Source organism: Burkholderia sp. RF2-non_BP3 (genome assembly GCF_001522185.1).
Classification (GTDB): Bacteria; Pseudomonadota; Gammaproteobacteria; order Burkholderiales; family Burkholderiaceae; genus Burkholderia; species Burkholderia diffusa.
The window spans coordinates 113,844-169,650 of record NZ_LOSU01000009.1; the positions used below are offsets into that span (position 1 = coordinate 113,844).

Sequence of the window (55,807 nt, forward strand, 5' to 3'; positions counted from 1 at the left end):
TTGGCGATTGCAGTTTGACTGGGAACGATGCCGGACGATTATCGGCCGACGGCGGGTCGGATTTCAACTTGTCAGGCCGTGTGGCGATCGCGGTGAACAATGCACGCCGGCTCGCACGTCATGTCGCTCGCCGGATGGAATATCCGGCCGTCGCCATTCGTTTATTCCGAGTGCGGATTCGCACGGCAAGACTGCGGATCCGCACCGGACATCCGCCAGCTGCGCAGGGCCGGCAGCCGGGATGACTGCTCGCGATCACCAACCGGAGTCATGCCATGGACCCTCTCCCCTCCTGTCGTTCGCCCGCCCTCGCCATTCACCCGCCGCTCCTCGCCCACGCCCGTCGCACGATGGCGCGCACGCTATGCCGCGCGGCTTGCGGCGCCGGGCTCGTCGCGTTGTCGTCGGCATTTGCGTGGGCCGGCGGCAACGACGTCATCCTGCCGGTCTCGTCGGTCACCGCGTCGACCGTGCCCGCCAACGGCGACGTCAATCCGTACGGCATCGCCTTCGTGCCGCCCGGCGTGCCGAGCTGGAGCACGCTCAAACCGGGCGACGTCGTCGTGTCCAACTTCAACGCGGCGTCGAACGCGCAAGGCACCGGCACGACGGTCGTGAAGCTGTCGCCCGGCAAGACGCCGACGACCTTCTTCCAGGGCAGCAATCTCGGCCTGACGACCGCGCTCGCGGTGCTGCGCAGCGGCTTCGTGCTGGTCGGCAACGTCCCCGCGCCGGACGGCAAGACGGTCGTGCCCCCGGGCTCGCTGCTCGTCATCGGTCCGCAAGGCAACCTCGTCACGCAACTGTCGAGCAGTACGCTGCTCGACGGACCGTGGGACATGACCGTGATCGACCGCGGCCAGCGCGTGACCGCGTTCGTGTCGAACGTGCTGAACGGGACGGTCGCGCGGATCGAACTGGCGATCGACAACAACGGCGTCAGGATGCTGCCGGGCTCGCGCATCATCGCGTCGGGCTACGTGAACCGGACCGATCCCAACGCGCTGGTGGTCGGCCCGACCGGCCTCGCGTACGACCCGAACATCGACGTGCTGTATGTCGCGTCCACCGGCGACAACGCGGTGTTCGCGATCCAGAACGCCGCGTCGACGAATCGCAACGCCGGCGTCGGACGGATGATCTACTTCGACGCGGCGCACCTGCACGGCCCGCTCGCACTGGCGCTCGCGCCGAACGGCCATCTCGTGACCGCCAACGGCGACGCGGTCAATCCCGACCCGCTGCAACCGAGCGAGATCGTCGAATTCACGGTGACCGGACACTTCGTCGCGCAGATGCAGGTCGACACCGTGCCGGGAGCGGCCTTCGGCCTCGCGTTCGGGCACGGCAGCAAGGGCCAGCCGGAATTCGCGGCCGTCGACGACAACACGAATACCGCGACGATCTGGACACTGCGTTCGGACAACGACAACGCGCAATGACGCACCGCGTGGACGGGCCGACTGCGGCCCGTTCGCCCCTGCGCGATCGACACATGCGATTCGCACACGCCGGGCACCATGCCGCCTGACCGACGCCGCCCGGCGTCGCCACCCCCGCGATTGCCACCGCTCGCCCGAACCTGCGACACTGCCGGATCGTTGCCGGCCGGCACGCCACCGAGGACGCTCGCGCATGACGATCCCCTTCAAATCGCTGATCCTGCGCGGTACCGCCGTCGCGCTCGTCGCCGCTGCCGGCTACACCGGCTACATGCTGTCGCGGCTGGCCCCGATCGCGACGGGTTATGCCGCGAAGGCGCTGTGTTCCGGCGTGTTCGTGTCGGGCCGTCCGGCCGCGTCGGTGATCGACGTCGACATCATGGCCGGCGTGCACCCGCTGCTGAAACTGGTGCGCCCGTCGATCGATCCGGAGCATCATCGGGCCGTCGCAACGTTCGCCGGGTTCGCGCAACGCGAGGCGGACTTTCGCCCCGGGCTCGGCTGCACGCTCGCGCTCGGGCCGTCGCCCGGCGTGCTGCCGGCCGCGCTGCCGCCCGTCCCCGATCCGCCGCCCGCGCAGGCGGCGGCGCCGGCCGCACCGCCCGCCGGCATCGACGCTCGCAAGCTGCAGACCGCGCTCGACCGCGCGTTCGACGAACCCGATCCGGCGCGGCCGCGGCGCACCCGCGCGGTCGTCGTGATGTGGCGCGGCCAGATCGTCGCCGAACGCTATGCGCCCGGCTTCACCGCCGATACGCCGCTACCCGGCTGGTCGATGACGAAGACCGTGACGGCCACGCTGGCCGGCATGCTCGTCGCGCAGCACAAGCTGTCGCCGGACGCGTCGGCGCTGCTGCCCGAATGGCGCGACGGCGGCGACCCGCGCGCGGCGATCACGTTCGACGAGCTGCTGCGGATGACGAGCGGCCTGCAATTCAACGAGGACTACGACGACCCGCTGTCCGACGTCGCCGTGATGCTGTTCACGCAGCCGGACACCGCGCGCTTCGCGTCGGCCAAGCCGCTCGCCGCGCAGCCCGGCACGCAGTGGTATTACTCGAGCGGCACGAGCGCGATCGTCGCGCGCGTGATGCGCGAGGCGATGGGCGGCACCGAGAGCGACTACCTCGCGTTTCCGCGCCGCGCGCTGTTCGCGCCGCTCGGGATGCGCAGCGCGGTGTTCGAGCCCGATGCGGCCGGCACGCTCGGCAGCGCGTCGTTCATGTACGCGAGCGCGCGCGACTGGGCGCGCTTCGGGCAGCTTCTGCTGCAGGACGGGGTGTGGGACGGGCAGCGGCGGCTGCCGGAAGGCTGGGTGCGCTACCTGACGCGCGCGACGCCGCTGTCGACGCGCGGAGAATTCGGCGCGCATCTGTGGGTGAAGGTGCCGGAGCCGTTCAACGATCGCGATCCGCACGCTCGCACGCTGCCCGCCGATGCGTTTCATGCGGTCGGCCATGAAGGCCAGTTCGTGAGCGTGGTGCCGAGCCGCGAGCTGGTGGTCGTGCGACTCGGCGTGTCGCGACCGGAATCCGCGTGGAATCACGAGGCGTTTCTCGCGCGCGTGCTCGAGGCCGTACCGGCGTCCGGCACGTGACGTGCCACGGGGAGGCGGCGATGCGGCGGCGGTCAAGCCGCCGCATCGCGCGCGACATGCAATGCGTTACGGGTTCGCGCTGCCCGCATACTGCTTGAAGCCCTCGCGCGTCGCCAGACGCTCGATGTAGCGCTTCACCGCCGGGAAATCCGGGTGCTCGAACGGCGTGCCGAACCAGCGGTTCACCGACAGGCCGATCGGAATGTCGGCGAGCGTGAAGTGGTCGCCGGCCACGAACGCGCCGGTCGCTTCGAGTTGCGCGTTCAGGATCTGCATGTGCTTCGTCCAGCCCGCGATCGACTGCGCGATCGCCGCCGGGTCCTGGTGATCGGGCGACTTGCGTACGAGGCCGAGGAACGCGCCGACCCACGAACGGTTCAGGTCCGTGCCCTGCCAGTCGATCCACTGATCGACCCGCGCACGTGCGCGCGGCTCGGCCGGATAGAGCGCGTCGCCGCCATAGCGGTTCGCGAGATAGCGGATGATCGTGTTCGACTCCCACAGCACGAAGTCGTCGTCCTTGATCACCGGCACGAGGCCGTTCGGATTCAGCGCGAGGTACGTCGGATCGTTGGTCGTGCGAAAGCCCGCGCCCCAGTCTTCCTGTTCGAACGGCAGGTTGAGTTCGGTGCACAGCCACAGCACCTTGCGGACGTTGATGGACGGGATCTTGCCGAGGATGTGCAGCATGCAGGCTCCTTGTGAGGTCGAATGCGAAGCGTTCGGAACGCGCGAAACGGCCCGAACGCGCTCCCGTCGAGTTTATACACGACCACCCGGCAAACGACATGCCGTACGCGGAAAATCCGCGTGCGGCCGATTCGTCAGGTCACGCAGCGCATGCTCGGCCGTCGGGAACCGGAACACGAATCCGTCCTGATGCAGCCGCGCCGACATCACCCGCTGCCCATCCAGCAGCAGCGCGGCCATCTCTCCCATCGCGATGCGCAGCGGCGCGGCCGGCACGTGCAGCCAGGCCGGGCGGTGCAGCACCTTCGACACGACCTGCACGAACTCGCGCTGGGTCAACGGCGCGGGTGCGACCGCGTTGTAGACGCCGTGCATGCCCGAATTCCCCATCGCGCGCGCGATGATTCGCAGCACGTCATCCCGGTGGATCCAGCTCATTACCTGCGTGCCGTCGCCGAATCGCCCGCCCACCCCGAAGTAATGCGGCAGCAGCATCGCGCGCAACGCGCCGCCGGGGCCGAACACGAGGCCCAGCCGCAGCACCACCGAGCGAACGCCGTGATGCTCGAGCGCCTGCGCGGACTGCTCCCACTGCCGGCACAGCTCGGACATGAAGCCGGTGCCGGCGCTGCTGCTCTCGTCGAGCGGCTCGTCGGAAGGACGCACGCCGTAGTAGCCGATCGCCGACGCCTGGATCCACGTGCGCGGCTTGACCTCGGCGGTCTCGACCCAGCGCATCAGCGATTCCGTGACGCCAACCCGGCTGGCGAGCAGCAATGCCTGCCGGCGTTTGCTCCAGCGCGCGCCGAGCACCGGCGCCCCCGCGAGATTGATGATCGTGTCGAAACGCTCATGCGGCTGCAACTGCTCGACGGACGTCACGCTGCGCACGCGGCCGTGGAACTGGTAGGCCGCGCGCAGCGGATCACGTGCCAGCAACGTGACCGTATGCCCTGCATCGAGCAGCCCGTTCACGAGGGTTTCGCCGATGAAGCCGGTCCCGCCGGTGACGAGCACGTTCCCCGGCGGGTGCCCCGCGAACGGATTGGCGGCCGGCGCGCGTCGCGCGATCCGGCAGGCCGCGATCCCGTCGCGGATTCCCGATACCGTCACGCCGACGGCAAACAAGCTCAGCAACCCGCCGCGCCAGCCGAGATCGAGCGCCTGCAGCGCGGTCGGCTCGTGCGCCCAGGCGGCCAGCTGTATCGCGACCATCCCGAACAGCGCACCGCCGTTGACGGCCAGCAGCGTATGCAGCACGCGCTCGGTCGCCGGCAGCTTGCGGCTCCGATCCTCGACGACGAAATCCCACAACGTCAGCACCACCTCGACGACCACCACCGCCGCGATGGCCGCGACCCAGGCACCGTGAAAGGCCACGTTCGCGATCGACGCGAACACGAGACCGTAAAGCACGGAGCGCACCGCGTGAATCGTCAGCTCGAGCCGCGCGCGCGGGCGGTGCGGCAGATCCTGCGTGAGCTCGTGGTGATAGAGCGTATCGAATGCGCCCATCGCGCCCTGCACGATCAACAGGATGAGCGCCCAATCGAAAGCGGGCAAGGTGTTCATACGCTGTCCCTCCTCCAGAGCCAGACGAGTGGCGGCACCATCGCGACGAGTGCCGCCGCGTCGATCGCGACGTGGCCCCATACATGTGCCTGCAATGAAAACAGCATGTCCTGCGGCGCCCAGATCAACAGGCCGGCCAGCAGCCACCCCCACACTTCCCGCCGGCGCAGCCGGTTGCCGAGGTGGACGAGCGCCAGCATCCAGACCGACGCGCATTGCACCGTCGCACCAATCAGCGCCATCCACCAGATCTGCTGCGCGCGCGCCGGTTCGGGCGCCATTCCCGCCCAGAAATGTCGCTCGATGACGCTGTGATACGCGTCGAACGATGGCGTGCCGGCTACCCACGGAACGGCAATGCCGACGAGCAGATGTGCGATCGCCGCGCCGTACATCCAGGCCAACACGACGCGGCGCACGTCATCGCGTGCGGGACGATCCGCTGCGGATTCGGCGGCTCGGTCGATACCGCACGCCCCCCCGTCGCACGGTGCTTCGGCGCGATAGCCGAGCCAGCGCGAGACGGCAAGCCGGTTGCGCGCGACGCGGCGATACAGCAGCGCCAGCGCAGTGCGCACGACCGGCACGCGAAGCAGCCGGACGAGCCGGCTTCGCCCGGTCAGCGCATGGGCGGCCAGGATGCCGTCCACACCGGTCAGCATGCGTCCGTCCGGCAGGCGCACGTGCAGCTCCCGATTCAGCGCGGGCAGGTCGACGCCCAGCGGAGCGGGATCGAAGCCCGGCCCGGCGATATCGACGAATGCCAGCTGCTGTCGCGCGTCGCGGGCCCGAAGACGCTGTATCGCCGCGACACATAACGGACATCGCCCGTCGAAGTACAGCACCAGTTCACTTGAGTCCATGATTCGCACTCCTTTTGTTTACGCGTGCATCATGAATCGATCGACTGCTTTCCCGTGCGCCGACGGCGCGCTTACATCGGCTTGACCACCATCAGGAAATACACGCTCAACATCGCGAAGAACGCCGGATAGCCGAGCAACTCCCAGCGCTTCGCATAACGCCAGTAGCGTGCCGGCAGCTCGGCATCGCCATTCGCATGCGCGAGCTTCGCCATCGCGGCCAGCTCGATCTGCAGCCACACGACCGGCAGCCAGCACGCGCCCGCGACCGCATACAGCACGATCGACGCCATGAGCCACGGCGTCGTCAACGGCCAGCCGGCCGTGTGCGCGAGCCACAGCCCGGACGCGGGCTGGAACAGCACGGCCGGCGTCGTGAACCACCAGTCCGCGCGCACCACGAGGCGCGACACGGCGGCGATCGCCGGCACCGAGCGCGTGCGGTTCGCGAAGAACAAGTAGAACGCGGTGCCGAAGCCCGTGCCGACCATCAGCACCGAGGACAGGATATGCAGCGTCTTGATCACGAGATAGATGTTCATGCGTGTTCTTCTTCTGAAAAAAGGATCAACAGGATCGCGAGAATCGGCACGTTCTTCAGCACGGGGCCGAACGGCTCGGCGAGCAGCCCGGGCATCGTGACCGCGATGACGGCCGAATACGCGACGATCAGCGCGCCTTGCGCGGCCCACAGACGGCGGGACGGCGCGGCGACGGTCGCCACGCCGAACGCGAAGTCCAGCGCGCATGCGCCGTAGAGCGCGATCAGCGCGGGCAGTCCGCTCAGGTGGACGCGGGCGAGCATCGCGAGGCTGTCGTGCCGCGGATGGATGAACGCGCTGACGATGGCCGTCCAGATCCAGACGATCGCGAGCGCGCCGAGCAGCAGCGGCCGCCGCCACATCGCGAGCGCATCGCAGCGCAGCGCGGCCGCGTTCGCGTTCGCGTTCGCGCCGATGAAATCCCGCAGGCCGAGCGGCGGCCGGCCGAGCACGGCCGCGAGCGCGGCGGGATCGCCGGTGTTGCCGCCGCGCAGCATCGTCCATGTGTCGCGGGTCAGCATCGCGCCCGGCATCGTGCCGAGCAGCGCGGCCGCCGCGCCGACCAGCGGGCCCGGCAGCGTCACGCGCGCCGCCGGCGGGAAGCCCAGCGCGGCGCGATAGACGCTCAGCATCTCGCGATACTCGACTTCATCGCCGCCGACCGCGTCGATGACGGCGCGGCCGGCCGCCGGCGCATCGACGAGCCGCGCGACGAGTTCGGCGAGATCGTCGACGTGCACGGGGCGCAGCCGCTGATGGCCGCCCGCAGGTAACACGTGCACGGGCAGGCTCGCGAGCATCCGGAAGAACCGGGCGGACGTGCCGGCGGTGCCGTAGACGAGCGCCGGACGCACGATCCGGTAATCGAGCGGCAGCGTCTGCAGGAAGGTGTCGGCCGCGTACTTGCTGGCGAAATACGGCGTGTCGCCGCGCTCGACGCCCAGCGCCGAGATCTGAATCACGCGTCGCACGCGGGCACGGCAGCATGCGGTGAAGAGCGCGCAGGGCGCCGCGCGATGCACGGTGTCGAACGTCTCGTCACGCCGGTCGGCGAGGATCCCGACCGCATTGATCACCACGTCGACGCCGTCCAGCCGGGCGAGCCACGCGTCAGCATCGACGTCCTTCGCGAAGTCGATCGCGACGTCGTGCGGGCCGACGGCATGCCGCACGCCGCGCAGCACGCGATGGCCGCCGGCCTCGAGCCGCGCGCCCAGCGCCCGCCCGATGAAGCCGTTCGCGCCGCAGACGAGGATGTTCATGTCGCGCTCCGCGATGCGCAATGCCGGCGGATCGACAGCACGGTTTCGTTCATTGTTTCATCCTCTATATACAGTTATTTCTGTAATGACAGAAATACAGATTCCAAAAAAAGCGGGCTGCGTGCCCGCATGTCCGGTGCCGCCTACTTCGACGACTTGCGCCTGACCGTCTGGCTGATCTTCGCGCCGATCCCGAGCGCCTTCATCAGCGTGTCGGGCTTGAGCCGCAGCATCTCGTCCGACCAGGTCGTGAGCGTCTCGACGAACTGCAGCGTGTCGCGAATGCGCTGTTCGGTTTCGCGGCTCTCGTTGGCGATCTCGGGGCTCGTCAGGCAATCGCGCAGCACCGTGAGCGTCGGTTCGATCTCGCGCTGCCGCCGCCCTTCGACGATCAGCTTGAACAGTTCCCAGATGTCGGTCGACGTCTCGAAGTGGTCGCGGCGATCGCCCAGCACGTGCACGACCTTCGCGAGCCGCCATGCCTGCAGTTCCTTCAGGCTCGTGCTGACGTTGGAGCGCGCGACGTTGAGCGTCTCGGCGATCTCGTCGGCCGCGACCGGCCTTCCGGCCAGGTACAGCAGCGCATGAATCTGCGAGACGGTGCGGTTGACGCCCCACCGCGAGCCCATTTCGCCCCAGTGGAGAATGAATCGTTCGGCAATCGGTGTGAGTTCCATGTCCGGAAATTTAGTTTTTTCAGTTATTTCTGTCAAGAGAGAAATAACTGGAGGCGACGTCAATCGCCGCCCTCGATGATCCGACCCCGGGCCACCGCGAATGCCGCCGCCGCCCGCCTTTCCCGCCCTGACCGCCCGCTTCCATTACAATGCGCGGGATTTTTCCGATTTCAGGCCGTCCGCGCCTTTCTGACTAGAGGTTTTCATGATCATCAAACCGCGCGTGCGTGGCTTCATCTGCGTGACGACACATCCGGTCGGCTGCGAAGCCAACGTCAAGGAACAGATCGACTACGTGACTTCGCACGGCCCGATCGCCAACGGCCCGAAGAAGGTGCTCGTGATCGGCGCGTCGACGGGCTACGGCCTCGCCGCCCGGATCTCGGCCGCGTTCGGCTCGGGCGCGGACACGCTGGGCGTGTTCTTCGAGCGCGCCGGCAGCGAAACGAAGCCGGGCACCGCCGGCTGGTACAACAGCGCCGCGTTCGAGAAATTCGCCGCGGAAAAGGGGCTCTATGCGCGCAGCATCAACGGCGACGCATTCTCCGACAAGGTCAAGCAGATCACGATCGACACCATCAAGCAGGATCTCGGCAAGGTCGACCTGGTCGTCTACAGCCTCGCGGCACCGCGCCGCACGCATCCGAAGACGGGCGAAACGATCAGCTCGACGCTCAAGCCGGTCGGCAAGTCGGTCACGTTCCGCGGCCTCGACACCGACAAGGAAGTGATCCGCGAAGTCTCGCTCGAGCCGGCGACGCAGGAAGAGATCGACGGCACCGTCGCCGTGATGGGCGGCGAGGACTGGCAGATGTGGATCGACGCGCTCGCTGAAGCCGGCGTGCTGGCCGACGGCGCGAAGACGACCGCGTTCACGTATCTCGGCGAGCAGATCACGCACGACATCTACTGGAACGGCTCGATCGGCGAAGCGAAGAAGGATCTCGACAAGAAGGTGCTGTCGATCCGCGACAAGCTGGCCGCGCACGGCGGCGATGCCCGCGTGTCGGTGCTGAAGGCCGTCGTCACGCAGGCGAGCTCGGCGATCCCGATGATGCCGCTCTACCTGTCGCTGCTGTTCAAGGTGATGAAGGAAAAGGGCACGCACGAAGGCTGCATCGAGCAGGTGTACGGGCTCCTGAAGGACAGCATGTACGGCGCGACGCCGCACATCGACGACGAAGGCCGCCTGCGCGCGGACTACAAGGAGCTCGATCCGCAAGTGCAGGCCAAGGTCGTCGCCATGTGGGACAAGGTGACGAACGAGAATCTGTACGAGATGACCGACTTCGCCGGCTACAAGACCGAGTTCCTGCGCCTGTTCGGCTTCGAGATCGCCGGCGTCGACTACGACGCGGACGTGAACCCGGACGTGCAGATCCCGGGCATCATCGACACCACGGTCTGACGACCGGGCCCGCCGCGCACGACGCGTGGCGGCGGGCTGACTCTCCAGGGGCGAAGCACGAACGGCGTCGCCCCCTCTTCACACATCCGCCGACAACGCGGTTCGCGCTCGCCGCCGTGCGCGCGCGTCCCGCGCTATTCCACCGCCCTTGCGGCATCCCACATCGGCTGTCCGCCCAGCGCCGCATGCCACGCGCCGAAACGCGCGCGCCACGACTCGAACGGCTCCGTCAGCGGATGACGCGGATCGTCGCTGAGCGCGTACGCCATCCCCTCGATCAGCCAGCGCGGCTTGGTCGCGACCGCGAGGTTGCCGAGCACTTCGGCCTGACGGTGATGAATCAGTTCGTGCGCGAGAAAGTAGGTCTGCCAGCCGCGCGGCGCGATGACCACGCCGAAATCCCCCAGCGTCAGTGCCGCGCGTTCGCCGAGACCGAACTTGTCGGCACACTCGCGCGTCGAGCAGAACACGACGCGCGGGGCCTCGCGAAACGGGCCCACGGCCGCCGCCGCGCGCGCATAACCGTCGCGATAGAGCTGCTGCGCGGCGCCGAACGTCGCGGCATCGTCCGTGCAGATGTCCGCGCTGGGGCACGACACGCCGGGAAGCAGCGCGGGCGCGACGACGCGCAGCGGCTTGACGAGCGCGTAGGCGGCAATCGGCACCGCGACCAGCAGGCCCGTGAGGGCGAAGGCGACATGGGAGCGTTTCATCGAGGCAGTGATTCCTTCCGTTGGCATGGTCGTGGCATGTTCCAGCACGAATATATCGGAGCGGCGCCGTCGCCGGCCGGATTTTCGTGTCCGCCCGGCGTCCTGCCCGCGGCCCCGCTCCGCCGCAAGGCGCGCCGATCGCGAGCCGGCTGGCGATCGCATCCAGCCCGGTTACGCGAGCTGCTTGTGAAAATACGTCGTCGCGCACAATGCGCCGTCGGGCATCAGCGCGAAGTTCGGCACGACGCCGACGCGCTGCCAGCCGGCCCGCTCGTACAGACGCTCGGCATCGCCGCCCGTCACCGTGTCGAGCACGAGCACGGTCTTGCCGGCATCGCGCGCGGCTTCGTCGGCAGCCGTCATCAGCCGCGCCGCGATCCCCTGCCGGCGTGCATGACGGGACACGAGCATCTTCGCGATGTCCGCGCGATGCGGCTGGTTCTGCGGCTGCGCGGTCACGACCTGGACGGTGCCGACGATCCGGCCGGCGGCGTCCTCGGCCACCAGCAGGATGCGCTCGCCGCGCGCGACGCCGTCGGCGACGCGCGTCCAGAACGCCACGGCGGTCGAGCGCTCGATCGGCAACATGAAGCTGACGGACGCGCCACCCTCGACGCAATCGATCAGCACATCGGCCAGCGCATCAATGCACGCATGCGCTTCGCCCGCATCGAGGCGGCGCACGGTCACGGGTTCGGTCATACCCTCTCCGGTATGTCAGGTGGGGCACGCGTTCGGCCGGCGTGCGCCCGGATCGAATGGAACGCCGGCGTGCGGTGGATGCATGCGCAACGGCGGCCGGTCTCGGGCAACACGGCGCCCAGCCCGATCGGCGCGTGTTCCCGCCCCATCATGCTACGCGATGAAAAATCCCGCTGCATCGCCTATGCTTAGCCACATGGCTAACTTTCAACCCGGTATCAGCGACGTATTCCACGCCCTCGCCGATCCGACACGCTGCGCGATCGTCGGCGCGCTCGGCAATGGCGGGCGAACCGTTTCGGAACTGGCCGCGCCGTTCGGCATGGCGCTGCCGTCGTTCATGAAGCATCTCGCGGTGCTCGAGCGAAGCGGCCTCGTCACGACCCGGAAAACCGGCCGCTCGCGCACCTGCGAGCTGGTCGGCAGCCGGCTGGCGGAAGCCGAGCAGTGGCTCGCCACGCAGCGCGCGCAGTGGGAAGCGCGCTCCGATCGCCTCGTGGCATTCGTCGAACGCCGTCACCAGGAGGAGCAAGCGCATGTCAACCAGCCACGTCGACCCCGCCGAAGCCCATGACCTCGTCATCACGCGCACGCTGCGCGCGCCGCGCCAGGCACTCTGGCGCGCATGGACCGACCCGGAATTGCTGAAGGAATGGTGGTGCCCGAAACCGTGGACCACCGAAGTGCGCGCGTTCGACCTGCGCCCGGGCGGCGCCTTCCACACGTTCATGCGCGGCCCCGACGGCGGCACGAGCGACAACCCCGGCTGCTTCCTCGAAATCGTGCCGGAAGCGCGAATCGCATTCACGTCGATGCTCACGGGCGGCTGGCGGCCGCAGGTGCCGTGGCTGGGCTTCACGGCCGTCATCACGATAGCCGACGACCCCGCCGGCTGCCGCTACGAGGCGCGCGTGATGCATCCTGATGCCGCGACGCGCGAACGCCACGAGGCCCTCGGATTTTTCGAGGGCTGGAACATCTGCATCACGCAGCTCGACGAATTCGCGGCCGCGTTGCGCTGAATGCGGCCGCATGCGCGGGCCATTGCATGCGGCCGCGCGCGCGCCTAGGATTCCTGAAGGAAGCACGACGACACGCCGGTATCCGGCGTGCACCGTCGTGCGCGTTCCGCGGGAGGCCACATGCTGCACATGCACACGCATTCGACCCGGGTCAGCCGGCACCTGAACGCGCCGCGCGGGCGCGTCTATCGCGCGCTGCTCGATCCGCATGCCGTCGAACAATGGAAGGTGCCCGACGGCATGACGTGCCGCGTGCACGCATACGACACGCGCGAAGGCGGCGCGCTGCGCGTGTCGCTGAGCTACGACGAACCGTCGGACGGCACCGGCAAGACCACCGCGCACACCGACACCTATCACGGCCGCTTCGTGACGCTCGTGCCGGACCAGCAGATCGTCGAAATCGACGTGTTCGAAACCGACGATCCGATGCTGCGCGGCGCGATGACGGTCACGATCACGCTGTCCGACGAAGCAGGCGGCACACGCGTCGATGCGGTGCACGACGGTGTGCCGCCCGGCGTGCCGGCCGCCGACAACGAGGCCGGCTGGCAAATGGCGCTCGCCCGGCTGGCCGCGTTGGTCGAGAAGGGCTAGCCCGAGGCGACGACGCAGTACGCGTCAGCCGAGCCGGTACGCGTGCGTGACGGTCCCGCGGAACAGCGCATCGCGCTCGCTCGGGCTCGCGTGCGCGGTCAGCCGCTTGAACGCGTTCCAGCCGTTCACGTACGAATACGAGCCCTTGTCGACCGGGAAATTGCTCTCGAACATGCAGCGCTCGGCGCCGAACGCCTCGATGCACGTGAGCATCCACGGCTTCCATGCGTCGGCGAGCTGTTCGGACGACGGCGGCCGCGCGCCCTTCTCGAACTCGAAGCCATTGATCCGCATGCCGAGGCCGCCAACCTTCACGAATACGTTCGGCAGCCGCGCCAGTTCGCGCATCGACGCAGACCATCGCTTGAACACTTCCGGCCGCTGGTCCGCATAGCTCGCGATCCGCACGACGCCGCCGCAGTGATTGACGACGATCCGCGTGTCGGGGTTCGCCTTCGCCAGATCGAACAGCTCGGGCAATTGAGGAAAGAACAGCCACGCGTCGTACGACAGTCCGAGCGGCGCAAGCTGCGCGACGCCGGCGCGGTACGCGGGATCGAGCAACAGCCCGCGCGGCACCGCCGACAACGGGTTGGCGAGCGACGGATCGGCATCCCAGGTCGTCAGGTGTCGCACGCCGCGAAAGCGTCCGCGACCGGCGTCGACATGCGCTTCGAGCACGTCGCGCACGCGCTCGCCGAGCCGCAGGTCCGCATGCCCGACGATGCCTTTCGCGACGGCCGGACCGCTCCGTTGCAGCGGCTCCGTCACGCCGGCGACATAGGCCGTCTCGCCGACCGGCTTCAGTTCGGCCGGCCCCGCGTCGCGATAGCGCGTCAGCGCCTGCATGTAGACGGATGCCTGGACGTTGTGGCCGGATCGCGCATCCTGCAGATAGTCGTCGAGCATGTAGATCCAGCCCGGCCGCTCGTAGAAGTGATGGTGCGCATCGATGATCGGCAGATCCGGATCGAGCGCGGGTTCGAGCGCGGATGCGAGCCAGTCGTTGCGCACCGCGAGATAGTTGCCTTGGGTCGTCATGCGGGAAGGTCCGTGTTGGGCCGGCGCGCGCGTATTGACGCACCCGGGCAGCGCGAGCGATGCGGCGGCCGCACCGAGCAGCCGGCGTCGTTTGATCGAAATCGTCATGTCATTCGCTCCGGTCGAATGCATACAGCGACAGCGTGAGCAGCGTCGTGATCGCCAGGACGATCGCAAGGCCGAGCATCCCGGCCGTGAAGGTGCCGAAGCTGTCCTTCAGGTAGCCGACGAGATACGGGCCCGCGAATCCGCCGAGCGCGCCGATCGAATTGATCAGCGCCAGCCCGCCGGCCGCGGCCTGGCCGGACAGGAAGCGCGAAGGCAGCGTATAGAAGATCGTGCGTCCGGCAATGGTGCCGATCAGCGCGAGCGTGATGCCGACGAGCGCGGGCCCGAGCGTCAGGAAATGGGTCGACACGCCGAGCGCCACCGCGCCGATGAACAATCCGATCGCCAGGTTCGCGACCGGGCCGCCGCGCCGGTCCACCCGCTTCGCCCACCACAGCAACGCGATCGTCGCGAAGAAGTACGGCACCGCGGACAGCCAGCCGGTCTGCATCGTGGACATCCCGTGCGCCTTCAGCATTTGCGGCAGCCAGATGCCGATGCCGTACGAGCCCATCGTGAAGCCGAACGAGATCAGCGCGAGCACGTAGACGCGCACGTCACGCAGCGCGACGCCGAAGCGCTTCTTGCGGCCGGCGGCGGCGCCGTCGCGCTCGAACGCGCGCTGCAGCGCGGCACGCTCGTCGTCCGACAGCCACGCAGCCGTGGCCGGGGAATCCGACAGCAGCTTCAGGACGAGAAAGCCGAGCGCGCACGCGGGCAGCCCTTCGACGATGAACATCCACTTCCAGCCCGCGAGGCCCAGCACACCGTCGAGCTGCAGCAGCCAGGTCGACAGCGGGCCGCCGATCAGCGACGACAGCGGCGTCGACACGGTGAACCAGGCAAGCACGCGCGTGCGGTAACTCGCCGGAAACCACACCGCGAGGAAGAAGATCACGCCCGGAAAGAACCCGGCCTCGCCGATGCCGAGCAGCAGCCGGATCGCATAGAAGCTCGTCGGCCCCGTCGCGAGCGCGGTTGCCGCCGCCATCAGCCCCCACGTGATCATGATGCGCGCGAGCCAGCGCCGCGCACCGAAGCGGTACAGCGCGAGATTGCTCGGCACTTCGAACGCGCAATAGCCCGCGAACATGATCCCCGCGCCCCAGCCGAACTGCGTCGCGGTCAGGCCGAGATCGCGGTTCATCGTCAGCGCGGCGAACCCGACGCTCGTGCGGTCCAGGTAGTTGAAGAAGTACGCGAGCGCGAGCAGCGGAATGAAGCGCCATGCGGCCTTGCGCACGGCCCGTTGCTCGATCGACGCGTCGGTTTCGCGATCGGCGTCCAGCGCCGGGGAAGCGGATGTCATGGTTGTCTCCGTGGATGCGGCACTCCGCGCCCGCGCGATCGCGGGCGGGATGCGTCGTTCGTTGGGTCGCGGCGGCGCTACGCGCTCGCCACTTCGTTCGGCGAAGGCGTGTCGGCCGGCACACCCGGCGGTTGGCCGTCCGCGCCCTGCGCGTGCCGCCCGGCGACGACGCCGGCTTCGATCAGCGCCCGCGCCTCGTCCGGCGTATAGCCAAGCTCGCCGAGCAGTACGCAGGTGTCCTGACCGAGCGCGGGTGGCGCCGAACGCAGCCGCAAGCGCTCGCCCGCGAGCGTGAGCGGCAGCAGCGCGGTATGCGTGTCGACCGGCCGGCCGGCGCTGCTCGCGTCGGCCGGCAGCGTCACGGCTTCGAGCCCGCCCGTCGCGAGCAGGTGAGGATCGTCGAACAGGTCCTGCGGCTTCGTGATCGGCGCATACGGCAGGCCGATCGATTCGAAGATCGCGCCGATCTCCTCAGCCGAATGCACGGCGAGCCGCGCACGCAGTTCGGGCAGCAGCCACTCGCGCGCCTGCACGCGCAGGTTGTTGGTCGCGAGGCGCGCGTCGTCCTTCAATGCGGCGAAACCGAACGCGTCGCAGAACAGCGCCCACTGCGTATCGGACACCACCGCAAGAAAGATCTGTTCGTTGTCCTTGACGGCAAACACGTCGTAGACGGCCCACGCGGAAATGCGACTCGGCATCGGCGACGCGGCCTGCCCCGTCACCGCGAACTGCATCATGTGCTGCGCGACGAGAAACACGTTGTTCTCGAACAGCGCGCTCTGCACCTGCTGGCCGCGGCCGGTGCGTTCGCGCTGCGCGAGCGCGGCCATCGCGCCGATCGCGCCGAACATCCCGCCCATGATGTCGTTCACGCTCGAACCCGCGCGCAACGGCCGGCCTTCGGGGCCCGTCATGTAGGCAAGACCGCCCATCATCTGCACCACTTCGTCGAGCGCGGTGCGATGTTCGTACGGCCCCGGCAGGAAGCCCTTGTGCGACACGTACACCACGCGCGGATTCAGCGACGACAGCGCCGGATAACCGAGACCGAGCCGATCCATCGTGCCGCTCTTGAAGTTCTCGCTGAAGACGTCCGCCGTCGCGACGAGCCGCCGCACGATCTCCAGACCGCGCGGATCCTTCACGTCGACCGCGAGACTCTTCTTGTTGCGGTTGAACATCCCGAAGAAGCCCGCGCCGGAACCGCGCAGCGCACGCGTGCTGTCGCCCGCGATCGGCTCGATCTTGATGACTTCCGCGCCGAGATCCGCGAGCAGCATGCCGCAGGTCGGGCCCATCACCATGTGCGTCATCTCGATCACGCGCACGCCTTCGTACGGCAGCGGCGAAGCCGGTTGGCGATCGTTCATTGCGCGACTCCCGTCACGCAGCCTTCCGGCTGGGCCGCCGCCGGCGCACGGCCGTCCGCGTACCGGAACCCCTTCGGCAGCCCCGCATCCGGCACGTGGCCGTACAGCGGCTCCCCGGGCAGCGCCGCGTGCAGGATCGCGCGCGCGGCGAGCAGCGCGTCGGCATCGACGCCCGTGTCGACGCCCATCGACTCCAGCAGGAACACGAGATCCTCGGTGACGATGTTGCCGGTCGCGCCCGGCGCATACGGGCAGCCGCCGAGACCGCCCTGGCTCGCGTCGATCGTCGTCACGCCGGCGTCGAGCGCCGCGACGACATTGGCGAGCCCCTGCCCGCGCGTATTGTGGAAGTGCGCGCCGCCGGCCTTGTCGCCGACTTCGCGCTGCAAGCGCACGAACAGCCGGCGCACCTGCGCCGGATTCGCGTAGCCGCTCGTATCGGACAGACCGATCTCGTCGACCCCGCATTCGGCCATCGCGGCCGCCATCGCGATCGTCTCGTCGTCGGAGACCGCGCCGGCGATCGTGCAACCGAACGCGACCGACACGCCGGCCTCGATCTGCACCGACGGAAACCGCGCATCGCGCAGCGCGACGATCGCGCGCACCTCGTCGATCATCTGCGCCGGCGTCTTGCGGATGTTCGCCAGCGAGTGCGCTTCGGTCACCGATACCGGCAGCGTCAACTTGTGGATCCCCGCCTCGAACGCGCTTTCGGCGCCGCGCAGGTTCGGCGCGAGCGCGGCGACGTGCAGCCCCGGAATCGTCAGCGCATGCGCGACGACCGCCTGCACGTCGGCCATCTGCGGCAACAGCCGCGCGGGCACGAACGACCCGACCTCGATCTCGCGCAGACCGGCCGCGGCGAGCGCGGTGATCCAGCGCAACTTGTCGGCCGTCTGCATCACGGCCTTGATGCTCTGCAGGCCGTCTCGCGGCCCGACCTCGCTGACCAGCACCTTCGAATACCCGGCAACGCTCATTCGACACCTCATAGTTCTATCTGAAAGAACATCGTTCTGTTTGACGGAACTTTAGAGGCGCGTCGAATCGGCTGTAAGCGGGGTATACCCGTGAAATTGCGATTTTTTGGAACTTGAGTTCTGTCAGGCAGAACGATATAGTCGATCGACCGTCACCCAAAAGAACCACGCGCCGTGCCCCCGACCTCGACTTCCGCAGATCACACCGACGAAATGCCCGACGCGTCGGCCGAAGCCTCCAGCGGCGTCGCCGTCCTGGATCGCGCGTTCGCGATCCTCCACGCTTTCGGGCAAACGGACGACCGGCTGTCGCTCGCGGAACTGTCGCGCCGCACCGGGCTGTACAAGAGCACGATCCTGCGCCTGCTCGCCGCGCTGGAGCACGGCGGCTTCGTGCGCAAGCTCGACGACGGCCAGTACGCGGTCGGACACGAGCCGTTGCGGCTTGCCGCGCTGTATCAGCGCTCGTTCCGGGTCGGCCCGGTCGTCGAACCGTTGCTCGAGACGCTGAGCCGCGAACTCGGCGAGACGGCATCGTTCTACGTGCGCCATGGCGACATGCGCTCGGTGCTCTACCGCGTCGAACCCACGCGCACGGTGCGCGTGTCGATCCGGGTCGGCGAGGAGTTTCCGGTTCACCAGGGGGCGTCGGGGAAGGTGCTGCTCGCGTTCACCGAGCCGCACGATGCGCGCTGGAACGACGTGCGCGAACAGTTGTGGGCTGCGTCGTACGGCGAGCGCGACCCGGAAACCGCGTCGGCCTCCGTGCCGGTGTTCGGCGCGGCCGGCGACTGCGTCGGCGCGCTGACGGTGTCCGGTCCGATATCGCGGCTGGCCGCCGCGCCGGCGATGGCCGCGGCGCTCGCGATGTTGTTACCGCTCGCGCAGAAGGCGACGGTCGCGCTCGGTGGCGCGGGCGCGCGCTACGATGCGCAAGCCGTGCGCGACAGTCTCGCCCGATTCGCGATACCGGACAGCCCCGCCCAGCCCTAGCCGGCCGCGCGCATGCGGCGATGAGGCAGCGCAAAAGGCGGCCGCATGCGACACTGGCCGTCGACGCATGCGGCACGCCGCCCGTCGGCGCCGCACATGCACCCGCCGTCCGGACACGCAAGGGAACCCCACGATGAACACCGCGCGCACCGCCACCTGGTATTTCGATTTCGTTTCGCCGTTCGCGTATCTGCAACAGGAACGGTTCGACCCATTGCCGCCTGCCGCCGCATACGAGCCGAAACCGATCGTGCTCGGCGCGCTGCTCGCGCACTGGGGCCAGAAAGCGCCGGCCGAGATCGCCGCGAAGCGCATCTTCACCTATCGCCACGCGCAATACCGCGCCGACAAGCTCGGCATTCCGTTCCGGATGCCGCCCGCGCATCCGTTCAACCCGATCCGGCCGCTGCGTCTCGCGATCGCGATGGGCAACACGCCCGATGCGATCCGGCGAATCTTCCGGCACATCTGGCGCGACGGCCAGGACGTGTCGACGCCGGACGGCTTCGCCGCGTTGTGCAAGGCGGTCGGCTTTCCGGAAGGCGTGACGGCCGTCGAGGCCCAACCGGTGAAGGACGCGTTGCGCGCGAACACCGATCAGGCGATCGCGCACGGCGTGTTCGGCGTGCCGACCTTCGAGCTCGACGGCGACCTGTTCTGGGGCGACGATGCGACCGACATGTTCGTCGACTGCGCGACGTCCCGCGCGTGGCTCGACTCGCCCGAAGTGCGCCGCATCAGCGCGCTGCCGGAAGGCATCCGGCGCGGCTGACGGCACGCACGACGACGCGCAGCGGCACGGCTTCGCGTCATCGCGACGAAGTCCGCGAGCAGCACCTGGCGCAAGCGCCGTTGGCAAATGCGAAGCGGGCAGGCCCACACGGCCTGCCCGCCTTTTCTTTTTATTTTTATTTTCGTTCGGTGCTGCGCGGCCCGGCGCGACACGGCAGATCCGCGCGAGACGCGATGCGCATTCGGTCATCCGATGCAAGATCCGCGATGGCCCGCCGAATTGTCCAGTTCAACGGATTATTTTCGACGATGCGCAGCGAATGCGCGCGCAACCGTCAGATGATTCGACATGACCGCGCCGCACGGTCGCTTCCAATCCGGCCCCATCGGAAAATCGCGTTTTCTCAGGGGAATCCCGGTATTTTTTCCCATTTTCTTCGAAATTACCGGTGACATACTTGCCCCCCATTGCGCTCCGGTGCGAGCGCGCTTCCTGATCCCCGCCGGTCGCGTGTCATGTGCTGCGTGTCCGCCGGGGTCGCAGAACATGAATAATTTCGACACCACGATCCAGGTCTTCCTCACCCACATCTCGTTCGGACCGCTGATGAACCACGCGATCCGCGTGATCGCCGGCCTCTATACGTTCAAGGGCTTCATCCTCATCCCCGTGCTGTGCTGGCTGTGGTTCCAGTCGGGACCGGAACGCGAACGGCAACGCGAACTGGTCATCGCGACCGTCGCGAGCGGGCTCGTCGCGCTCGCGTTCGGCCGGCTGCTCGCGAAAGTCCTGCCGTTCCGCGTGCGGCCGATCTACAACCCCGATCTGCATCTGCACTTCCCGTCCGAGGAGCTGCGTGCGGCCACGCTGCAGGCCTGGAGTTCCTTTCCGAGCGATCACGCGATGCTGTGGATGGCGATCGCGACCGGCATCTTCATCATCGCGCGCCGCGCCGGCGTGCTCGCGCTGCTGTACGCGGTCGTGTTCATCTGCGTGCCGCGCGCGTATCTCGGCTATCACTATCCGACCGACCTGATCGCCGGCGCCGCGATCGGCATCGCGATCGCGTGGCTGCTGACGCGCGATGCGATCCGATCGCGCTTCGCGCCGCAGGTGCTGGAGGCGATCCGGCGCTTTCCCGCACCGGCCTATACGCTCGCGTTCCTGCTGTGCTTCGAGCTGATCACGCAGTTCGACGAACTGCTGACGCTCGCGCAGTCGGTCAAGCACACGACGATGTAACGGGACGGCGCCCGATGCATCCGCTGCTGTCGTCACGACGCCCGGGCACGCGCTGCCGGCCCTGCGCGGCGGCATCGCGCACCGCGCGCGCCGCCGGTCAGGTCGTCGCCGCGCCGGCAACCGCGGCCGCGCTCGTCAGTCGCGATCGGGCGCGCCGAGCGGGAAGAACGCACGATACGGCCGCGCCTCGTCGACCGCACGCGCAAACGACGGCCGCGCCAGCAGCCGCTTGCGATACGCGATCACGTTCGCGAACGACGGGTCGATCCGGTGCGTCCAGTCCGCATAGAACAGGAACGGCGCCGCGCCGCAGTCGGCGAGGCTGAAGCGGTCGCCGGCCGCCCATTCGCGATCGGCCATCGTTCGATCCAGCCATGCGTATGACGTTTCAAGCATCGCGCGCGCATCGGCGACGCCCCGCGCATCGCGCTCGTGCGCCGGCCGCAGCGCATCGAACACGACCTTCTGCTGCGGCGTCGACACATAGTTGTCGAAGAAACGATCCATCGTCCGCACTTCCAGCGCCGCGCGCCGGTCCTCGGGCACCAGCCGAACGGGCCCCGGATGATAGAGATCGAGATACTCGACGATGATCGTCGCCTCGATCACGGTGCGGCCCGCGTCGACGAGCACCGGAAAGCGCTTCAGCGGCCACAGCGCGGCCAGTTCCTGCATCGGCTTCGGATCGTCGTGCGCGAGCACGCGGTACGCGAACGGCGTGCCGTTCTCGTACAGCGCGGTCAGCGCCTTCTGGCAATAGGAGGAAAAGGGATGGGCGTATAGCGTCGGCATCATCGCGAGGTCTCTCAGGGTTTCGGCGCCGCGTCATGCGGCGCCACGTGATCGGATACCTTGACGACGAACGGCGCCTGGCCGATTCGACATCGGACCGATCGATTTTTTTGCTCCGCGCGCACCGCGCCGCTACGACCGGCCGTCCATCACGACGCGGCCTTCGCCGCGCCAGCGCAGCATCCCGCCGCCGAGGTTCGCGACGGCATCGAAACCGGCTTTCAGCAGAATCACGGTCGCCTGCGCGGAGCGGCCGCCCGCGCGGCATACGGTCACGATCGGCCGGTCGCGCGCAAGCTCGCCGGTGCGCGCGGCCAGTTCGCCGAGCGGAATCGGCGTCGCGCCGGGCAGATGGCCGAGCGGGCCGGTGAATTCGTCCGGCTCGCGCACGTCGACCACCTGTACCGCCGACAGGTGATCCTCGAGCCACTGCGGATCGATTTCCCAGAACCCGGCGAACGTATAGACGAGCGGCGCCCAGTCGGGCGCCGCCTGCACGTCGGGCGCGTTCGCGGCAACGCCGCATTGAAGGTTTGCGGGCACCGCGACGTCGATCTGGCGCGGATGCGCGAGCCCGAGATTGCGCATGTAGCCCGCGAAATCGTCCTCGCTGAGATCGCCGCCGAGGCGCGGATTGAAGCGCCGCTCCTCGCCGACGCTCGTCACCGTCAAACCGCGATAGTCGTGTGCGGGGTACAGCAGGCATGCGGCCGGCAGCGTGAAGAGCCGACCGTGGACCGCGCGATACAGCGCGCGCGGGTCGCCCTGCTGGAAATCGGTGCGGCCGGTGCCGCGAATCAGCAGGCAGTCGCCGGTGAACGCCATCGATTCGTCGTCGAGCACGAGGCTGATGCAGCCGCTCGTATGGCCCGGCGTCGCGCGCACGGTCAGGTAGCGCGTGCCGAATGCGCAGCGATCGCCGTCGTTCAGGTAGCGGTCGGCGCCCTGCGCGCCGCTGGCGGCCGAAATCGCGATCGCGCTGCCGGTGCGCTGCTTCAGCAGCCACGCCCCCGTCACGTGATCGGCGTGCACGTGCGTATCGATGGTGGCGACGAGCCGCAGTCCGAGCTCGTCGAGCAGCGCCGCATCGCGGCGCACCTGCTCGAACACGGGATCGATCAGCAGCGCCTCGCCCGATGCGCGGTCGGCGAGCAGGTACGTGTAGGTCGACGATTGCGGGTCGAAGAGTTGCCGGAAGATCATGGCGAAGTCGCTCCGTCGGCTGGGCGTGTCGGTTGGATGGAGGGTGCGGGTCGGACAACCCGCCCCGCGTGTATCGCCGGCGCGCGGGGCGCACGTTCATACAGCGTAGTTCAAAACACGCGCGCCACCGGCATCGCCGCAGGTGGCGAGACGTCATGCCGCGCCCGGAGCGTCGCGCGCGCTGCCTTACACTACCGCCTGTTCTCGTCTTACGTTCACAGGAATTGCGCCGACATGTCGATGACGATCGATCCGAAGCAGGCCGCCGCGCTCCTGGCCGTCGCCGACACCGGCAGCTTCGAGCAGGCCGCCGTGCGCCTGCACGTGACCGCGTCCGCCGTCACGCAGCGCGTGCGTGCGCTGGAGGCGAGCCTCGGCACGCCGCTCGTGCTGCGCGCGCGGCCGTGCCGGCCGACGGTGGCCGGACAGCGCGTGCTGCAGCACCTGCGCCGCGTCGCGCTGCTGCAGGCCGACCTGCAAAGCACGCTCGCGGCCGAACGCGAATCGCCGATCTCCGTCACGATCGCGCTGAACTCCGACAGCCTCGGCACCTGGTTCCTGCCCGCCCTGACGTCGGTGCTCGCGGGCGAGCGCATCCTGTTCGAGCTGATCGTCGAAGACCAGGATCACACGTTCGCGTTGCTCGAAAGCGGGATGGCCGTCGGTTGCGTGACGACCGAGTCGAAACCGATGCGCGGCTGCGTCGCGACGCCGCTCGGCACGATGCGCTACCGCCTGCTCGCGGCCGCCGCGTTCGCGGTGCGCTGGTTTCCACGCGGGCTGAACCGCACGAGCGCGCACCATGCGCCCGTCGTCGCGTATTCGCGGCGCGACACGCTGCAGTCCACGTTCCTGAAGGAGAAATTCGGGTTGCCCCAAGGCGCGTATCCGTGCCATTACGTGCCGGGCACGCACGCGCATTTCGCGGCGGTGCGGCACGGGCTCGGCTACGCGATGGTGCCGGAGCCGCTGATCGGGGGTGCGCCGCTCGACGCGCAGGGGCTCGTCGATCTCGCGCCCATGCATCCGACCGATATCGCGCTGTACTGGCACGCATGGACCGTGCAGTCGCCGACGATGGCGTCGCTGTCCGCGCGGGTGGTCGAAGCGGCGCGCCGGCTGCTCGCGCCGCTGCCGTGACCCGCGGGCGACCGGCGTCGCCGGCGCGGCACGCGGTGCGGTACGCATGACGGCGAGCAACCGCGCCGCGCCGCCTATACTTTTTTCATCGGCCTCGCGAACGCGCCGCGCGGTCGATCCAGCACATCCGGCCGTTCCCTGTCCCGTGAGGAGAACATCATGTCCCGCCGCTATATCGACTGCCGCGAGTTTCCCAGCGCGATGCACTGCTCGATCGCGATTTCCGCCGACTCCGACAACGAGCTACTGGAGGCCGCCGTGCAGCATGCGGTCTCGGTGCACCAGCACACCGACAGCGCCGAACTTCGCACGCAGCTGAAAGCGCTGTTCCGCGACGGCACGCCGCCCGCCGACATGCCCCGGCAAGCGTAATCCGCCCGCACGCCGGATATCGACAGACGGCCGGCACTACCGCCACGTCGCCGCCCCACTCCCGCTTCGCGCCGCGCCGGCGCCTCCGCCGGCCGGCGCGCTCCGCCTTACGCGCGCCGCTGCGCGAAATACGCGCCGACCGCGTCGATGAAGGTATCGATGTCCGCGCGCGACACGTCGCAATGCGTGACGAAGCGCGACGCGTACAGCATCTGCGTGAGGATTCCGCGTTCCTTGAGCCACGCTTCGAGCGGCGCGCAATCGGCTTCGGGGAATTGCGCGAACACCATGTTCGTCGCATGCGACAGCACCTTCACCGGCTCGATGCGCGCGAGGCCCGCGGCGAGATGCGCGGCGTTCGCGTGATCGTCGGCCAGCCGTTCGACGTTGTGGTCGAGCGCATACAGACAGGCCGCCGCGAGAATGCCCGACTGGCGCATCCCGCCGCCCAGCACCTTGCGCCAGCGCTGCGCGCGCTCGACCAGCGCGCGATTGCCGACCAGCACCGAACCGACCGGCGCACCGAGCCCTTTCGAGAAGCAGATCGACACGGTATCGAACGGCGCACACAGTTCCGCGATCGGACGGCCGGACGCAACGGCCGCATTGCACACGCGCGCGCCGTCGAGGTGCGTGGCCAGCCCGCGGGCGCGCGCGAGCGCGACGGCTTCCTGGACATAGCCGTCCGGCAATACCTGGCCGCCGATCGTGTTTTCGAGCGCGAGCAGGCGCGTGCGGGCGAAGTGATTGTCGAGGGGCTTGATCGCGGCGGCGATCTTCGCGAGCGGCAGCGTGCCGTCGGGCGCGTTCTCGATCGGCTGCGGCTGGATGCTGCCGAGCACGGCCGCACCGCCGCCTTCGTACTTGTACGTGTGCGCGAGCTGCCCGACGATGTATTCGTCGCCGCGTTCGCAATGGGCCATCAGCGCGGCCAGATTGCTCTGCGTGCCGCTCGGGAAGAACAGGCCGGCTTCCTTGCCGGCCCGCTCTGCCGTCACCGCCTGCAAGCGCAGCACGGTCGGGTCGTCGCCCCATACGTCGTCGCCGACTTCGGCGGCAGTCATCGCGGCCAGCATCGCCTGGCTCGGACGTGTCACGGTATCGCTGCGCAAATCGATCATCTTCGTGCCCTGAGTGAATGCGGACCGGAACCGATGCGCCCGGCCCTGCCGAAACGAGATTCAGAGTGTACGCAATTCGCGCAGCGCTTGCCGATGCATCGCACCGCCCGATCCGGGCACGACCGGCACGGCGCACACACTCCGCGCCGGCGCGTCGTTCCCGTGATGCGACGCGCCATATTGCCGCACATGCGGCAGACCGCCACGCTGCCGGCACCCGCGGCGCGCGTCGCGATCTTGATACGAATCAACGATTTATCCCGAAACCGCCCGTGAAGGGCTGGACATCTGCGACGAGTTGGCGCATTTCGCGGCGCAACATCGCGGCACATACTCCAGCCAACCCCGATGCCCCGTCGGCCGGGGTCCGCCGGCACCCCGCCGGCGGGTATCGTCAGCTTCGGTCAACTGGTATGGACACCGCTTTTTCGGCCCTCGATCTGGCCCGCCTGCAATTCGCGTTCACCGTCTCCTTTCACATCGTCTTCCCGGCGCTGAGCATCGGCCTCGCCAGCTTCATCGCCGTGCTCGAATATCGCTGGCTGAAGACCGGCAAGCAGTATTACAAAACCCTCTGCCTGTTCTGGTCGAAGATCTTCGCCGTCGCGTTCGGGATGGGCGTCGTCTCCGGCGTGGTGATGAGCTATCAGTTCGGCACGAACTGGTCGGGCTTTTCGAGCTTCGCGGGCGCCGTCACCGGGCCGCTGCTGATGTACGAGGTGATGACCGCGTTCTTCCTCGAAGCCGGCTTCCTCGGCATCATGCTGTTCGGCTGGAATCGCGTCAGCCCGCGCGCGCACTTCGGCGCGACGCTGATGGTCGCGATCGGCACGCTGATCTCGACGTTCTGGATCCTCGCGTCGAACAGCTGGATGCAGACGCCGCAGGGTTTCGAGATCGTCGACGGCCGCGTCGTGCCGACCGACTGGTTCGCGATCATCTTCAACCCGTCGTTCCCGTACCGCCTGTTCCACATGGCGATCGCCGCGTTCATCGTCGCCGCGCTGGTCGTGGCCGCGACGGGTGCATGGCACCTGCTGAAGGGCCGCCGCGACAAGGGCGTGAAGAAGATGTTCTCGATGGCGCTGTGGCTGCTGCTGGTGCTCGCGCCGCTGCAGGCCGTGATCGGCGACCAGCACGGCATCAACACGCTGAAGCACCAGCCGGCAAAGATCGCCGCGATCGAAGGGCTGTGGGAGACCGAAAAGGGCGGCACGGCGCTCAACCTGTTCGGCATTCCGGACATGAAGGCCGAAACGACCCGCTACGCGGTGAAGGTGCCGCACCTCGGCAGCCTGATCCTCACGCACAGCTGGGACGGTGAGATCCGCGGGCTCAAGGACTTCCCGCCCGAAGACCGCCCGAATTCGACGGTCGTGTTCTGGAGCTTCCGGATCATGGTCGGCCTCGGCTTCGCGATGATCGGTCTCGCCGCGCTCGCATGGCTGCTGCGCCGCCGCGGCGGCCTGTATGAATCGAAGTGGTTCCAGCGCTTCGCGCTCGTGATGGGCCCGACCGGCTTCGTGTCGCTGCTCGCGGGCTGGGTGACGACCGAAGCGGGCCGCCAGCCGTGGGTCGTCTATGGCGTGATGCGCACCGCGCAGGCCGTGTCGCCGCTGTCGGTGCAGCAGGTCAGCCTGTCGATGATGACGTTCGTGATCGTGTACTTCCTCGTGTTCGGCACCGGCGTGTACTACATGCTGAAGCTGATGAAGGCCGGCCCCGCGCTGCCCGACGTCGGGCACGACGCACAGCACGGCGAGCCCGACACGCGCCCCGACCATACCGCGCGCCGCCCGATGTCGGCCGTCGACGAGCTGATCGAGACCGTCTGAGCCCCTTCATATTCGCAAACGAGAAAACCTATGGACGTCACCGTAATCTGGGCCGCGATCATCGCATTGGGGCTCTTCATGTACGTCGTGCTCGACGGCTTCGACCTCGGCATCGGCATCGTCTTCCCGTTCTTCCCGGACGAGAAGGAACGCGACCTGATGATGAACACCGTCGCGCCCGTGTGGGACGGCAACGAGACGTGGCTCGTACTCGGCGGCGCCGGGCTGTTCGCGGTGTTCCCGATCGTCTATTCGACGGTGCTGTCGGCGCTGTACCTGCCGCTGATCTTCATGCTGGTGTGCCTGATCTTCCGCGGCGTGTCGTTCGAGATCCGCGCGAAGGCGCGGCGCACGAAGCAGCTGTGGGACCTCGCGTTCATCGGCGGCTCGGCCGGCGCGACGCTGTTCCAGGGGATCGCGCTCGGCGCGTTCCTGCAGGGCATCGACGTGAAGGACGACGTGTTCGCGGGCGGCGCGTTCGACTGGCTCACGCCGTTCAGCCTGCTGACCGGCCTCGGCCTGCTCGTGACCTATGCGCTGCTCGGCTGCTGCTGGCTCGTCGCGAAGACGGAAGGCGACCTGCAGCGGCGCCTCCATCGCGTCGTGTGGCCGCTGACGGTCGTGCTGCTCGGCTTCATCGCGGTCGTCAGCCTGTGGACGCCGCTGCAGGACCCGGCCATCGCGCAGCGCTGGTTCGATTCGGGGCTGTTCTGGCGCCTGCTGCCGGTGCCGTTCCTGGTCGCCGGGTGCGCGGTGTGGATGCGTCGCGCGGTGCGCGACCGGCACGACATGACGCCGTTCGTGCTCGCGCTGGCGCTCGTGCTGCTCGGCTACGTCGGCCTGCTCGTCACGATGTTCCCGTATGCGATTCCGCAGACGATGACGATCTGGGAAGCCGCGGCACCGCGTTCGAGCCAGACCTTCACGCTCGTCGGCGCAGCGGTTATCCTCCCGATCATCATCGCCTACACGACGATGGGTTACTGGGTATTCCGAGGCAAGGTGCGCCATGAAGACCAGCATTACTACCACCACTGATTCCGCCGCTCGCCAGCCCGACGCGCCGCGGCCGCGGATGCGCGGCTGGATGTGGTTCGTCGTGCTGTGGGCGGGCGGCGTGCTCGGCGCCGTCACGCTCGGCTATGCGTTCAAGATCTTCATGAACCTGACGCTGTTCGCGGTGAAGTAACGTCCCGGCCGCCGCGTACGTCATTGCGGCGCCCGCCGCACGACGCCGAGCTTCAGTCCGAGCATGCCGAATATGCGGTTCATCGTTTGTACCGTCCCGTCGCTGCGGCCCTGCTCGATATCCTGGATTGTCTTCGTCGACACGCCGGCGAGCTTCGCCATCTCTGCGCTCGTCAGCCGCATCGTCTGCTTCAGATGACGCACGGATTCGCGCAGCGACCACTCGGGATGCGCGAGAACGTCCTCGATCGCTTGCCGACGCAACGCGAGCTGATCGGGAAGCGACATCGCGTTATAGCGTTTGTCCATCGTGTCGCCTCCGTCTAGCGCAGTGCATCCAGTTCGCGGGCGAGCCGCTCGATGCCCGGTTTCAGGAAAGCATGCACATCGTGCTCCAGGCCGAGATCGACGCCCTGATCGGCGATCTCCGCCAAGCGCGGTGCCATTGCCTGCAGCCGTGCCCGCAATGCGTCGCGATCGAGCGCGGCATGCGCCTCCCCCGCCTGCGGCTCGCTCGCCCGAACGACCGCATCGAGTACCCGCGCCCAGTCCGGCCGCCCCCCGTCGTTGCCTTCCCAGCGGATGCGCCGTGCAATGCCGTCGAGATGCAGATGCATCGGCGCGAAGTCGTAAAGCGGCGTCAACGCGACGCGTCCATCGAAGTCGCGTTGCAATGCGGTGTTCCGTGCATGATTGTCCTTGTTGCCCAACGCAAGATTCGCGACGTCGCGGCACAGATACTCGGCCACCTCGGTTTGAGGGTCGGTGCATCGGCGCACGAGATGCCCGCACACCTCGTCGTGACTCGGCACGACGCCGAAGCCGGCTTTGCCGGTCAGTGACGCAATGCTTTCCTGAGCGAACCTGACGACGCGGCCATCGACGCACGCGCGGTCGAACCGCGGGATGAATAGCGACCGATCGCGCAGCGTCAGCGGCGCATGCACGCGCAACCCAAGCCGCTGAGCCAATGCCATGTAGGGCGCTTCGTGACGAAGGATCTGTGCCAGACGCTCGTTCGCGCCGCGTCCGAACTTGACGATATAGTGCTCGGCCGCGTGCGCGTCCGGCAGCGTGTGATCGAGATAGAGCAGGCCATCGTCGGCACGGGTCAGCAGGAGTTTCGGCCACTCGCCCTGCACCCCCGAGGAGCCCGCGACAAAGAATCCGTGTTCGGCGAGATATTCGCTGAACGCGTCTCCGCGCGCGGCAACGTCGTCGTCAGTAAAACCTTGTCGCGGCCCCTGGCGCTCGGCAAGCCACTGCGCGGCTTCCTTGACGCGCAGATTGCCGATCGAGTTGCCTGCCCCCGCGAGCAGCAACGGCCAGTCGGCACGTTCCTCCGCCGTTTCCGGCAGATCGAGGCGACGCAACAGTTCCTGACGGCCGAAGCCTTGCGGCAACAAATCGATCAGGAAAATCGGCCAGTGGGGCGTCATCAGGGGCTCGAGATCGACCGGAAAGCCGCACGCCATCGCGTGCGCATCGCGGGCGAATTGATGCCGGACGACCCATTCGACGTCGTAACCCGTATAGGCGCGACTGCGCCAGCCCTGGTCAGGCTCGCCGAAAAGGGTGACGACGCCGATGTCGTGCCAAATACCGTCGGCGTGAAGCTGGATCGTGCAAGAGGCGCTCATTTCAGCAGAAATCTATATAAATCATGTCGCTCATCGTAGCTGAATTATATAAATTTCTACCGAAATAGGAAGTGAGCCCTTGAACGCCAGAAGCAGCGGTCGAAGGGAAACGCCCGTCGCCTACCCCCGCTCGCGCAGCGCCGCCTCGATCTTGCGATCGGTCTTGTACTGGCTCAGCGCATACACCGACCAGATCGCGGCCGGCAGCCAGCCGATGATCGTGAGCTGCAGGATCAGGCAGATGACGCCGGCGATCGGGCGGCCGATCGTGAAGAACTGGAACCACGGCAGCAAGAGGGCAAGCAGCAGACGCATCGGATTTCCTTTTCACATCGTTGACGAACAACGTACGCGGCCAATATGGCGCGTCATGCCCCCCATTTCAAGTCGCGCTACGCCGAGGCGGACAGCCATCGCGCAACACGCGCGACGAGCGGGTCTGCTTCGTCGAAACGCTCGACGCCCGCCACCTGCGGCGCGTCGCAGATCCCGAACACCGGCTTGCCCCATTGCAGCCCCAGCGCGATTTCCGACAGCGTGCCGAGCCCGCCGCCGACCGCGATCAGGCACACGGACGCGCGCGCGATCAACGCATTGCGCGTGATGCCGAGCCCGGTCGGCAGCGCGACGGTCAGATACGGATTCGCGTCCCGCGCGTCATCCTCGGGCAGCAGCCCGATCGCGCATCCGCCCGCGGCCCGCGCACCGCGCGCAGCGGCCTCCATCACGCCCTGCTTGCCGCCGCCGACGATCGCGAGGCCCGTCGCCGCGATCCCGTGCGCGATCCGCTCGGCGACGGCGAGCTGCGCGTGCGTCGCGTCGCGCGGCCCGATCACGCCGACCGGCATCCGATGCCGTTGCGCGCCGCGCTGTCGCTGCGCGAGTTGCGCCAGCGCGTCGCGCGTGTCGTTCGACCATTCAATGACGTCGTTGCCGTGCAAGTCCTTCCCCCAGTGCAAGAACGCAGGTGCAAAGCGCCGTCAGCACGATCGACAGCACGGCGGCCTGCGAGAAATCGGTCTGTCCGTCGGACAGCTTCAGATACATCAGCAGCGGCAGGATGTTGACCTGCGTGCCGGCCAGCGCAAGCGCCGTGCCGTACGTGCCGAGCGCGATCGCACCCACGAGGCACCACGCGGACGCGATCGACGGCCACAACTCGCGCCACGCGACGTCGAACCACGCGCGCCACGGCCGCGCGCCGAGCGTCAGCGCCGCCTCGAGCGGCCGCCGGTCGAGATTCGCGAGCGCCGGGTAAAGCATCAGCGCGACGCGCGGGATCAGGTAATACGCATAGGCGAACGCGAGCCCCGGCATCGAGTAGATCGCGCCGCCGACCACGGTCGGGTCCGCGCCGAGCGACGCCAGCAGCATCGTGACGAAACCGGCGCGGCCGAACACGAGGATGAAGCCGTACGCGATCACGAGGCCGGAGAAGGCGAGCGGCACGCCGAGCAGCGCCAGCGACCAGCGGCGCCGCGCCGGCGACTGCCCGGCCAGCACGAACGCGACCGGCACGCCGACGGCGACGGACAGCGTGCCGGCGCCGATCGCGAGCGCCAGCGAACGCACGATCGCGTCGGCGACGAGCGGATCGCCGAACACCGCGGCGAACGCGCGGCCGCCGCCGTCGAACGCGGCGCCGACGAGCGCGCCGAGCGGCAGCACGAAGCACACCGCGAACAGCGCGGCCGCCGGCGCCGCGCCGTAGCGGCGCAGCACGCCATCCCGCATGGACGAAACCCGCATCGCGCGCCCCTTACTTGCCGAGCGTGGCCTGCGACCAGAGCTGGTCGACTTCGGCCTTGTGCGTCGCGGCCTTCGCGACGTCGAGCGGACGCACCTGCGGCGCGTTCGGCAGCTTCGCCGCGACGTCCTGCGCGACCGGCGTGCCAGGCACGGCCGGGCGCACGTAGCCCTGCGCGAACAGCCCCTGCCCGACGTCGCTCATCACGAGGTTGAGCCACAACTGCGCGGCGGCCGGATTCGGTCCGTTCTTCACGAGACTCATCGCATACGGCGCCGATACGCTGCCGTCCTGCGGAATCACGACTTCGGCCGCATCGCCCATGCCGTCCGTGTACTTGGCCTTGAGCCCGTCGTTTTCGTAGCCGATCAGGATCGGAATCTCGCCCTTGACGAATTTCGCGTACGGCGTCGTCCCCTCGACGCGCAGCACGTTGCCCGCCTGCTTCAGCTTGCCGAAGAACTCCGCGCCCGGCTTCGGGTTGTCGACGCTGCCGCCGTTCGCATACGCGGCGGCGAACACGGCGACCTGCCCCTGCCCGGTCGAGCGCGGGTCGAGATAGACGACCGCATTGCGATATTCGGGTTTCAGCAGGTCGGACCAGCGCTGCGGCACGTTCTTCACGAGCTTCTTGTTGACGAGCAACGCGATGTTCAGCGAGTGCACCGCGAACCAGCGGCCGTCGGCCGCGCGAAACACCGCGGGCAGCTTGTCGAAATTGACCGGCTTGAACGGCGCGACGACGTCCTTGGCTGTCGCATCGAGCGCCGACGCCGCGAAGTAGTAGGCCGTGTCGGCCTGCGGGCGACGTCGCGACTTGTCGAGCGCGACGACCGTGGCCGCCGATCCGATGTCGTTGTACGTGATCTCGACCTTCGGGTAACGCTTGCGGAATTCGGCGAACAGCGACTTCCAGTTCGCCCACTCCGGGCCCGTGTCGAACGACACGACGAGCCCTTCGTCGGCGGCCTTCTCGTACAGCGCATCCTCGCCCGGATACAGCGGCGCGGCATGGGCCAGCGCCGGCGCGAGGGTCGCGAACGCGCAGAGCGCCAGCAGGCGGCGGCGCGTCGCATGAAGAAAGTGGCGGCGTGCGGACATCGTGATTCTCCGTTGAATGAATAGGTCGCCCGCGCTCACGCGGCGGGCAGCACGAGCAAATGGCGCGGCTCGATCGACACGCAGCGCGCGGGCAGTTCGCGCCCTTCGCCGAGCAGTGCGTCGGTCGCGCCGGCCGGCACGAAATCGAAGCGCTGTGTCGCGCCGAAGTAGCGCACCTCGCCAACCCGGCCATCGATGCGGTTCGCGACGTACGCGGGGGGATCGGGCTGCAGGTGTTCCGGACGGATCAGCACCTCGACCGGGTCGCCCGGCCGGTGCGCACCCGTATCCGCGCACAGCGTCGTGAACCGCACGTCGACCGCGCCATGTGCGAGCACACGGCCGCGCAGCAGCGTCGAATGGCCGACGAAACGCGCGACCTGCGCGGTCGCCGGACGCTCGTACAGGTCGCGCGGGGTGCCGGCCTGCAGCATGCGTCCGCCGTCGACGATCGCCACGCGGTCGGCCATGCTGAGCGCTTCGTCCTGGTCGTGCGTGACGAGCAGCGTCGTCGCGCCGCATGCGCGCTGCAGCGCGCGGATCTCGTCGCGCAGCTGGTGGCGAATGCCGGCGTCGAGCGCCGCGAGCGGCTCGTCGAGCAGCAGCAGCTTCGGTTCGATCACGAGCGCGCGGGCCAGCGCGACGCGCTGCTGCTGCCCCCCGGACAGCAGCGCCGTGCCGCGCCCGGCCTGCGCGGCGAGGCCGACACGTTCGAGCATCTCGAGCGCGCGGCGGCGGCGTGGCGCCGCGGCCATGCCGCGCATCTTCAGGCCATAGGCGACGTTGTCGACGACCGACAGGTTCGGAAACAGCGCGTAGTGCTGAAACACCATCCCGACCTCGCGTTGCCACACCGGCACGCCGGCCATGTCGCGGCCGCCGATCGCGATACGGCCGCGGTAGCCGTCGAGCAGGCCGGCGGCGAGGCGCAGCAGCGTCGATTTGCCGGAGCCGCTGCGGCCCATCACGGCGAGCAGTTCGCCCTGGGCCGCGGACAGCGTGACCGCGTCGACGCCGTGACGGGCGCCCGGATACTGGAAGCTGACGTTTTCGAAATCGAGACTCATGACGGTTTCACTTCAGGCGTTGCACGGTGAAGACGGAGGCGAGCGTCGCGAGCACGGCGAGGACGAGCAGCACGACGGTCGCCGCGCAGGCCATCCCGGACGCGCCGTAGAACGCCTGCAGCAGCACGATCGGATAGTTGCGGTAACGGAAGCCGGCGATGAGGTTCGAGATCTGGAATTCGCCGATCGACAGCGCGGCGACCATCACGAGGCCGGAGAACAGGCTGTGCCGCAGGTTCGGCAGCACGATCGTGACGAACTGGCGCAGCGGCGTCGCGCCGAGCGTCGCCGCACATGCCTCGAGATGCGCGAGGCCCAGGTGCCGCAGGTCGCTCAGCAGCGTCTGCAACAGGTACGGCAGCGTCAGCACGGCGTGCGCGGCGATCATCAGCGGCAGCGTGCCGAGCCACGGCAGCGCATCGCCGCTGAAGATCGCGATGTAGCCGAACCCGAGCGTCAGCGCCGGCACCGCGATCGGCATCAGCATCACGATGCGCGCCGCGAAGCCGCGGCCGGCCAGTGCGCGGTGATGCAGCGCATACGCGAGCGGCAGCGCCAGCACGGCATTGATCGCGCAGCAGGCGAGCGCGACCGCGAGGCTCGTGCCGAATGCGCGGGTGAAGCTGCGATTCGCGGCCAGATCGACGAACCAGTGCGACGTGATGCCGGTCGGCAGCAGCGTGTTCGTCCACGACTGGCCGACCGAGCCGATCAGCAGCAGCACGATCGGCAGCGCGAGATACAGCCCGAACGCCGCGACGAACGCCCGCAGCAGCAGGCGTCCCGCCATCGCGCGCGGCCGTTTGTTACGACGAATCGGAATAGCTTCGGCAAGAGCCGGAGCGGATGGCGAATGCATGGCGAATCTCGCTGACGGACACGGAACGGGTCACGCAACGCCCGCCGGGCCGGGCCGGCACGCGTTGTCGTGACGGACGCAGTGTGCGGATCCGACATGGCATCGTCATGAAAAAAACGTACAACGCCCGCATCGATCTGTGCGCGCAAGGAATAGTTCGTCGTGAAGCACCTGTTTCCCAACGTCGCGGAGCTGCACGCGTTCGCGAGTTCCGTGAAGTACCTGAACTTCTCGTATGCGGCGCGCGAGCTCGGCCTGACGCCGAGCGCGGTCAGCCGGCAGATCGCGAATCTCGAGGCGCTGTTCGGCGTGAAGCTGTTCGTGCGCGAGGGGCGCAATCTCGCGCTCACGCGGGCCGGGCAGGTTTATCACGCGCGCGTGATCGGCCCGCTGCGCGAGATCGGCAACGCATCGATCGAATTGCTGAGCGCGCGCGAGGACAGCGACCTGCTGACGATCGCCAGCGTGCCGACCTTCACGACGAAGTGGCTGGTGCCGCGTCTCGCCCGCTTTCTGGCCGTCGCGCCGGCGGTCACGCTGAGTTTTCGCCGCCATCTCGCGCACGGCGACATGTTTCCGTTCGGACTCGACGCGGCGATCCGCTATGGCGACGGCGCATGGGAAGGCGTCCGGTGCGATTACCTGGATGGCCGCACGTTCGTGCCGGTCTGTTCCGGCGAATTCGCGGCGCGGCATGCGCTGCGCACGCCCGCCGACACGGCCGCCGCGCCGCGGCTCGTGCACGAGCAGGCAGAAATCGCGTGGTCGCTCTGGGCGGAGCGCCATCGCGTCGCCCGGATGAACGCGCTCGCGGGGCCGCGCTTCGAACAGTATTCGGTGCTGATCCAGGCCGCGCAAGCCGGGCTCGGGCTCGCGCTCGTGCCGCGCTTCCTGATCGTCGACACGCTCGCGAGCGGCGCGCTCGTCGAACCGTTCGACGCGCCCGTCGACGTCGACGCGCAGGGACACTACCTGTGCTACGCGCCGGAGCGCCTCGAGACGAGCGCCGCGTTGCGGCGCTTCAGGGAATGGATGCTCGACGAATGCGCGGACCGATGAGCGTGCCCGACAGGGCCGGGCACGCCTGGACGGCACGTCGCCGTGCCGTCCGTCACGTTGCGTCAGTGGTCGATACCGAGCCCCGGCAGCACGTGCGTGTTCTCGGCCACGACCGCGTGCAGCAGCTTCGGTTCGGCGCCGAGCAGCCCGAGGATCGTCGGCGCGACCTGCTTCGTGCCGACGAGATCGCTCACGGTGCGCGCGCGGTGGAGGCCCGGATACGACACGAGCAGGCCGAGGTGGCTGTCGTCCGGCGCGTTGCCGCCGTGCTCCTCGTCCTTCTTCGTGCTCGACGTGTAGATCACGCCCGGATTCGGCTGGACGACGATGTCCGGCGTGCGGCCGTTCGCCGGATCGCCGAACCGGTCGGCCAGCGCCGCGCCGTACAGGATGTATGCCTGCGAGCCGTCGGCGCAGATCCCCGGCGCGTTGCAGCCGAGGTTCGCCTTCAGCGTCTGCACCACGGCCGTGCGCTGGCTGCGGTCGCGCAGCCAGATCAGGCCGACGTCGTCGGTCTGCACGAAGCCCGTGCCGACCAGGCCCGAACCGTCGTTCAGGTTGCCCGTCGTCGTGTTGTTCTGGCCGAAGTTGCCGTTCGGGTCGAGATAGTTGTTCGCTTCGAGCAGTTTCGTCAGCGTGTCGCCGTTCTTCACGAGCTTCGTGTGATCGGTCGGCGACTGGCCGTGCTTCGCCGTGACGATCACCGCCGTCGACGTGTACAGGTTGCGCTGCTTCAACTCGTTGACGATGCGGCCGATCGAGTTGTCGACGTACGTGATCGCGTTCGCGACCTGGCCGTTCGGCGTGAAGTTCGCGTCGAGATAGCCGCCGCCCTTCGCGACCGGCGCCTTCTGCGCGACGCTGAGCGTCTGGAAGTTGGCGCCGAACAGCGTCGGCACCGGCGCGTTCTTCGTGCCGGTCGAGTCGCGGCCGTCGATCTGGTTGACCAGCGCCTGCACGTGCAGGTTGTCGAAGCGCGCGGTGTGCGAATAGACGTCGGTGTAGGCGGTGTTCGTCGCCGGGTCGATCGAGTTGATCTCGGTGCGCATCAGATCGTCGACGCCGGTGCCCGACGGGCCGTTCAGCCAGTCGTAGCCCCACGCGTGCTTGTCGGCCCATGCGGTGTATGCGTTCGGCACGCCGGCCTTGACGGCCTCGAACACCGTGTTGGTCTTCACGTAGTTGTGCGGATAGACCGGCACGCACTGGCCATTGACCTTCGCATGCGGGATCGCCTGCGGATTGAACGCGCCGCCGCCGTCGAGGTGCACGAGCGCGCCGCCGTTGATGGCGTCGATGCCGGTCGTCTCGTCGAACACGACGTTCCAGCCCTGCTTGCCCGAGCAGGTCGTGTCGCTCGGCGCATACAGATTGCGGTCGTACGACACGTCGTAGAACAGGCCGGCCGTCTTCGGCGAGCCGCCCGTCACGAGCGCCGCGAGGCCCGGGAACGAATCCGACAGGCCCGGCGTATAGGCGTTCGTGTACGTGACGCCGGTTTGCGCGAGCACCGCGATGTTCGGACACGTGTTCGCGCCGATGCAGCGCGCGAGGTCCTGCTCGTGCAGGCCGTCGACGCTGATCAGCAGCACGTGCTTCACGACGCGCCGGCCGTGGCCGGCGGCGTCGCCCTGACCGTTGCCGTCCTGCTGCGCGGCATAAACGCCCGCGCTTGCGAGCGCCAGCGCGCCCGCCACCATCGCCGCCACCTTCCGCTGCTTACCAAGGAAAGACATCATCACCCCACCTCATCGATTGACGTTGAACTGCGTGACCTGCCAACAGGCGCGCAAAATATGGCCGGATCGTGCGGCGCTCCGATGAAGCGGGGCTTTCTGTTTTCTGTCAAACGTAACCAATCGCAAATGACACGACGCCGTCGCAATGCAGGGTGCCCCAGGCGCACGCCGCGACGTGCGCACCGGGCCGGTGCATGGTGCGCGCCATCGCCCGCCGCGCGATTTTTTTTCGTGCTTGGCGCATGACTATTGGCGTGTGATAAAGGGTTTTCCCTGACCCGGAGCACGACTATGTCGACCCTGGAAGCTCTCCGGTTCGTGCTGGACGATGCACGTACCCCCGAAATCATTCGCCATCACGTCGTCGACGCGCTGCAGTACGCGCTGCGCAACTACGGACAGGTGTTCACCGCGAAGGAAGTCGAGTGGCTGACGCAGTGGGACGACGCCCGCCTGCCGCTGGCCGCGAGGAAGGAACTGGACAAGCGCGAACCGGCGATCGCCGAGCGCTGACAGGAAGGCGCGCCGCCGCGCCCGATTGCCGGTCGGGCGCGGCGGTGGCGGATGATGGCGTGACGCGGCCTACTGCAGGCCGAAGTCGACGCGCGTCGTCGCGCCCTTGTCCTCGATGCCCTTCGCATCGAGCTTCGGCGCCACGACGAACATGCGGCTCGAATCGATCTTGCCGTCGAGGTATTGGCGCACGGCCTCTGCGCGCCGCTGCGCGAGCGCGCGCAGCGCATTGTCGTCGGCCGGCGCGTGATCGGCGAGCGCCTGCTTCATGTCCGCATCGGGCAGCGTCTTCTGCAAGCCGATCAGGTTGCGCGGCTTCTTGAAGTCGGCGGCCTTGTACGCACGCGTCAGGTACTTGCTGTACTCGGCCGGTTCGACCTTCACCGACATCGGATCGATGCTCTCGCCCTGGCCGACCACGTCCTTCAGCTTCTGCTGACGCACCAGGCGCTCGACGTACGCGTCGCGCAGCCCCGGCGTGTCCTTCGCCGGATCGACGCGGCCGATCAGGTCCAGCCGGATCGACGGCTTTTCGGTCAGCATCTTCACGACGGTGTCGAGCTTCTTCTGCTGCGCGTCGGTCAGCGCATACGTGCCCGGCGCGAACTCGACGTAGCCGAGATCCTCGCCGCCGCTGCCGCCGAACGCGTTCGCGAGCAGCGTGAACGGCGACGTGACGGCCTTCGCGATCAGGTTCAGCACCGCGCGCCAGATCAGCCCGCCGACGCTGAACTCCGGATTCGACAGCGAGCCCGACACCGGCAGGTTCACGTCGATCTCGCCGCGCGTGTTCTTCAGGAGCGAGATCGCGAGCTTCACGGGCAGCTTCGTCGCCGTGTCGTTCTCGACGTGATCGCCGAACGTGAGCTGGTCGATGAAGATGTGGTTGTTCGCCTGCAGCTGATCGTTCGCGAGCTGGTAGTGCAGGTCGACGTTGAGCTTGCCCTTCGTGATCGGATAGCCGGCGTACTTCGCCGAATACGGCGTCAGGTTGGTCAGCTCGATGTCGTGCGCGGTCGCCGTGAGGTCCAGCGCCGGCTTGTCGATCAGCGGGTTCACCGAGCCCTTGATCGAGATCGGCCCGTTGCCCGCGAGGTTCGCGGCGACGTCGACCGGCGCGGACGTCGTCGAGTCCGTGCCGAACGCGCCGACCGTCCCCTTGATCGCGACCAGGTTCGCCGTGTAGTTCGGCTTGATGAAGTTGTCGGTGTAGGTCACGCGGCCGTTCTGCAGCACGAGCTGGCCGAAATGCATGCGCACCGGATTCTGCGGCGGCGGCGCGGCCTTCACGACGACCGTCGCCGATGCGGCGGCCGGCGCGGACGCCTGCTGCACGGCCGCGGCCGATGCGGCCTGCGCGGCGGCCGGCGGCGTCACGCCCGGCGACAGCGGCACGGGTTCGCCCTTGCTCGCGTCACGCGTGAGCGATTGCGCGGGGCCCGTCTCCTTCGCGACGACGTCCTTCAGGTTCAGCCGCCCCTGCGCATCGAGCAGCACGCGGCCGTAGAAGTTCGAGAACGTCACGCGCGCGGCGTCGACGTCGGTGCCCTTCTCGTCGTAGTTCACCTTCAGGTTCGACAGCGCGAGCGAGCGCCAGCCCGCGAACGGGTCGGACGTCGCCTTGTCGAGCATCCGCACGTCGACCAGCGCGACATCGCCGCGATAGGTCGCGCGCGGCGTGTCCTTCACCTGCGCGAACGTCAGGTTGCCCTGCGCGTTGAGCAGCGCGCTCGCGATGGTCGCGTTCAGCGCGCTGCCGAAGTACGGCTCGAACGCGGCCGCGTCGAGGCGGTTGCCGTTGATCTTCAGGCCGAGCTTCAGCGGCTGCGCAGTCACGTCGCCCGACACGTTCACCGAGCCCTTGCGGTTCAGCGTCGCCTTCAGCTGCACCGGCAGCGGCTTCGTCATGTCGTCGCTGATCTTCTGCACCGACAGGTCGAGCGGCTTGATCGCGAGCTTCACCGGACGCGGCGTCGACAGGTCCGTGAAGTTCGCGGACGACTCCTTCACGTTCAGCGCGTCGATCCGGTAATGCCACGACGGCGCGGCCGCCTCGGCCTTGCGCGCGACCGTGCGCTTGGGCACCGCCGCCTGCGCGGGTTCGGCCAGCGCCGCCAGGTCGATCTTGCCGTCCTTCAGGCGCTTCACGTCGAGCGCGAGCCCGGTCGCATCGACGCTCGCGATTTCCGCGGTGCGCGCGGCGACGTCGACCTTCGCGATCTTCGCGCTCGCGTCGGGCAGCACGATCGCGGGCGCCTTCGCGTCCGGCGTCGCGAGCTTCAGCGACTTCAGGCTCACCGTGCTGTCGGCGACCTGCGCGTCGAGCGGCGTCTTGCCCCAGTCGGCCTTCGCGTTGACGCTCGCGCCGAGCGTGCCGTCGAGCACGCGCGCGCGGGTCGCCTCGCCGAGATACGGCTGCAGCGCCGGCAACGCGAGCGCGTCGACCGTCAGCTTCGTGTCGGCCTGCTTCGCGGCCAGGCTGAACGCGCCTTCGGCCTTCACGTCACCGCCGCGCGACAGCGACGTCGACAGCGTGTATTTCGCGGGCGTCTTGCCCTGCAGCGTGAAGCCGTCGAGCGTCGCGGCGAGCTTCGTCAGCGACAGCGCGGTCGGCGTCGCGGGCACGCGGTCGTCGACGTTGATCGTGCCGCCGTCGATCGCGAAATGACGGATCGTCAGGTCGAGCGGCGGCGCTTCCTTCGCGGCGGCTTCGGCCTTCGCGCCGCTCGCGGCGTTGGCGGCGGCGGTCGATGCGGCGGCGCCCGACGCGGCAGGCTTGCCCGTGTCTGTCTTCGGCGCGGCGGCCGGCGTGCCGGCGAGCTTCTCGACGTTCAGCACGCCCTGCTTGTCGCGCGCCAGGTCGACGACCGGCTGGTCGAGCCGGATCTCGTCGAAATGCAGCACGTTGCGCAGCGGCTCGAGGCCGGCGGCCGCGACGTGCACGCCGCGCGCGGCGAACAGCGGTGCGGACGCGCGGTCTGTCACCTTCGCGTCGTTGAGATCCACGGTGCCCGACACGCGCAGCGACGGCGTGGCGCCGCTCATCACGAAGTTCAGCGTGAGGTCGCTGCTGAGCAGGCCGCTGGTGACGATCACCGGCAGCTTCGCCGGCGCGTAGGAAATCAGCTTCGGCACGTCGAGCCGGTCGAACTTCAGCGCGACTTCCGACTCGCGCGACAGCGCGAACGGCTTCGTTTTGCCGTCGATCGCGATCGGGCTGCCGTCGAATCGCGCGCGCAGCTTCGGCTGCACGAAGATGTCGGTCTTCGACGGCAGCGTCGCGATGAACGGAATGCCGAGCGTCCAGTTGTCGACCACGTGCTTTTCGTTCAGCAGGCGGTCGTCGAAATCGATCCGCCCGTCGTTGACCTGAATGTTCGACACCGAGAAATGGGTCGGCTTGCTTTCGGGTTTGGACGGCGTCGAGAACTTCTCGACCAGGTCGGTGAAGTTGAAGCGTTGCGCGTCGTAGCGAACGATATGGAAGCGCGGCGAGTCGACGCGCACTTCGTTGACGATCGGCGCGCCGCGGAACAGCGACGACCACGACGGCCGCACGACGAGCTTGCCGATGTCGATGAAGTCGCCCTGGCCGCCGCGCTCGCCGACGTGCACGCCCTCGGCTTCGAGGTTCAGCGTGTACGGGTTCAGCGCGATGCGCTGGACGGTGGACGGCCGGCCGAGTTGCTGGCTCAGTTGCTGTTCGGCGATGTGGCGGATCAGCGGCGGCGCCGCGAAGAATCCGAGCAGTCCGAATAAAACGAGGAAGATCAGCACGCCGAGGCCGATACGTCGGGTCCGGCGCGAGCGTGCAACGCTGCCGAGGGCTTGGAAGGTCGAGGGTACGGTTTCTTTGTCTGCGCTTGACATGCTTGGATGCCTCGGGAATGGATGCCGGGCCGCGCCGGAAAACCGGCACGGCCGCGCACGCTATCCCGAAAGTATAGGCTCAGGTGGTGACGGAACGACGCTCGGGCGAGGCCGCCGCGCCCGCGGGTCGGACAGCGGCGGCGCCCGTCGGTTCACTTTCGGACGACGACGGGCGGCATCCACGAGCCGTCGCTCGCCTGCGGCTTCGGTGCGTAGAGTCGCAGCGCGAGCGCGAAGTCGGCGCGCGGCGCCGGCAGCCAGTTGGCCGCGTGCGTGCCGCCCGGCGACGCCGACACGACCACGTCGATCGAGCCGTCGTGATTGCGGCGCAAGCGGTCGCGGTCGCCAAGCGAGCGGCGCGCCGAGCCGACGTCGGGCAGCGCGCCGTTCGTCGCGTACGGCGTGAGTGTCCAGAACCCGCGCACCGGCGGCAGCGCGCCCGGCGCGAAGTGCAGCACGTAGCGGTTCGCGCCATTCAGCGTGTGGCCGTCGCTATCGACGCGCACGAGCGCGAGCGTCTCGTCGTCGCGCGTCGCGGTGCCGAACTGCGTGTAGGCCGCGTATGCGCGCAGCGCATAGTCCTGACCGTACTTGCCGGCCGTGTCGCCGATCCAGCTCCAGCCGTTCGCGTTCAGCAGGTTCGACGGCGGTGTCGCGAGCCGCGCACGCGCCTCGGCGACGCCGGCCGTCGCGGCGTTCAGGCGGTCACCCGTCCACAGCACCGGGTAGCCGGCTGTCACGCCGATGTCGCCGAGCAATTCGTTCGCGTGCGCGTCGTCGGCCGGTGCCGGATTGTCCTGCAGCGCCCGCGCGAAGCGCGTGAAGAACGCCTTCGGATCGAGCGCGGCCACCTGCTCGGCCGGCGTGCCGCCGCTCGCCGCTTCCAACGGCGCGCTGCCCGCATGGACCGCGACCGACGCGCCACGCGTGCTGCCCGTATAGACGGACAGCGGCACCACGCGGATCGCCCGCTGCAGTTTCTTCACGTTCGTGAGGTCGCGCCCGCCGCTCGTCTGCAGCCGCACCTCGAGCCACGCGTTGGCCGACGGCACGTCGATACGCAATGCGCCCTTCGGCAGCGTGCCCTGCCAGTCCTTCGCGGCGAAGGCAATCGTTTGCGATCGCGCGGCGCCGCGAGCGCCACGCGCCGCCACGCTCGACGACGACCACAGCACGTTCGTCCACATGTCGAGCGCGCGGGCATCCCAGTAGCGGCCGCGGGTATCCGGCAGCGTGACGATCACCGGCTCGGCACCGACGTCGAGCCAGCCGGTCGAGTCGAGCGTGTCGACGCCCGGCAGCGGCGGGTTGAGCGCGCCGACGGGCGGCAGCGCCTGCGCGTGGCGCAGCGTGTTGAGCGGCGCCTGGCCCGGCTGCGCGCTGTCGCCGCCCGTCGCGGCTTCCTTCGCGACGTCCATCAGCACGAGCGGATACGCGTATACATAGGAGTCGGCCACTTCGGCACGCATCCAGCCGGTTTTCCGCTGGATCGCGTCCGGTTGCGACGCGCATCCTGCCAGCAGCGCCGCCAGAGCCAGCGACGCGCCTGCCGCGCGCCGCAGAGAAATTGATTCTCGTAGGTTTTCAATCATTGAGTACTGGCCGAATATCGTTCTTGTCAGTCAACGCCTTGTTCGACTCACGATCGGCGAAAGCAAGGCACCCCAGCATGCCCGGTCGCCGCTTCGCTCGGCGGGCGCTGATGTCAGGCCGGTATCATAGCGCCTAAGGGCATCCCCCAATATGCCGAATATCGGGCGCAGCGGTAGCGGGGCCGTCGTCGGCCCGGAGTTCCATTGATCCGGCCCTTGTCGGGAACCGCCCCCCGCCTGCGCGGGGCGGCAGGTCGGGCGGGAATGGGCCGGCCGTCGGCACGACGCCGTATTGCATCGCCACCCCTTGACCTTCCCATCATGGGAATGTTGATACTGGCGTCATTCGCGGCACGAACCGCGCTTTTGGGGAATCCGACATGACTGAACCACTCGCCTCCGCCGACATGCAAACGATCGAACTGTCCATCGACGGCATGCATTGCGGCGGCTGCACGGGCCGCGTGCAGCGTGCGCTGGCCGCCGTGCCGGGCGTCGTCGAGGCGGCGGTCGATCTCGACGCGCATGCGGCGACGGTGAGCGCGCAGGACACGGTCGAGCCCGCGCAGCTCGTCGCCGCGGTCGACGCCGCCGGCTATCGCGCCGCCGTGCGCGAAGCGGCGGTCGAAGCCGTTGCGTCCGCGCACGTCGAGCACGTCGAGCACGCGATGCACGCGACCGCCCGGCCCGCAGCGCCGGCAAGCGCACTGCCCGCGCCCGCCGCCGGCATCGAACTCGACATCGACGGCATGACCTGCGCGTCGTGCGTGTCGCGCGTCGAAAAGGCGCTGGCGAAGGTGCCCGGCGTCGCGCGCGCATCCGTCAACCTCGCCACCGAGCGCGCGACCGTCGACGCGGCACCGGACGTTTCCGCGTCGCAACTGGCCGAAGCCGTGCGGCAAGCCGGCTACGGCGCGACACCGGTCGCCGCGCCGCCTCCGGCCGCTTCCCGCGATCTCGAATTCGACATCGGCGGCATGACGTGCGCATCCTGCGTCGGCCGCGTCGAAAAGGCGCTGGCCGCCGTGCCTGGCGTCACGCGCGCATCGGTCAATTTCGCGACCGAACGCGCGTCGGTGCATGGCGCCGGCGCGCTCGACGCCGCCACGCTGATCGCGGCGGTCACGACGGCCGGTTATCGGGCGTCGCTCGCCGTTGCGCCGGACGCGGACGCCTCGGCCGACGCCGAAGCCCGCGCCGCCGAACCCGCGCAAGCCCCCGACGCCCGCAAGCGCCGCGAAGCGATCCGCGAACGCAATCTCGTGATCGGCTCGGCCGTGCTGAGCGTGCCGCTCATCGTGCCGATGCTCGTCGCGCCGTTCGGCATCGACGCGATGCTGCCCGGCTGGCTGCAGCTCGTGCTCGCGTCGGTCGTCCAGTTCGGCTTCGGCGCACGCTTCTACCGCGCCGCCTGGCATGCGGTGAAGGCACGCACTGGCAACATGGACCTGCTCGTCGCGCTCGGCACGTCGGCCGCGTACGGCCTGAGCCTGTGGATGCTGCTGCGCGACCCCGCGCACCCCGGCCATCTGTATTTCGAGGCATCGGCCGTCATCATCACGCTGGTGCGCTTCGGCAAATGGCTCGAAGCGCGCGCGAAACGCCAGACGACCGAGGCGATCCGCGCGCTGAACGCGCTGCGCCCCGATCGCGCGCGCGTCGTCGAGCACGGCGTCGAACGCGACGTGCCGCTGGCGCAGGTCCGCATCGGCACGACCGTCAGCATCCGTCCGGGCGAGCGTGTGCCCGTCGACGGCCGGATCGCGTCGGGCCGCTCGCACGTCGACGAATCGCTGATCACCGGCGAAAGCCTGCCGGTGCCGAAGGAAGACGGCGATCCGGTCACGGCCGGCTCGATCAACGGCGAAGGCGCGCTCGTCGTCGAAACCACCGCGATCGGCGCGGAGACGACGCTCGCGCGCATCATCCGCCTCGTCGAATCCGCGCAGGCGGAAAAGGCGCCGATCCAGCGGCTCGTCGATCGCGTCAGCGAAGTGTTCGTGCCGGCGATCCTCGGCATCGCCGTGCTGACGCTGGCCGGCTGGCTGATCGCCGGCGCCGGCATCGAAACGGCGATCCTCAACGCGGTCGCGGTGCTCGTCATCGCGTGCCCGTGCGCGCTCGGCCTCGCGACGCCCGCCGCGATCATGGCAGGCACCGGCGTCGCGGCCCGCCACGGCGTGCTGATCAAGGACGCCCTGGCGCTCGAACTCGCGCAGCGCAGCACGGTGATCGCGTTCGACAAGACCGGCACGCTGACCGAAGGCAAACCGTCCGTGACGGCATTCGACGCCGTCGGCATCCCACGTGAGCAAGCGCTCGCTCTCGCGGCCGCGGTCCAGCGGCAAAGCGACCACCCGCTCGCGCGCGCCGTGGTCGCCGCGCACGATGCGGACGTCGTGGCCCGCGGCGGCGCGGGTTCGGCCGAGATCGTCGCGGCCGACGCGCGCGCGGTGGCCGGACGCGGCGTCGAGGCGCGCGTCGGCGGGGAGCTTCTCGCACTCGGCAGCACCCGCTGGCGCGACGAACTCGGCATCGTCGTGCCGCCGGAACTCGACGCGCGTGCCGCGGAACTCGAGCGCGCGGGCAACACGATCTCGTGGCTGATGCGTGCCGACGCGCCGCGCGCGCTGCTCGCGCTGCTCGCGTTCGGCGACACCGTGAAGCCGGGCGCGCGCGACGCGATCGCGGCACTGTCGGCGCGTGGCGTCGCGAGCGTGCTCGTCACGGGCGACAACCGCGGCAGCGCAGCGGCCGTCGCGGCGACGCTCGGGATCGGCGAAGTGCATGCGCAGGTGCTGCCCGACGACAAGGCACGCGTGGTGGCCGAACTGAAACGCACGCACGGCGGAATCGTCGCGATGGTCGGCGACGGGATCAACGACGCGCCCGCGCTCGCCGCGGCCGACGTCGGCATCGCGATGGCGACCGGCACCGACGTCGCGATGCATACGGCCGGCATCACGCTGATGCGCGGCGACCCGGCGCTCGTCGCCGATGCGATCGACATCTCGAAGCGGACGTATCGGAAGATCCAGCAGAACCTGTTCTGGGCGTTCGTCTACAACCTGATCGGCGTGCCGCTCGCGGCGCTCGGCTGGCTGAATCCGGTGATCGCGGGCGCGGCGATGGCGTTCTCCAGCGTCAGTGTCGTGACGAACGCGCTGCTGCTGAGGAGATGGAAAGGCCGCGCACGCTGATGCGGGCCGCGACAAGCGCCGGGCCGTTCGACGGACGGCCCGGCGCTTGTCGTATCGGGAATCGCTTGCCGTCCGGCGGGGCGCAAATTGCATGCGCTGCGTCGGGACAGATCATTGGAAGGCGGCCGGAAAAAACGGCAACGCGCGTCACCGACGCGCGCGCGTGCGGGCCTCAGCCCTGGACGACCGGCTTGATCAGCGTCGTCGTGATCGGCACGAAGCCGCACGCCCGATACAGCGCACGGGCCGCCGTGTTGTGATTGAACACCGACAGCCCGATTTCGGTGACGCCATGACGGCGCGCCTCGGCCTCGAGTGCATCGAGCGCGCGCGTGGCCCAGCCCTGGCGGCGCCGGGTCGGGACGATGTCGAGATCGTAGATGAACAGCGTACGGTTCGGCCCTTCGGGCACGATCGCGTACCAGAGGTCGCCGACCGTGTCGCCGCTGGCGGTGTCGATCAGTTGGACGAGCGTCTGGCCGGAAGTGAGCAGGCCATCGGGAAGCAGCGTATCGAAGCAGGCGCGGGCGCGGGTCTGCGCGTCGTCGGTGGCGTTCTGCCCGGATGACACGAGATCGCGCGCGTAGCCGTCGATGGCGCGCGTGCGGTATGCGTGGAATTCACCGGCCGTCATCGGCCGCATCTGCAGCATGGCCCGGGTGTCGCGAGGGAAGTCGGACTTCCAGTGTAGCGGGACGGTCGCACCGGCGCGCGATGCGGCGGCGGAAAACGGGCAGGCAGAGGCGGCGAGCGCCGCGCCGAATCAGCGAATCAGCGAATCAGCGAATCAGCGAATCAGCGAATCAGCGAATCAGCGAATCAGCGACGGTACAGGACGGTCGGAACGCGGTTCGCACGACGCACGCGCTCGGCTTCGGCGTGACGTGCAGCGTACGAATATTCCGCGTCGAGCGGCAGGTGCGGGGAGACGAACAGGTCGTCGATCTTTTGCAGCAGGGCAAGAATGAAGCTCATGTGAGACTCCTGACAGATGATTCTAGGGTTTTCCCTTAGATAGATGCCATTCTAAGGGTTTTCCCTGAACTCTGCCAGCTCACCGCATCAGTTTGCCGCACCCGCGCCACCGCCATCGACGGCACGCCCCGAGGCGCCTTGTCACGCCGGCGTTTGCAGGTAGGGTCGGACGATTTAGCGCGTTCGACGCACGCGCTTCGCGGCCGCCGCCTCGCGGTTCGCATTGCGCTGCAGCCGGTCGACCTGCGACAGCATCGCTTCGTGGTGTTCCGCGAGCGTCATCAGCGTTGCCTGCTGCGTCGACAGGTCGGCAGCCAGCCGGTCGATCCGCTGCTGCCGGGCGTCGACTTCCTGCTTCAGGTGCGCGATTTGCCGCGTTTGCAACACCAGCGCGACGAGCCCCGCGAACACGACGATCGCCAGCGCCAGCAGCAGCCGGTTGACGCGACGCATCTCGCGATCGGCCGCCTGCTTCATGCCGGCCGTCTCGGCCTGCAGCGCGGCGAGCCGGTCCGACAGCGGGCGCAGTTGCGTGTCGGGGTCGAAGGCCGACGCGCTCGACGTGGCCGGTTGCGCACGTTCCGCCGACGGCTTCGTCACGAACGACGCCGCGGACGCAACAGGCTGCGCGAACGGCGCGGCCGGCGCCGCGGCTGCTTGCGCGGCGTCATGGGCACGCGCGGCAACTGCGGGCTCGGCCGGTTCGGCGGTCGCCGACCGTTCAGTGGATGGCGCCAGGTGCTGCGCCGGGGTCGCTTCCGACGCCGCATCGACCGCAGCCACTTCCGGCGCGCCACGCGCCGCTGCCGCTTCGCGTGCGCCAGCGGCCGCGCGGCGCTTGCCGCCGGAGGATGCGCGACGCCCCTTCGTGGTCTCGCCAGGTGTTCGCACTGCTTCGTCGCGTGTGGCCGGCACGGCGGCGCCTTCGGGCTCACCGCCCGCTTTCACGGGTCCGTCGCCGATGACTGCGTCGACCGCACCTTCCGCCGCTCCGGCATTCGCCGTCGAACGATCGGCGTGCGTCCCGGCCGCGTCGTCTGCTTCCGCCACGCCGCCGGTCTTCACCTGGCTGCCGTCGGTTGCCGGCTCGCCCGCTGCAGTCGCGGCGACACCATCGGGCAGCCGCGCCTCGCCGGGCTTCGTTGCATCGGCATCGGCCACGTCGCCGCTTTCACGCGTCGACGCAGACGCCGTCGTTTTCGCGACGGCCCCGCCGTCGGCGCCCGGCGTGCCGAATCCATCCAGCGTCGCCTGCCGACCGCCGTCATCGCTGTCCGCGACGGCGGCCGCCGTGTCGGCATCCACCACCCCGTCATCGCGCGAGCCCACCGGCCCACGCGCAGCCGGCTCGAGCACCGGATCGCCGAACAGGTCGAGCGTGCGTTCGTCCCGCGGCGCATCGCCGCCCGTCGCGTTGCCGGACCGCGCGGTCGCCCTGGCGGCGGTGTCTGCCGCGGCCGCGACGGAACGCGGACGCGAACGGGCCGACGAGCGGTCGGAGCGGGAACGGGAGCGAGGCAGGGAAACGGATTCGGTCATGGAGTCGGATTACAGGTCCGCGAACGCGGAACCGGATGTCGAACGGAATCAGTGACCGGCCATTGTCGCATGACCGATCGCCGATCCGGCCGATCGGATGCCGTCTATTCGTCGCCCGACAACCCGCCGCCTTCCTCGAATCGCGTCACGCACGACAGCCCGCGCAGCTTGTCGCAGATCGCGCGGTATTCGAGATCCGACACGCGCCCGAGCGCGATGCGCACCTCGTCGTGCTCGCCCGTGTCGTCGGCGCGCTGCACGATGAATTGCTTCACGCGCGCGCTGTCGGGGCCGAGGGCCGCGTGCAGCGAATCGAACGTCAACGCGCCGCCCACCACCGTCAGCGCGAGCTGACGCCGCTGCCGCACCGTGAAGTAGCGCCGCTCGAGCGGCTTGATGCCGGCCAGGATGATCAGGATGATGATCGTCGCGGAAATCGACGCGACGTACAGTCCGCCGCCCACCGCGAGGCCGATCGCGGCGACCGACCAGAGGCTCGCGGCCGTCGTCAGCCCGCGCACGATCTCGCCGCGCAGCAGGATCGAGCCCGCGCCGAGGAAACCGATGCCCGAGACCACCTGCGCGGCGATCCGCGACGGATCGAGCACGATGTGGTCGCTGCTGCCCAGCACATCGGCGAAACCGAACGCCGACACGATCATGATGAGCGTCGAGCCGACACAGACCAGCATGTGCGTGCGCAGGCCGGCCGCCCACGACAGGCGCTCCCGCTCGAAGCCGATGACACTGCCGAGCGCCGCCGCGAGGACCAGGCGCATCACGAGTTCCAGGTTGCCGAGCATCCGATTTCTCTCCCGTTTTGAAGACTGCCGCGCGGAATGGTTTATCCTTGGCCCCGGCCGCGCCGCTCCGCGCCGACTCAATTCGATCCAAGCGCTCAACCCCGCCATGTCCGTTCCCGATTCCGCTTCCGCCCAGGCCGCCCGATTGCGCGACCATTTTGCGCACGTCATCCTGCCGATCTGGCAGGGTTCAGGGTTCGACCAGACGCTGCGGCTGCCGTTCGAGGCCGTCGATCCGGCCACCCATGCGCCGCTGCCCGTCACCCGTTATCGCGCAATGGCATGCGCGCGACAACTGTTCGTGTTCGCGCAGGCCGGCCACACCGCGCACGCGGCCACGCTGTTCGACTCGCTGTGCCGCCGCTTCCGCGACCCGCGCCACGGCGGCTGGTTCTACAGCGTCGATGCGCAAGGCGCGCCGCTCGACACGACCAAGGACCTTTATACGCACGCGTTCGTCGTGTTCGCGTGTGCCGCATGGCATGCGGCGTCGGGCGATGCCGCGGCGCGCACGGTCGCCGAGGACACCGCCGCGCTGATCCAGGACCGCTTCGCGCCGCAGCCGGGCGACGCGCTGCTCGACGCCGCGCGTCACGCCGACTTCTCGTCGTCGGGCAGCGGCGCGCTGCAGAACCCGCTGATGCACCTGACCGAAGCATGGCTCGCGGCCGCCGATGCGTTCGGCGACGCGGCGTTCGACGATGCGCTCGTGCGCACCGCGCAGGCCGTCGAGCGCACGTTCGTCGATACGGCGACCGGCTGCGTCGCCGAACTGCCGCTCGGGGCGGCCGACAACCGCTTCGAGCCCGGCCATCAGTTCGAATGGTTCTATCTGGTCGATACGGCCGGCGCGCGCCTCGCGCAAACCGGGCTCCCCGACGCGCTCGCGCGCGCGTTCGTGTTCGCCGAGCAGCACGGGATCGATCCGCAGACGGGCGCCGTGTGCGCGGCGGTCGACGCGCAAGGCGCATGCATCGACGGCACGCAGCGGATCTGGGCGCAGACCGAATACCTGCGCGCGCTCGCCACGCACGGCGGCACGCCGGCCTCCGCACCGCTCGCGCAGCAGATCGAGCGCTTCGCCGCGCGCTTCCTGCATCCGCGCGGCTGGTTCGAGTGCAAGACGGCCGACGGGCAGGTGTCGCGCGCCGACATGCCGTCGACGACGCCCTACCACCTCGCGACCGCTTACGCGGCGCTGCCCGCCGCTTCGTAACCGGCGCCGGCAAACGACGACGACGCGCGCGCGTCGCGAACACCGCGAGCCGCGCGCGCGTCGCCCAGTTCGAACACCGACACCGCCTGCATCAGGTGCGCGGTCTGGTCGTTCAGCGACGCGGCCGCCGCCGCGACTTCCTCCACCAGCGCCGCGTTCTGCTGCGTCAACTGGTCCATCTGCGTGACCGCCTGATTGACCTGCTCGATGCCGACGCTCTGCTCGACCGACGCGGCCGTGATCTCCGACATCGTCTGCACGACCCGCGTGATCGACGCCGAAACCGTCCGCATCGCGTCGCCGGCCCGTTCGACGAGTTCCGAGCCGCCGTCGATCTGCGTGACCGACTCCTCGATCAGTGCCTTGATTTCCTTCGCCGATTGCGCGCTGCGCTGCGCGAGCGAGCGCACTTCGCCCGCGACCACCGCGAAGCCGCGGCCCTGCTCGCCGGCCCGCGCGGCCTCGACCGCCGCGTTCAGCGCGAGGATGTTGGTCTGGAAGGCGATACCGTCGATCACCGAGATGATCTCCGCGATGCGCCCGGAGCTTTGGGCGATGCCGCGCATCCGGTCGATCACGCTGTCGACCACGCCGCCGCCGTGGCGCGTCGCGTCGAGCGCCGCGTCGGCCAGCGCGCTGGCCGCACGCGCGCTGTCGGTGTTCTGGCGGACGGTCGCGGTCAGTTCCTCCATGCTCGCGGCGGTTTCCTCGAGCGACGCGGCCTGCGTGCCCGTGCGCGCGGACAGGTCCGCGTTGCCGCCGGCGATCTCGCCCGCGCCGAGGTGGATCGCATCGGACGCGTGACGCACGGTGCGCACGGTGTCCGCGATGCTCGCCTGCATCGTGGCAAGGCCGCGCAACATCCGGTCGATCTCGAACACGCCGCCCGCCCGCACGGCTTCGTCGAGCCGGCCCTGCGCGATGCGCTCGAAATGGCGGCCAGCCTCGTCCAGCGGCGCGACCACCGCGCGCCGCGCGGCGGCGTAAATCGCCGCGCTCGCGGCGAGCATCGCCACCAGCAGCACGATGCCGACCCACTTGAACCACTGAATCCCGCTATCGATCGTGGCGAGCGCGTCGCGGCTCGACGCGGCGCCGTAGTCGGCGAAGCGGTGCAGTTCGGCGAGGTATGCGTCCTGGAAGCCCTGCGTCGGCTGGTCGAGGAACGCCTGGATGTTGTCGGCGTCGAGGAACTGCACGAGTTCGCCCAGCGCGCCGCGCAGCGCGCGATAGCGCTCGACGAGCGCCGCCACGCGCGCGCGGTTCGTCGCGTCGACGGCCTGCGCGGCCGTCAGCGCGGCGAACGCCTTGTCCGCTTCGGCGAGCGAAGCGCTGGCATGGCGGATGATCTCGTCGGGCTTCGGGCCGCCGCGCACCATCCGCGTGCCCGCGCGCGACAGGTTCACGCGGGCGTCGAGCAGGCGCTCGGTCGCCTGGCTGGCCGCGTCGACCTGCGCGATCGCGACGTTCGACAGGTCGTCGACGCCGCTGCGCGTCGATGCGAGCGCCCAGAAGCCGAGCGCCTCGATCGCGAACAGAAAGAGGCAAAACACGGTCAACACGCCGAGCAGACCCGACGCGAGCTTGATTTTTCCGAACATGGGGGAGATTCCTGGAGAGGCGACGATGGAGCAATGCCCCGGCATTAGCGGCATTTCTTCGGCGGACTTTAGGAACATCCGGCAAGCGGCGCCCGGCCAGTCCCCGCCATCCCCGTCGAATCGCCGGCAAACGAGGACAACGCGCGCGTTCGGCGCAATAATCGCGTCGCATCGCGCCGGCCGTTGCGCGAAATGCGGACGAATTTCCTTGCTTATCCGCAGCCCCCTTCCTAGAGTTCAGCGCAAGCGGACACGCATTGCGAGGGCAGTCGATGACGGACATCACGGACCACGCGCGCGGCGCATTGCGCGCGCAACCGTTCAGCATGCTGCTGGGCACGGAGCTGATGCATATCGGCGACAACGAAGTGTCGCTGTGCCTGCCCGTGCGGGAAGAGCTGCGGCAGCAGCACGGCTTCGTGCACGGCGGCGTGATCGGCTACCTCGCCGACAACGCGCTGACCTTCGCCGGCGCGCTCGTGCTCGGCCCGCGCGTCATCACCGCCGAATACAAGATCAACTACCTGCGGCCGGCCGTGAACGGCACGCTCGTCGCGCGCGCGAAGGTCGTCTACGCGGGCCGGCATCAGGCGACCTGCCAGTGTCATGTGTTCGTCATCGACGGCGATCACGAGCGGCTCGTCGCGATCGCGCAAGGCACGATCAATCGCGTCGGCGACGGCAAGATGCCGGATGCGCCGGAGGAAACGGCGTAAGCGGCCGATATCGCTCGACACGGCGGAGCACACGCGGCGGCAAGCCCCGCGCACCGGCTCCGTCAACCCGCGTCATCCTCCTGCAACGATAGAAACCGCGGCGCCACGCGCGCCCGCACGTTCCCGTTCTCGTCAGTTCGATAGATCCCGCGCGCCGCAATGTGCGGATGCTCGACCGCAGCGGCCACGCTCAGCACGGGGGCAAAGCACGCGTCGGTGCCTTCGAGCAGCGCGCGCCAGTGCGCGGACGGCTGCTGCGCGAACACCTCCGCAAAGCGCGCCTTCAGCGCCGGCCAGCGCGCGCGGTCGTACTGCGACGCCGGATCGACATCGCTCAACCCGAGCCGCTCGACCAGCAACGCGTAGAACGGCGGCTCGAGCGCGCCGATCGTCACGCATTCGCCGTCCGCGCAGCGATATACGTCGTAAAACGGCGCATCGTGGAAGAGGCTCGGCTGCGCGCCATCGAGTTGCCCGTTCGCGCGTGCCCACAACGCGAGCGAGCCGAGCATCGACACGATGTCGACGATCGCGCCGTCGACCACGCGCCCCGGCCCGCCGCCGCGCACGTCGAACATCGCGCAGACGATCCCGAATGCGAGCCCGAGCGCACCGCCGGCATCGCCGACGACGGTCGGCGGCACGCCGGGCCGGCCGTCGCGCGGCGCGGATAGCGACAGCAGCCCGGTCAGCGCAACGTAGTTCAGGTCGTGCCCGGCGGCCGCCGCGAGCGGTCCGTCCTGGCCCCAGCCCGTCATCCGTCCGTACACGAGCTTCGGATTGCCGCGTGCGCAATCGTCCGGGCCGAGACCGAGGCGCTCCATCACGCCGGGCCGCAACCCCTCGATCAGCGCGTCGGCCTGCGCGATCAGCGCGAGCGCCGCGTCGCGGCCGGCCGGCGTCTTCAGATCCAGCTCGACGATCGTCTTGCCTTCGCGCAGCAGGTCGCCGTCGCGGCCCTGCAGCGCGTCCGGCGCGCTGGTGCGGCCTGCCGGACGCGCGATCAGCGTGATGCGCGCGCCCATCCCGGCGAGCATCCAGCCCGCGAGCGGGCCGGGGCCGAGGCCTTCGAATTCGACGATGTGGACGCCGGTGAGAGGGGAGTGCATCGACATACCGGGCTCCTTGACAGAGGCAAACCGCGCCGGGGGACGTAGCGGCGATATGCCCGCCATTTTCGCTCGTTGACAATACGCGACGGTTCTATCCGCACGAGATCACTGCCGCAGCGTGCACAATTTCATCGACGCATTGACCATTCCGCCCGAGCGCATCAACTATCGACGTTTCGCACCCGATTCCATCCGATCTGATCCGAGGAAAATGCATGACCATCGCCAATAACGCGTTCTTCAAAATCTTGAAGATGCTCGACGGAATGAAGCAATTGCCCCCGCAAGCAATGCAAACCGCGTTCGACAAATGGGTGGCACGTATCGCAGCCGTATGCAGATGGACCGGGGTGGCGCTATTTGCGATCCTGCTGGGCTTCGCCGGGTGGGTCAAATTTGTCCAGCCGATTCAAGGCGGCTGGCTCACAGTGGCTCTTTTCATTGGTATCGCCACGACGATCCTCGCGCTGCTGTCACTCGTCGTCGACGTTATTCCCGCCGCGGTGATGCTCGCCCGCTTCAAACACAATTCCCTGAAGCGACTGATTCTGGAAATCGAGCACGACACCACGCAGGCGAGAAAGCTGTTGATCTTCGATCGGCAATTACTCGAAAGTACGGACGTATGGCTGTCCATCCGAATTGCCCGAATCAAGGATCGGCTCGGCTTCTTTCTGGGCGGCGCCGACAAGGTTGCCATTCTCGCACTCGGCAGCATGGGATGGGCAACGCTCAACACGCTCAAGAGCCTCCAGAACACGTGGCAACAGAACGCGTTTCTCTATGGCGCAGCCTTTCTCGGTGGCCTCGCGATCGGCGGTGTCATGTTGAATGTGATCGTCCAGCGATACACCTATCAGCGCGACCTGCTTGCGCTGGCTCTCGACCTGATCGACCGGCACGACGAATTGGACCGCCGACGCCGGCAACAGCGCGGC

General features: G+C 68.6%; 52 protein-coding genes (1 of these 52 running past the window's edge). 20 read left to right on the forward strand and 32 right to left on the reverse strand.

What is annotated here, in order from left to right; genetic code table 11:
• The first annotated feature begins 275 nt into the window (after nt 1–275).
• Nucleotides 276–1,442, forward strand: coding sequence for a hypothetical protein (locus tag WS45_RS02660; protein ID WP_179950348.1), 1,167 nt, complete (start codon nt 276–278; stop codon nt 1,440–1,442).
• A gap of 193 nt (nt 1,443–1,635) precedes the next feature.
• Nucleotides 1,636–3,039 carry a serine hydrolase domain-containing protein gene (locus WS45_RS02665; RefSeq protein ID WP_059698031.1) on the forward strand — a complete coding sequence of 468 codons (1,404 nt, stop codon included), beginning with the start codon at nt 1,636–1,638 and terminating at the stop codon, nt 3,037–3,039.
• Between the two features lie 66 nt (nt 3,040–3,105).
• Here the strand turns inward: WS45_RS02665 and WS45_RS02670 are convergent, their stop codons facing one another.
• The 6 genes from WS45_RS02670 to WS45_RS02695 form a co-directional block, all read right to left on the reverse strand.
• Nucleotides 3,106–3,729 (reverse strand): glutathione S-transferase family protein, encoded by a 624-nt coding sequence (locus WS45_RS02670; protein WP_059528655.1) that lies wholly within the window; start codon nt 3,727–3,729, stop codon nt 3,106–3,108.
• 72 nt (nt 3,730–3,801) lie between these two features.
• Nucleotides 3,802–5,301 carry a TIGR01777 family oxidoreductase gene (locus WS45_RS02675; RefSeq protein ID WP_059698033.1) on the reverse strand — a complete coding sequence of 500 codons (1,500 nt, stop codon included), beginning with the start codon at nt 5,299–5,301 and terminating at the stop codon, nt 3,802–3,804.
• Nucleotides 5,298–6,164, reverse strand: a complete 867-nt coding sequence (locus tag WS45_RS02680; RefSeq protein ID WP_059698035.1) for a thiol-disulfide oxidoreductase DCC family protein — start codon at nt 6,162–6,164, stop codon at nt 5,298–5,300. The genes WS45_RS02675 and WS45_RS02680 overlap by 4 nt, the downstream gene beginning before the upstream one ends.
• 71 nt (nt 6,165–6,235) lie before the next feature.
• Nucleotides 6,236–6,706 (reverse strand): DUF2269 family protein, encoded by a 471-nt coding sequence (locus WS45_RS02685; protein WP_059528664.1) that lies wholly within the window; start codon nt 6,704–6,706, stop codon nt 6,236–6,238.
• The gene (locus WS45_RS02690; RefSeq protein ID WP_059698228.1) at nt 6,703–7,968 is read right to left on the reverse strand and encodes an SDR family oxidoreductase; all 1,266 of its coding nucleotides are present in this window, start codon (nt 7,966–7,968) and stop codon (nt 6,703–6,705) included. The genes WS45_RS02685 and WS45_RS02690 overlap by 4 nt, the downstream gene beginning before the upstream one ends.
• A 143-nt stretch (nt 7,969–8,111) precedes the next feature.
• Nucleotides 8,112–8,645, reverse strand: a complete 534-nt coding sequence (locus WS45_RS02695; protein WP_047902276.1) for a GbsR/MarR family transcriptional regulator — start codon at nt 8,643–8,645, stop codon at nt 8,112–8,114.
• 205 nt (nt 8,646–8,850) lie between these two features.
• Here WS45_RS02695 and fabV point away from each other — a divergent pair, with 205 nt between their 5' ends.
• Nucleotides 8,851–10,053, forward strand: a complete 1,203-nt coding sequence (gene fabV, locus WS45_RS02700; protein ID WP_059689316.1) for an enoyl-ACP reductase FabV — start codon at nt 8,851–8,853, stop codon at nt 10,051–10,053.
• Nucleotides 10,054–10,187: 134 nt separating this feature from the next.
• On the opposite strand, the gene WS45_RS02705 is transcribed toward fabV, so the two are convergent.
• Both WS45_RS02705 and WS45_RS02710 read right to left on the reverse strand, forming a co-directional pair.
• Nucleotides 10,188–10,766, reverse strand: coding sequence for a hypothetical protein (locus WS45_RS02705; RefSeq protein ID WP_059698037.1), 579 nt, complete (start codon nt 10,764–10,766; stop codon nt 10,188–10,190).
• Between the two features lie 171 nt (nt 10,767–10,937).
• Entirely contained in the window at nt 10,938–11,468 is a 531-nt protein-coding gene (locus WS45_RS02710) for a GNAT family N-acetyltransferase (RefSeq protein ID WP_059698038.1), read from the reverse strand.
• Nucleotides 11,469–11,664: 196 nt separating this feature from the next.
• Here WS45_RS02710 and WS45_RS02715 point away from each other — a divergent pair, with 196 nt between their 5' ends.
• The 3 genes from WS45_RS02715 (at nt 11,665) to WS45_RS02725 (ending at nt 13,087) form a co-directional block, all read left to right on the forward strand.
• Nucleotides 11,665–12,042: an ArsR/SmtB family transcription factor gene (locus WS45_RS02715; RefSeq protein ID WP_059698040.1), complete on the forward strand. Its 378-nt coding sequence runs from the start codon at nt 11,665–11,667 to the stop codon at nt 12,040–12,042.
• On the forward strand, nt 12,005–12,490 hold the full coding sequence (locus tag WS45_RS02720) for an SRPBCC family protein (protein ID WP_059698042.1): 486 nt from the start codon (nt 12,005–12,007) through the stop codon (nt 12,488–12,490). Before WS45_RS02715 ends, WS45_RS02720 begins: the two co-directional genes overlap by 38 nt.
• A gap of 120 nt (nt 12,491–12,610) precedes the next feature.
• Nucleotides 12,611–13,087 (forward strand): SRPBCC family protein, encoded by a 477-nt coding sequence (locus WS45_RS02725; protein WP_059689312.1) that lies wholly within the window; start codon nt 12,611–12,613, stop codon nt 13,085–13,087.
• Between the two features lie 24 nt (nt 13,088–13,111).
• Here the strand turns inward: WS45_RS02725 and WS45_RS02730 are convergent, their stop codons facing one another.
• The 4 genes from WS45_RS02730 to WS45_RS02745 form a co-directional block, all read right to left on the reverse strand.
• A complete protein-coding gene (locus WS45_RS02730; RefSeq protein WP_059698044.1) occupies nt 13,112–14,236 on the reverse strand; it encodes an amidohydrolase family protein in 1,125 nt (374 codons plus the stop codon).
• Between the two features lies 1 nt (nt 14,237).
• On the reverse strand, nt 14,238–15,545 hold the full coding sequence (locus tag WS45_RS02735) for an MFS transporter (protein WP_059698046.1): 1,308 nt from the start codon (nt 15,543–15,545) through the stop codon (nt 14,238–14,240).
• A 77-nt stretch (nt 15,546–15,622) separates the two neighbouring features.
• A complete protein-coding gene (locus tag WS45_RS02740) occupies nt 15,623–16,918 on the reverse strand; it encodes a CaiB/BaiF CoA transferase family protein (protein WP_059698048.1) in 1,296 nt (431 codons plus the stop codon).
• On the reverse strand, nt 16,915–17,901 hold the full coding sequence (locus WS45_RS02745) for a hydroxymethylglutaryl-CoA lyase (protein ID WP_059698051.1): 987 nt from the start codon (nt 17,899–17,901) through the stop codon (nt 16,915–16,917). The genes WS45_RS02740 and WS45_RS02745 overlap by 4 nt, the downstream gene beginning before the upstream one ends.
• A 213-nt stretch (nt 17,902–18,114) precedes the next feature.
• Here WS45_RS02745 and WS45_RS02750 point away from each other — a divergent pair, with 213 nt between their 5' ends.
• The 3 genes from WS45_RS02750 (at nt 18,115) to WS45_RS02760 (ending at nt 20,869) form a co-directional block, all read left to right on the forward strand.
• Nucleotides 18,115–18,894 (forward strand): IclR family transcriptional regulator, encoded by a 780-nt coding sequence (locus tag WS45_RS02750; RefSeq protein ID WP_059528685.1) that lies wholly within the window; start codon nt 18,115–18,117, stop codon nt 18,892–18,894.
• Nucleotides 18,895–19,027: 133 nt separating this feature from the next.
• On the forward strand, nt 19,028–19,666 hold the full coding sequence (locus WS45_RS02755; protein ID WP_059698053.1) for a 2-hydroxychromene-2-carboxylate isomerase: 639 nt from the start codon (nt 19,028–19,030) through the stop codon (nt 19,664–19,666).
• Between the two features lie 507 nt (nt 19,667–20,173).
• Nucleotides 20,174–20,869, forward strand: a complete 696-nt coding sequence (locus WS45_RS02760; RefSeq protein ID WP_059698054.1) for a phosphatase PAP2 family protein — start codon at nt 20,174–20,176, stop codon at nt 20,867–20,869.
• Between the two features lie 135 nt (nt 20,870–21,004).
• Here WS45_RS02760 and WS45_RS02765 read toward each other — a convergent pair whose 3' ends face one another.
• Together WS45_RS02765 and WS45_RS02770 are read right to left on the reverse strand one after the other, a co-directional pair.
• Nucleotides 21,005–21,664 carry a glutathione S-transferase family protein gene (locus WS45_RS02765; protein ID WP_059689304.1) on the reverse strand — a complete coding sequence of 220 codons (660 nt, stop codon included), beginning with the start codon at nt 21,662–21,664 and terminating at the stop codon, nt 21,005–21,007.
• Nucleotides 21,665–21,793: 129 nt separating this feature from the next.
• On the reverse strand, nt 21,794–22,864 hold the full coding sequence (locus tag WS45_RS02770) for an MBL fold metallo-hydrolase (RefSeq protein ID WP_059528695.1): 1,071 nt from the start codon (nt 22,862–22,864) through the stop codon (nt 21,794–21,796).
• A 234-nt stretch (nt 22,865–23,098) separates the two neighbouring features.
• On the opposite strand from WS45_RS02770, the gene WS45_RS02775 reads away from it, so the two are divergent.
• Nucleotides 23,099–24,004 (forward strand): HTH-type transcriptional regulator ArgP, encoded by a 906-nt coding sequence (locus tag WS45_RS02775; RefSeq protein WP_059698057.1) that lies wholly within the window; start codon nt 23,099–23,101, stop codon nt 24,002–24,004.
• Nucleotides 24,005–24,163: 159 nt separating this feature from the next.
• Entirely contained in the window at nt 24,164–24,376 is a 213-nt protein-coding gene (locus WS45_RS02780; RefSeq protein ID WP_059528699.1) for a DUF1059 domain-containing protein, read from the forward strand.
• A 107-nt stretch (nt 24,377–24,483) separates the two neighbouring features.
• On the opposite strand, the gene ltaE is transcribed toward WS45_RS02780, so the two are convergent.
• The gene (gene ltaE / locus WS45_RS02785) at nt 24,484–25,497 is read right to left on the reverse strand and encodes a low-specificity L-threonine aldolase (RefSeq protein WP_059528702.1); all 1,014 of its coding nucleotides are present in this window, start codon (nt 25,495–25,497) and stop codon (nt 24,484–24,486) included.
• Nucleotides 25,498–25,910: 413 nt separating this feature from the next.
• On the opposite strand from ltaE, the gene WS45_RS02790 reads away from it, so the two are divergent.
• Genes WS45_RS02790 through WS45_RS02800 form a run of 3 tightly spaced genes read left to right on the forward strand, consistent with a single transcriptional unit; the run spans nt 25,911 to nt 28,521 of the window.
• On the forward strand, nt 25,911–27,332 hold the full coding sequence (locus tag WS45_RS02790; protein WP_059689301.1) for a cytochrome ubiquinol oxidase subunit I: 1,422 nt from the start codon (nt 25,911–25,913) through the stop codon (nt 27,330–27,332).
• 30 nt (nt 27,333–27,362) lie between these two features.
• Complete coding sequence (gene cydB / locus WS45_RS02795) at nt 27,363–28,370, forward strand: cytochrome d ubiquinol oxidase subunit II (RefSeq protein ID WP_059698058.1); 1,008 nt, start codon at nt 27,363–27,365, stop codon at nt 28,368–28,370.
• Entirely contained in the window at nt 28,342–28,521 is a 180-nt protein-coding gene (locus WS45_RS02800) for a hypothetical protein (protein ID WP_059598950.1), read from the forward strand. Before cydB ends, WS45_RS02800 begins: the two co-directional genes overlap by 29 nt.
• Nucleotides 28,522–28,541: 20 nt before the next feature.
• On the opposite strand, the gene WS45_RS02805 is transcribed toward WS45_RS02800, so the two are convergent.
• From WS45_RS02805 to WS45_RS02840, 8 genes are all read right to left on the reverse strand, one after another.
• Nucleotides 28,542–28,829, reverse strand: a complete 288-nt coding sequence (locus WS45_RS02805) for a helix-turn-helix domain-containing protein (RefSeq protein WP_044848495.1) — start codon at nt 28,827–28,829, stop codon at nt 28,542–28,544.
• Nucleotides 28,830–28,843: 14 nt separating this feature from the next.
• A complete protein-coding gene (locus WS45_RS02810) occupies nt 28,844–30,160 on the reverse strand; it encodes a type II toxin-antitoxin system HipA family toxin (RefSeq protein WP_059698060.1) in 1,317 nt (438 codons plus the stop codon).
• A 120-nt stretch (nt 30,161–30,280) separates the two neighbouring features.
• Nucleotides 30,281–30,475: a YqaE/Pmp3 family membrane protein gene (locus WS45_RS02815; protein WP_059528716.1), complete on the reverse strand. Its 195-nt coding sequence runs from the start codon at nt 30,473–30,475 to the stop codon at nt 30,281–30,283.
• 77 nt (nt 30,476–30,552) lie between these two features.
• On the reverse strand, nt 30,553–31,008 hold the full coding sequence (locus tag WS45_RS02820) for a TIGR00725 family protein (protein ID WP_156437022.1): 456 nt from the start codon (nt 31,006–31,008) through the stop codon (nt 30,553–30,555).
• A 70-nt stretch (nt 31,009–31,078) separates the two neighbouring features.
• Nucleotides 31,079–31,909, reverse strand: a complete 831-nt coding sequence (locus tag WS45_RS02825) for an ABC transporter permease (RefSeq protein WP_059698062.1) — start codon at nt 31,907–31,909, stop codon at nt 31,079–31,081.
• A gap of 10 nt (nt 31,910–31,919) precedes the next feature.
• On the reverse strand, nt 31,920–33,008 hold the full coding sequence (locus tag WS45_RS02830; protein WP_059698064.1) for an extracellular solute-binding protein: 1,089 nt from the start codon (nt 33,006–33,008) through the stop codon (nt 31,920–31,922).
• Between the two features lie 35 nt (nt 33,009–33,043).
• Complete coding sequence (locus WS45_RS02835; RefSeq protein WP_059698066.1) at nt 33,044–34,075, reverse strand: ABC transporter ATP-binding protein; 1,032 nt, start codon at nt 34,073–34,075, stop codon at nt 33,044–33,046.
• A 7-nt stretch (nt 34,076–34,082) separates the two neighbouring features.
• Nucleotides 34,083–34,934, reverse strand: a complete 852-nt coding sequence (locus tag WS45_RS02840; RefSeq protein WP_059698068.1) for an ABC transporter permease — start codon at nt 34,932–34,934, stop codon at nt 34,083–34,085.
• A 162-nt stretch (nt 34,935–35,096) separates the two neighbouring features.
• Here WS45_RS02840 and WS45_RS02845 point away from each other — a divergent pair, with 162 nt between their 5' ends.
• Nucleotides 35,097–35,993, forward strand: coding sequence for a LysR substrate-binding domain-containing protein (locus WS45_RS02845; RefSeq protein WP_059698070.1), 897 nt, complete (start codon nt 35,097–35,099; stop codon nt 35,991–35,993).
• A gap of 62 nt (nt 35,994–36,055) precedes the next feature.
• Here the strand turns inward: WS45_RS02845 and WS45_RS02850 are convergent, their stop codons facing one another.
• Complete coding sequence (locus tag WS45_RS02850) at nt 36,056–37,732, reverse strand: alkaline phosphatase family protein (RefSeq protein WP_059698072.1); 1,677 nt, start codon at nt 37,730–37,732, stop codon at nt 36,056–36,058.
• A gap of 291 nt (nt 37,733–38,023) precedes the next feature.
• Here WS45_RS02850 and WS45_RS02855 point away from each other — a divergent pair, with 291 nt between their 5' ends.
• Nucleotides 38,024–38,245: a hypothetical protein gene (locus WS45_RS02855; protein ID WP_059448952.1), complete on the forward strand. Its 222-nt coding sequence runs from the start codon at nt 38,024–38,026 to the stop codon at nt 38,243–38,245.
• A gap of 69 nt (nt 38,246–38,314) precedes the next feature.
• Here the strand turns inward: WS45_RS02855 and WS45_RS02860 are convergent, their stop codons facing one another.
• Nucleotides 38,315–42,115 carry a DUF748 domain-containing protein gene (locus WS45_RS02860; protein WP_059698074.1) on the reverse strand — a complete coding sequence of 1,267 codons (3,801 nt, stop codon included), beginning with the start codon at nt 42,113–42,115 and terminating at the stop codon, nt 38,315–38,317.
• A 152-nt stretch (nt 42,116–42,267) separates the two neighbouring features.
• Nucleotides 42,268–43,707: a DUF1254 domain-containing protein gene (locus WS45_RS02865; RefSeq protein WP_059698076.1), complete on the reverse strand. Its 1,440-nt coding sequence runs from the start codon at nt 43,705–43,707 to the stop codon at nt 42,268–42,270.
• 380 nt (nt 43,708–44,087) lie between these two features.
• Between WS45_RS02865 and WS45_RS02870 the strand changes: the two genes are divergently transcribed.
• Nucleotides 44,088–46,907, forward strand: coding sequence for a heavy metal translocating P-type ATPase (locus tag WS45_RS02870; protein WP_082721819.1), 2,820 nt, complete (start codon nt 44,088–44,090; stop codon nt 46,905–46,907).
• Between the two features lie 172 nt (nt 46,908–47,079).
• Here the strand turns inward: WS45_RS02870 and WS45_RS02875 are convergent, their stop codons facing one another.
• The 4 genes from WS45_RS02875 to WS45_RS02885 form a co-directional block, all read right to left on the reverse strand.
• A complete protein-coding gene (locus WS45_RS02875; protein WP_059698078.1) occupies nt 47,080–47,559 on the reverse strand; it encodes a GNAT family N-acetyltransferase in 480 nt (159 codons plus the stop codon).
• A gap of 167 nt (nt 47,560–47,726) precedes the next feature.
• The gene (locus WS45_RS35570; protein ID WP_175908567.1) at nt 47,727–47,882 is read right to left on the reverse strand and encodes a hypothetical protein; all 156 of its coding nucleotides are present in this window, start codon (nt 47,880–47,882) and stop codon (nt 47,727–47,729) included.
• A 174-nt stretch (nt 47,883–48,056) separates the two neighbouring features.
• On the reverse strand, nt 48,057–49,421 hold the full coding sequence (locus tag WS45_RS02880) for a hypothetical protein (protein ID WP_059698080.1): 1,365 nt from the start codon (nt 49,419–49,421) through the stop codon (nt 48,057–48,059).
• A gap of 104 nt (nt 49,422–49,525) precedes the next feature.
• Nucleotides 49,526–50,224, reverse strand: a complete 699-nt coding sequence (locus tag WS45_RS02885; protein WP_059528748.1) for an MgtC/SapB family protein — start codon at nt 50,222–50,224, stop codon at nt 49,526–49,528.
• Between the two features lie 106 nt (nt 50,225–50,330).
• Here WS45_RS02885 and WS45_RS02890 point away from each other — a divergent pair, with 106 nt between their 5' ends.
• Nucleotides 50,331–51,440, forward strand: coding sequence for an AGE family epimerase/isomerase (locus tag WS45_RS02890; protein ID WP_059698082.1), 1,110 nt, complete (start codon nt 50,331–50,333; stop codon nt 51,438–51,440).
• On the opposite strand, the gene WS45_RS02895 is transcribed toward WS45_RS02890, so the two are convergent.
• Nucleotides 51,413–53,041 carry a methyl-accepting chemotaxis protein gene (locus WS45_RS02895; RefSeq protein WP_059698085.1) on the reverse strand — a complete coding sequence of 543 codons (1,629 nt, stop codon included), beginning with the start codon at nt 53,039–53,041 and terminating at the stop codon, nt 51,413–51,415. The genes WS45_RS02890 and WS45_RS02895 overlap by 28 nt on opposite strands.
• Nucleotides 53,042–53,313: 272 nt before the next feature.
• Between WS45_RS02895 and WS45_RS02900 the strand changes: the two genes are divergently transcribed.
• Nucleotides 53,314–53,757, forward strand: a complete 444-nt coding sequence (locus tag WS45_RS02900) for a PaaI family thioesterase (RefSeq protein ID WP_059467287.1) — start codon at nt 53,314–53,316, stop codon at nt 53,755–53,757.
• Nucleotides 53,758–53,819: 62 nt separating this feature from the next.
• Here WS45_RS02900 and WS45_RS02905 read toward each other — a convergent pair whose 3' ends face one another.
• Nucleotides 53,820–54,872 carry a CaiB/BaiF CoA transferase family protein gene (locus WS45_RS02905; protein ID WP_059698087.1) on the reverse strand — a complete coding sequence of 351 codons (1,053 nt, stop codon included), beginning with the start codon at nt 54,870–54,872 and terminating at the stop codon, nt 53,820–53,822.
• 212 nt (nt 54,873–55,084) lie between these two features.
• Here WS45_RS02905 and WS45_RS02910 point away from each other — a divergent pair, with 212 nt between their 5' ends.
• Nucleotides 55,085–55,807: the 5' portion of a hypothetical protein gene (locus WS45_RS02910; protein WP_059698089.1), read on the forward strand. 18 nt of this gene lie beyond the right edge of the window; only the first 723 of its 741 coding nucleotides appear in the window; its start codon is at nt 55,085–55,087; its stop codon lies beyond the right edge, outside the window.

What these genes read in the sequence shown, in the direction of transcription:
- WS45_RS02695 (WP_047902276.1), bottom strand. Translation starts at nt 8,645, where the DNA reads ATGGAACTCACACCGATTGCCGAACGATTCATTCTCCACTGGGGCGAA.
- WS45_RS02670 (WP_059528655.1), bottom strand. Translation starts at nt 3,729, where the DNA reads ATGCTGCACATCCTCGGCAAGATCCCGTCCATCAACGTCCGCAAGGTG.
- WS45_RS02855 (WP_059448952.1), top strand. Translation starts at nt 38,024, where the DNA reads ATGTCGACCCTGGAAGCTCTCCGGTTCGTGCTGGACGATGCACGTACC.
- WS45_RS02815 (WP_059528716.1), bottom strand. Translation starts at nt 30,475, where the DNA reads ATGCGTCTGCTGCTTGCCCTCTTGCTGCCGTGGTTCCAGTTCTTCACG.
- WS45_RS02850 (WP_059698072.1), bottom strand. Translation starts at nt 37,732, where the DNA reads ATGATGTCTTTCCTTGGTAAGCAGCGGAAGGTGGCGGCGATGGTGGCG.
- WS45_RS02790 (WP_059689301.1), top strand. Translation starts at nt 25,911, where the DNA reads ATGGACACCGCTTTTTCGGCCCTCGATCTGGCCCGCCTGCAATTCGCG.
- WS45_RS02775 (WP_059698057.1), top strand. Translation starts at nt 23,099, where the DNA reads ATGTCGATGACGATCGATCCGAAGCAGGCCGCCGCGCTCCTGGCCGTC.
- WS45_RS02820 (WP_156437022.1), bottom strand. Translation starts at nt 31,008, where the DNA reads ATGCCGGTCGGCGTGATCGGGCCGCGCGACGCGACGCACGCGCAGCTC.
- WS45_RS02660 (WP_179950348.1), top strand. Translation starts at nt 276, where the DNA reads ATGGACCCTCTCCCCTCCTGTCGTTCGCCCGCCCTCGCCATTCACCCG.
- WS45_RS02870 (WP_082721819.1), top strand. Translation starts at nt 44,088, where the DNA reads ATGACTGAACCACTCGCCTCCGCCGACATGCAAACGATCGAACTGTCC.
- WS45_RS02690 (WP_059698228.1), bottom strand. Translation starts at nt 7,968, where the DNA reads ATGAACATCCTCGTCTGCGGCGCGAACGGCTTCATCGGGCGGGCGCTG.
- WS45_RS02740 (WP_059698048.1), bottom strand. Translation starts at nt 16,918, where the DNA reads ATGAACGATCGCCAACCGGCTTCGCCGCTGCCGTACGAAGGCGTGCGC.
- WS45_RS02860 (WP_059698074.1), bottom strand. Translation starts at nt 42,115, where the DNA reads ATGTCAAGCGCAGACAAAGAAACCGTACCCTCGACCTTCCAAGCCCTC.
- WS45_RS02765 (WP_059689304.1), bottom strand. Translation starts at nt 21,664, where the DNA reads ATGATGCCGACGCTATACGCCCATCCCTTTTCCTCCTATTGCCAGAAG.
- WS45_RS02760 (WP_059698054.1), top strand. Translation starts at nt 20,174, where the DNA reads ATGAATAATTTCGACACCACGATCCAGGTCTTCCTCACCCACATCTCG.
- WS45_RS02800 (WP_059598950.1), top strand. Translation starts at nt 28,342, where the DNA reads ATGAAGACCAGCATTACTACCACCACTGATTCCGCCGCTCGCCAGCCC.
- WS45_RS02770 (WP_059528695.1), bottom strand. Translation starts at nt 22,864, where the DNA reads ATGATCTTCCGGCAACTCTTCGACCCGCAATCGTCGACCTACACGTAC.
- WS45_RS02720 (WP_059698042.1), top strand. Translation starts at nt 12,005, where the DNA reads ATGTCAACCAGCCACGTCGACCCCGCCGAAGCCCATGACCTCGTCATC.
- WS45_RS02840 (WP_059698068.1), bottom strand. Translation starts at nt 34,934, where the DNA reads ATGCATTCGCCATCCGCTCCGGCTCTTGCCGAAGCTATTCCGATTCGT.
- WS45_RS02895 (WP_059698085.1), bottom strand. Translation starts at nt 53,041, where the DNA reads ATGTTCGGAAAAATCAAGCTCGCGTCGGGTCTGCTCGGCGTGTTGACC.
- WS45_RS02905 (WP_059698087.1), bottom strand. Translation starts at nt 54,872, where the DNA reads ATGTCGATGCACTCCCCTCTCACCGGCGTCCACATCGTCGAATTCGAA.
- cydB (WP_059698058.1), top strand. Translation starts at nt 27,363, where the DNA reads ATGGACGTCACCGTAATCTGGGCCGCGATCATCGCATTGGGGCTCTTC.
- WS45_RS02685 (WP_059528664.1), bottom strand. Translation starts at nt 6,706, where the DNA reads ATGAACATCTATCTCGTGATCAAGACGCTGCATATCCTGTCCTCGGTG.
- WS45_RS02805 (WP_044848495.1), bottom strand. Translation starts at nt 28,829, where the DNA reads ATGGACAAACGCTATAACGCGATGTCGCTTCCCGATCAGCTCGCGTTG.
- WS45_RS02745 (WP_059698051.1), bottom strand. Translation starts at nt 17,901, where the DNA reads ATGAGCGTTGCCGGGTATTCGAAGGTGCTGGTCAGCGAGGTCGGGCCG.
- WS45_RS35570 (WP_175908567.1), bottom strand. Translation starts at nt 47,882, where the DNA reads ATGAGCTTCATTCTTGCCCTGCTGCAAAAGATCGACGACCTGTTCGTC.
- WS45_RS02705 (WP_059698037.1), bottom strand. Translation starts at nt 10,766, where the DNA reads ATGAAACGCTCCCATGTCGCCTTCGCCCTCACGGGCCTGCTGGTCGCG.
- WS45_RS02665 (WP_059698031.1), top strand. Translation starts at nt 1,636, where the DNA reads ATGACGATCCCCTTCAAATCGCTGATCCTGCGCGGTACCGCCGTCGCG.
- WS45_RS02890 (WP_059698082.1), top strand. Translation starts at nt 50,331, where the DNA reads ATGTCCGTTCCCGATTCCGCTTCCGCCCAGGCCGCCCGATTGCGCGAC.
- WS45_RS02810 (WP_059698060.1), bottom strand. Translation starts at nt 30,160, where the DNA reads ATGAGCGCCTCTTGCACGATCCAGCTTCACGCCGACGGTATTTGGCAC.
- WS45_RS02750 (WP_059528685.1), top strand. Translation starts at nt 18,115, where the DNA reads ATGCCCGACGCGTCGGCCGAAGCCTCCAGCGGCGTCGCCGTCCTGGAT.
- WS45_RS02885 (WP_059528748.1), bottom strand. Translation starts at nt 50,224, where the DNA reads ATGCTCGGCAACCTGGAACTCGTGATGCGCCTGGTCCTCGCGGCGGCG.
- WS45_RS02900 (WP_059467287.1), top strand. Translation starts at nt 53,314, where the DNA reads ATGACGGACATCACGGACCACGCGCGCGGCGCATTGCGCGCGCAACCG.
- WS45_RS02830 (WP_059698064.1), bottom strand. Translation starts at nt 33,008, where the DNA reads ATGTCCGCACGCCGCCACTTTCTTCATGCGACGCGCCGCCGCCTGCTG.
- ltaE (WP_059528702.1), bottom strand. Translation starts at nt 25,497, where the DNA reads ATGATCGATTTGCGCAGCGATACCGTGACACGTCCGAGCCAGGCGATG.
- WS45_RS02875 (WP_059698078.1), bottom strand. Translation starts at nt 47,559, where the DNA reads ATGCTGCAGATGCGGCCGATGACGGCCGGTGAATTCCACGCATACCGC.
- WS45_RS02755 (WP_059698053.1), top strand. Translation starts at nt 19,028, where the DNA reads ATGAACACCGCGCGCACCGCCACCTGGTATTTCGATTTCGTTTCGCCG.
- WS45_RS02680 (WP_059698035.1), bottom strand. Translation starts at nt 6,164, where the DNA reads ATGGACTCAAGTGAACTGGTGCTGTACTTCGACGGGCGATGTCCGTTA.
- fabV (WP_059689316.1), top strand. Translation starts at nt 8,851, where the DNA reads ATGATCATCAAACCGCGCGTGCGTGGCTTCATCTGCGTGACGACACAT.
- WS45_RS02710 (WP_059698038.1), bottom strand. Translation starts at nt 11,468, where the DNA reads ATGACCGAACCCGTGACCGTGCGCCGCCTCGATGCGGGCGAAGCGCAT.
- WS45_RS02780 (WP_059528699.1), top strand. Translation starts at nt 24,164, where the DNA reads ATGTCCCGCCGCTATATCGACTGCCGCGAGTTTCCCAGCGCGATGCAC.
- WS45_RS02835 (WP_059698066.1), bottom strand. Translation starts at nt 34,075, where the DNA reads ATGAGTCTCGATTTCGAAAACGTCAGCTTCCAGTATCCGGGCGCCCGT.
- WS45_RS02825 (WP_059698062.1), bottom strand. Translation starts at nt 31,909, where the DNA reads ATGCGGGTTTCGTCCATGCGGGATGGCGTGCTGCGCCGCTACGGCGCG.
- WS45_RS02880 (WP_059698080.1), bottom strand. Translation starts at nt 49,421, where the DNA reads ATGACCGAATCCGTTTCCCTGCCTCGCTCCCGTTCCCGCTCCGACCGC.
- WS45_RS02715 (WP_059698040.1), top strand. Translation starts at nt 11,665, where the DNA reads ATGGCTAACTTTCAACCCGGTATCAGCGACGTATTCCACGCCCTCGCC.
- WS45_RS02865 (WP_059698076.1), bottom strand. Translation starts at nt 43,707, where the DNA reads ATGATTGAAAACCTACGAGAATCAATTTCTCTGCGGCGCGCGGCAGGC.
- WS45_RS02730 (WP_059698044.1), bottom strand. Translation starts at nt 14,236, where the DNA reads ATGACGATTTCGATCAAACGACGCCGGCTGCTCGGTGCGGCCGCCGCA.
- WS45_RS02725 (WP_059689312.1), top strand. Translation starts at nt 12,611, where the DNA reads ATGCTGCACATGCACACGCATTCGACCCGGGTCAGCCGGCACCTGAAC.
- WS45_RS02735 (WP_059698046.1), bottom strand. Translation starts at nt 15,545, where the DNA reads ATGACATCCGCTTCCCCGGCGCTGGACGCCGATCGCGAAACCGACGCG.
- WS45_RS02675 (WP_059698033.1), bottom strand. Translation starts at nt 5,301, where the DNA reads ATGAACACCTTGCCCGCTTTCGATTGGGCGCTCATCCTGTTGATCGTG.